The sequence below is a fragment of the Aliiroseovarius sp. S2029 genome (assembly GCF_023195575.1).
Taxonomy (GTDB): domain Bacteria; phylum Pseudomonadota; class Alphaproteobacteria; order Rhodobacterales; family Rhodobacteraceae; genus Aliiroseovarius; species Aliiroseovarius zhejiangensis.
In genome coordinates, this window is record NZ_JALPQE010000001.1 from 568,076 (window position 1) to 623,122 (window position 55,047).

Here is a 55,047-nt window from a genome sequence, read left to right on the forward strand (position 1 = left end):
CTTCACCCCGATCTATGTCGTCACAATCCTTGCGGAAACGGCGTTTTGCGTCCGGTTGCTCCTCCAGCGGAACCCCGATTTACTGGAACTGGATCAAAACTGAACGCCGTGTCGCGCTGATTTCAAAACCGTGCAATCTATCCTATCATCACCAATCAGGAGAGATCTTATGGCTGAACGAGGCTTTACTGTCCGCGCCCTTGGTGAAATCGCCATCCGGTGCATTGATCTTGACGCGATGGTCGCGTTCTATCGCGATGTGATCGGGCTTGAACCGTTCAATGATCCGGAAAACGGCAACATCGTTTTCTTCCGTATCGCCGAGGGCTTTGGCGGCCATACCGCCGTGCTGGCCCTGTTTCGCCACGACATCGAAGGCGCAGGCCGCACCCGGGCGGGCACGTCGCCCCCTGCAACGGGTCCGGGCTCCTCGCTCCATCACATTGCACTCAGCCTGCCCTGGGAAGAGCAAGACGCGGTCATCGCCTGGTACGAGAAGCTCGGCCTGGAATATAACGTGGAAACATTTGATTGGGTCGGCTGGCGCGGCGTCTTCACATTCGACCCGGACGGCAACACCGTCGAGCTAGTCGCGAAAGAACCACGATGATCTACCCCTTTAGCAGCGGCGTCAAAGAATGCGTTCTTTGTCTGCGCAGTTGATCCTGAAGTCGCGATCAATGCAAAGCAGGGTCGCCTTCACGCATACAAGGCGAGGACATCATCGCGCCGCACTTTGCGAAAAGAATAGAAAGCAACCTCAGCAGACAATCTCACAGTCTCTGCAAGCGTCATCTTAAGCAACCATCAGGTCCGCAAGTTCCAAATCCAGCACGTCCTATTCCGGCAAACCGGCATCGCGCAGGTCGTTTAGCACGCGTTCCAGATCTGTGTCGATGACGTATTTTCCTTCATAATTATGAAGAACGTCCTGCAGAGAATACTCAGGGTCGAATTTTATTAACTGCTCAACTGCTTTGCGCGCTTCATCTCTGTCGCCCCGACACATCTGGATGATCGCCAACACGCGATATGCCATCGGCGGTATCTCGGACATGCCGTTCATGGTTTCAAGCGCATCGTCACAATTCCGCGTGTGCCATTGCACCCACGCAAGGTTCCATTTGATCCAGTCCTGGTGGAGCGGGTCCAGACGTACGACACGCAGCATCAGGTCTTCGGCCTCTTCCGCCCGTCCGCCATATGTCAGGGCTTCGGCCAGCGCGGCCATCGCGCTCGTATCGTTGGGGTTGAGCTCCAACGCCTTTCGAAAACGTGCCACCGACTTTTCAAGCTCGCCTTCCTGAATATGCATATACGCCATGGCCGTATGCGCATCATAGTATTCTGGCGCGACCTGAACGGCCTTGCGCGCATAGTTCCGCGCGGCATCCAGCTCGACGATCGGGTCTTCATCTGTCCATCCCCAGCGGTACCTGTTGATATGGACAAATGTCAGCCCGACATAGCCGTAGGGTTGCGTCGGGTCTGCCTCGACAGCCGCCAGGTTGGCCAGACGGGCCTTTTCGTTGCCCTCGGGGGTGAAGGAAAAAAGATGCTGACGTGCTTTCCAATTCAGAAGCAGGGCTGTCAGCTTCGCCTCATCCGACTTGATCGCTTTCTGACCTTCGAAATTAATCACTCGTTGGGCGACGGTCGCGACGGTTCTCTGCACGATCTCATCCTGCATCGCAAAGATATCGCCAAGGTCGCTGTTGTAGACGTGTGACCAAAGGCTCCGGCCCTCAATGGCATCAATCAGTTGAACGGTCACACGCAGCTGATTGCCGCTTTTTTGTTGACTGCCTTCCAGCAAGTAGCGAACCCCGAGCGCACGAGAGATTTTGCTGACGTCGGTGGTGCTGTCCCGAAAGCTGAAACTCGAATTTCGCGCGATGACGAAGAGTTCGGAATACCGGGACAAATCCACGATGATCCCCTCGGCGATGGCGTCGCTGAGGTAGTTGGCATCAGGGCCGACGCTCAGATCCTCGAATGCCAGGACCGCAATTGATGGCTTGGAGGGCAAAGGCAGTTCTTCTGACGACGCCTGCTGCTCCCGACCCAACACCCAGATTGCACCAAGGGCCAAAACGGCCGCTGCGATCAGGCTGAAAACCGCAAGCCTCAACCCTCCGATGCGCGCGACCCTGAAAGATCTGGCTTTCGGTTGAACCTCACCTGAAAAAGGAGAGCTCGGAACCAGCCTGTATCCCTTTTTGGGAAGCGTTTGGACGATCCTGTGATCGGCATCGTTCAGCGCCCTGCGGATGTCAGCGATGCACTGGGAAAGGCTGTCGTCAGTGACAGCCTTCTTGGCCCAAACATTCTCAAACAAATCGTCCTTTGAAACGATCTCGCCCATCCGTTCCACGAGATAGGCAAGGACTTCGGAGCTTTGATGGCGCAGATGAACCGGTTGCCCTAACCCATCCAGCAATTCCCCTGTCTGCAACGAAAAGACAAAGTCGCCAAACCGAACCTTGCCTGATGAATTCAGATCTTTTTCAGGGCTTTCTCCGGACATTTCAGCCGCCTCCATGCCCCACTAAGCCTGCGAAGACTCGCACCTTGAGGCAAGAAAATTCTCCTGCTTCCCCATTCTTTGAAAGGAAACACCATGACATTGATTTCCAAGTTCTCACCTGTTGCGGCCAGCCTGCTTTGCGCCACCACCGCTTGGTCTGCGGATTTCCAGGTCAAGCGGTCCCTTGAACTCCCATCCACAACGCCACAGGTTTGGCATCTGATCGGCGACTTCTGCGACATTGATGATTGGCACCCGAAGGTATCATCGTGTTCGCTGAAGGTCTTGGATGGGTCATTGGTCCGTGTATTGAAGACGGATACCGGTGACCAAGTGACCCAAAAGCGTATCGCTCAAGAGGAAGGATTGTCTTACACCTATAAAACGATCAGTTCCGCTTTGCCGATCGAGAAATACACGGCAACATTGTCGGTGCAGCCTGGGGAAAACCTGCTCATCGAGTGGATAGCAAACTTCTCCTCCGATGACCCTGCAATGGAACGTGTTGTGGTCGACGACATCGAAGGAGGATTGTCAGCGATAGAGAGCATCTTTGCATCGCGCTGACATTGGATACGCAGCCATCAAGAAGTCAGGCAACGGCCCGGAGAACGATGCTGCCCTGCGCTGGACCTCCCAAACTGGCCGTCGCCCCCCTAGTTTTGAAAGTTAAGTAGCGGCGATGAAATCAAGTGTCGCCTGCGCAAGGTCAACGGGCACATCTTCTTGCAGAAAATGGCCAGCATTTTGCAGAATGCGATGACGTTGACCTTCGGCACCCGGAAGGCTTTTCTGGAAGATCTTTTCACTTCCAGCCATGATCTTGTCTTCCGCGCCAAAGACCGTTAGCGCCGGGATCGGCAAGGTGCTGAGGATCTCCCATGCTGCCCGGTTGGGACCAGACGCCGGGTCATCAGGATTGTCCGGTACCAGCAGCGGGAATTGGCGTGCTCCTGCTTGATATCGCGCATCCGGAAACGGTGCATTGTAAGCTGCGACCTCGGCATCTGAGAGCTTCGACACGGTTCCGCCGCGCACGATGCGGCCCGCATTGAAGTCCTCTACGCTCTGGGAATAGTCACGCCAGCTTTGAAAGGCCGCGCCAAGTGGATGGTCGCCCGTGGGCAATGCGGTGTTGGCGATCACCAGCCGCGCGAAACGGTTGGGCATGTGCGCGAAAAGCCGCAGACCGATCAATCCGCCCCAGTCTTGGCAAACCAGCGTGATCTCGCGAAGATCCAATTGGGTGACACAATCGGTCATCCAGTCCAAATGACGCTGATAGGTATAGTCTTCACGCGCTACAGGCTTGTCCGACCGGCCGAAACCGATGAGATCAGGCGCCACCACGCGGTGGCCCGCCTGGGTGAAGGACGGGATTATATGGCGGTATAGATAACACCAAGTTGGCTCGCCATGCATGACGAGAATTGGATGTGCATCTGGAGGACCTTCATCAAGATAGTGCATCCGCAACCCGGCATTTACTGTCAAGTAAATGGGGGCAAAATCAAAATCTGCCAGATTCTGGAACCGATCGTCTGGGGTTCGCAGATATTCCATAGGGTGTCCTTTGCCTATTGAACGAGAGGCTGTGGGGTTTTCCAGAAAAAACATCAATGATCGCGGGAAAGCATAGCACAAACTCAGCTCTTAGCCGACCTATTCCGGGCTTTATGCGAGTAAGACGCTGTGGGAAGCAACGCACCTTGGCCGCGCTGGTTCGTTGCCTGTCAGAGCGGGGAAGCAACGTGCAAGTTTGGGGGTATCTGGATCGAAAGCGCTACGAGAGAGCCGGCCGTTTCTCTGCCAGTTGACGATAGATGCGAACAAATTCTTTCTGCAATCTGTCGGCAAATTCGCGTGCATCAGCTTCGACATAGCCCGCAGTCGGCACTGGCTTGCAAAACCGTATGCGGACTTCACCCGGACGCGCACGGAGTGTACCGAGTGGCATAGCGTGATGGCCTCCTTGAAAAACCACTGGGATCACGGGCACCTGAGCTCTGATCGCTATGAGACTGGCGCCGACTTTGAAACGGCCAACGCCGTCCTTTCCCGACAGTCGCCCCTCACCGCCCCAAGCAACTCTCTCGCCCTGTTTTGCTGCTAAGACCATGCGTTCCAGCAATTGATCGGTGGCTTTGCGGTTTCCCCTTGGCACCATCTCGATCGCGGCTTTCCGACAGGCTGCTCGGGCGAAAGGAAAATAGGCGTAGAGATCAGCCGCCGCGGCACGGTCGACATAAGGCCACATCGAGACACAGTAGGACGCGACATCGACAAAGGACGTCTCATTATAGCAAAGGACGCAGCCCTTCCCCGGTTCGGGAAATTCGCCATCAAGGGACACGCTGACCTGACAAGTGTCGAGAAACCGGCGGAAATGTCGGGCGAACAAATCACGCGCGTCTTCGCGGTCTTTTGCCCTGAGCGCGACCTGCGCATTTACGATTGGCGCAGCCGCCAGAAAGCGAAGTGATGCACGTCCGCCGCGCCAAAATTCCCCAATGTTTTTCGCAAAATACTTCATCTGACCGAGCGCTGTTGACCTGCTTAGTCTCGGCCAGCTTTCGGTTAGATGCAAATCTGCCGCTTTCTGCAATGCAGCATACGATCGTCGTTGGTCTGCAACAGGGCTTATTTTGTTGAAAAACTCTTTCTTGATCGAGGACTGAACTGCTGATTCAATTCCTGTAACGGGGGGAGGATCAGCCATGATGGGACCGAGACAGGAAGCGCAGGCGGCGTTATTCTATGAGTTCTCGCTGGAAGATCATGTCCCTCAAGATCACCTTTTACGTTCGATAGATCGCTTCGTCGATCTGAGCAGCATCCGCGCGCATTTGTCGGACTTTTACAGCCATACCGGGCGTCCATCAGTCGACCCCGAGCTGCTGATCCGGATGCTGCTGGTGGGTTATTGCTTTGGCATCCGCTCGGAGCGGCGGCTTTGCGAAGAGGTGCACCTGAACCTCGCCTATCGCTGGTTCTGCCGCCTCGATCTGAACGACCGCGTTCCCGACCATTCTACCTTTTCCAAGAACAGACATGGGCGCTTCCGCGAGAGTGAACTGCTGCGTCATCTGTTCGAGACGACGGTGGCACGGTGCATTGCAGAAGGTCTCGTCAGCGGTCAGCGCATGGCCATCGATGCGAGCCTGATCGAAGCGGATGCTAACAAACAGAACTCGACGCCGAAGGAGGAGTGGGATGCCGCAACCATTGAGCCGTCTGATGCGCCCCGCGCCGTACGCGAGTATCTCGATACGCTGGATGAGGCGGCATTTGGAGCCGCGAGCGAGGTGCAGCCCAAGTTCACGTCGCATTCCGACCCGGCGAGCCAATGGACGGCAGCACGCAAAGGGCCTGCATTCTTTAGCTATTCCGACAACTACCTGATCGACACGGACCACGGTGTCATTGTGGATGTCGAAGCCACACGATCCATCAGGCAGGCCGAGGTTGGATCGACCAAGACCATGCTGAAGCGGGTGAAGGAGCGGTTCGATCTGCATCCCGAACGTCTGATTGCGGACACCGCGTACGGCACCGGGCCGTTGCTTGGCTGGTTAGTGGACCGCAAGATCGCGCCGCACATTCCGGTCTTCGACAAGTCCGGGCGCAACGACGGCACCTGGACCCGTGCTGACTTCGAATGGGACGCGGAGAACGATCAATACATCTGCCCCGAGGGGCATGAGCTCAAACAGTTCCGTCGCAACTACTCAGACCCGAACCGAGGGCCGACCGGCAAGGGCACTGCTAGATATCGTGCCCTCAAAGTCAAAGAGGTCTGCCAGGTCTGTCCATCAAAGGCCAAGTGCTGCCCGAACGCCGATGCGCGCAAGATCACGCGAGAAGAAACCGAGGACGCCCGTCAGGTTGCCCGCGACATCGCCAAGACCCGCCAATACGACATCTCGATGAAGCTCAGAAAGAAAGTGGAAATGCTCTTCGCCCACCTCAAACGCATTCTTGGCTTGGGAAGGCTGCGATTGCGCGGCCCATGCGGGGCAAACGACGAATTCCTCCTCGCCGCTACCGCCCAGAACCTCCGGAAACTGGCCAAGATCTTTCCTGCACCGCAGCAAACGCAAAAACCCTGATCAGAAAGGCGCTCGCGTCCGGTTAAGAGCACCACTTTCTGCGCTAGCAACACTTTGTTTTTCCACAGAATCGGCTCTGAGCCGACATCGGTTGCGGTGCAGCATCTTGTGATAAAGTGCTCCGGTCAACGTCGGGTTGTCGTTTTGGGAGGGCATGGCGGAAAGGAGGATCAGTCATGGAAACACCAAACTTACCAGCCATTCGCGCGCGTCGCCCAACTTGGAACAAAGGTCGCGTTTTCGGTCAGAAGCGACCATTGAAACCAAAGCATGTCTGGCCAATCCGGGTACGACTTGAGCTGGCCGAGAACCATCGCGACCTCGCGCTGTTCAATATGGCCATCGACAGTAAATTGCGTGGCTGCGACCTTGTGAAGATGAAAGTTGTGGATGTGATGGCGGCTGGTCAGATCAAGGAACGCGCTTCAGTGCTGCAAAGCAAGACGCAAAAGCCAGTCCGGTTTGAGATATCTGATGGCACCCGCGCTTCCGTCGAGGAATGGGTGGAAGACGAACTGATGGCCGGATTAGAGTACTTATGGCCGGGCCGGTTCCACGAGCGCCTTCACATCTCGACCCGCCAATATGCACGGATAGTGCGAGACTGGGTAACGTCAATCGGTCTTGAAGCGAGCGCCTAAGGGACCCATTCAATGCGAAGAACCAAGGTGACGCAGATCTACAAAAAGGCTGGGAATCTTCGAGCTGTTCAGCTCCTTCTCGGACATATGAAAATGGACAGCACAGTCCGATATCTGGGTGTCGAGCTGGAGGATGCATTGGCAATCGCGGAAGCTATTGAAATATAATCATTTGGGTCGTTCGCAAGGACGGCCCGTTGTTGCCCTTCAACGTAAGGCTTCAAGCGGCGTTGCAGCATCTCCAGATCGGCCATTCGCTGCGCCTGCCAGCGATATCGCCTTCGAGCTTTCCTCGTTTGATGTGTTGCCCATCAACACTTCTGCGGGTCCGGGAAGTCGACGTGGATCCGGTTTCCGTCCGGATCGCGGATGAAGACCAGGACGATCCCCAGTGCCTCGAACGGAAAGAGCTTGTGGGCGACATTGTGCGCCTCGAGGTGGCTGATGAAGTCAGCCATGCCTTTGGCACGAAAGGCCATATGCTCCATTCGCAGGCTCTCGCCCTCCCGGTACGCCTGCGGGGATGGGTCGGCCTCGATCAGATGCACAACGCAGGTGTCGTTGAGATAGAGCCATGCGCCGGGCACCGGGAATTCGGGGCGCGGACCGCAGCGGAGCCCTAGTATCTGCTCGTACCAGGCGACCATAATGTCGAGGTTCACCGTGCGGATATTGACGTGATCGAATGCGAGAAGCGGCATGAGCGGGGTCTCCTTGTCTGTGAATCGCGGATCAGACCGCGGCCGGCTCCCCGCCGAAATGCGCCCAGAACTCGTCTCGCGCGTGGCTGCGCGGAAAGGGCGTCTCCGGCGCCCGCGCTCCCAGAAAACGGCAGAGCGGCTCCCACCCTTCCGATGGAGTGAAAACCAGAAGCCGGTCGGCAGGGATCGTGTCCCGCACCCGTTCGTTGTTGCGCCGGTAAGCGCCGACGGCGCTCTTGCGGTCGGTGCCGCCGAAAATCCCCTGGACCAGGATCTCGTCCATCGTCTCGAAGATCGCGGCGATGTGCGGTGGCAGGTCGAGGCTCTTCCGATGCTGCCAGAACTTGTTGATCGTGACCGAATAGCTGGCCCACCAGTCCTCTTCGGGTCGCTCGTTATGGATCACCTTCGCGTCCGGGAAGGCGATCGACAATTCGTGCCAGACAGCCGCGCCGGGAAAATCGACCTGGGCCTGGTAGCCCACGAAGACTTCCGCCCAGTCGACCTCCGCGCCCGTTGCGTGGGCCTGCCAGTGGGCGGGCTGTTCGGGATTGCCCATGACCTCCACCATATGGTGACAGGGTCCGAAGCCAAGCGCCTCGAGAGCCATCTTCGTCGACATGGTGCCAGTGCGTCCGAACCCGGAGCCAATGATTTTCAGGGACATTTTGCTTCTCCTCTGGTGCTGTTAATCGGTTTCGTTTTGATCTATTGTGTGAACGAAATTCATCACAAGCCAAGCGAAACGATTTCATGCACCATGAGTGAAATTCAGCTTCACCGTCTCGACCTCAACCTCCTGGTCACGTTCGAGGTGCTGATGGACGAGGGCAGCGTGGCCGGCGCCGCAGAAAAGCTGGGAAAGACGCCATCGGCCGTCAGCCACGCCTTGGCCCGGCTGCGCGCGCAAGTGGGCGATCCACTCATGGTCAAGGTCGGCGGCAGGATGCAGCCCAGCCCCTTCGCGCTCAACCTGATCGACGACGTGCGGCCGATCCTGCGCAGTATCCAGAGGGTGGTGGCACCGCCGCAGCCTTTCGACCCAGCCACCAGTACCCGCACGTTCCGGATCGCGGTGCCGGCGATCCCCAGCCTGATCAACGCGGTTTTCGCCAGGTTGTCCGATGCGGCACCCGGCGTCTCGCTCGAATGGGTGGGGCTGGGCCCGCATCTCTATGCTGCCGTCGCGGACGAGCGGATCGACCTCGCCTTTCTCGGCGCGGACAAGCCGCTGCCCGAGGGGGTTATGGAGCAAGTGATGCCACCGCTCGAACGCTACACCTTCATGCGGCGAGGCCACCCGGCGCTGGAGGACTGGAGCCGGCAGGCCTGGCTCGACTGGCCACACGTCGTCGTCGGCATGTCAGACGCAGCGCGCCAGACGGTCGAGGAGCGCATCCGGCGCGACGGGCTGAACCGGCGCATCGGGGCGCACATCCCCGAGTTCTCGGGCATCGGGCCGCTGCTGGCAGCCTCGGATATGCTGGCGACGAACGCGATGCCGTTCCTCGGCGCGGATATCAGGACTTACGGGCTCGTCTGGCGCCGCCCTCCGGTCGATCTGCCAGACATCACCTTCCGTTTCTTCTGGAGCGCTCGGCTGACCGCGGACCCCGGCAACAAATGGCTGCGCGAGACTGTCATCGGCGCCTACGAAACACTCTGCGCCGAGATTTGTGACCTCAGCCCCACCTGAAACGGGCAACAGAGCACTGAGGGCCCACTTCTCGAGAATTGCCGCTCCGGCGAAGAGTGGATGTACACTAGCGCGGCTGGCTGAAGCCCAGCGGGGTCTCTTGGGTACCGTTGTGGCCGGCCCAATGTATGTACCAGCTGCTGTTCGCAAATGATTTCTGGCATGTTCTCGGAAGTCGCTCATATGTATCCGGCCTGTTGATCGCCGCGCGGGACGTGGCCTTGTTGGGGCTACGCACGCGCCGTGGTCCAATTTGAGGCAAGGTCCAAGATGACCCAATGGGCCGTCAGACTCTATCCGATTACAAAGACTGAGAACTTTGGCAACTCGCGTTCCAACAGTCTTGAGGTCATATGTCGTGGGGCACCAACCGTAGCTAGGTTTCGCTGAGCGTATTTGGCGAACCACTGCTTTCATCGGATGTGTCGCGACGTTCTTGTTTGCGCGATGCTAATAAGTGATGGCAACCTCGTCTCTTTGCGCGTCAAACGCGGTTTTGTGTCTCAGTATACTCCAGGCCATTCGCGCCAGCTTATTGGCAAGGGCGACGGCGGCCTTGTTGCGATGCATGCGTTCGGAAGCTCGCGCCAGCCAGTCGCCAAAACTGAAGTCGGGCCAACGATGCGGTCGCATCATGATGATCTTCGCCGCTTGAACGAACAGCATCCTCAGATATCGACTGCCGCGCTTGGAGATGCACCCCAAAACAGTTCGACCGCCCGTGCTGTATTGCCTCGGAACAAGCCCGACCCAAGCTGCGAAGTCGCGACCGCGATCAAACGCCTCGCCTTCACCAATCGCCGCCACCATCGCCGTCGAGATCATTGGGCCAATTCCTGGAACCGTCATGACGTTGACGCAGTTCTCTTCGGTTCGACTGATCTCTTCGATCTCCTGCGATACCTTGTCGATCCGGTCATCCATCCACATCCAGTCGCCGTAAAGACCGATCAGGATCGACCGCATCCGAGGTGAGATCTCGTCTTTGCGCTCTTCCAGGATCGTCTCGAACGAGCTTTTCAAGGCGCGCAGTCCCTTCCGAACCGTGATGCCCTGCTCAATCAGAAAGGCGCGGATCTGATTGATGGTCGCCGTCCGGCGGGACACCAAACGCGATCTGACCCGATGCAGTGCTTGAAGATCGAGTTGATCCTGGCTCTTCTCGGACACGGTTTGCAGGTTGGGCCGAAGCGCCGCCTCGGCAATTGCCTCTGCATCGTTATAATCGTTCTTCTGACCCTTGCTGAAAGGCTTCACATAGATCGCCGGGATAATCCGGGGCTCGAAGCCCATCTCCCGCAATGTGCGGCTGACAAAATGCGCGCTCAGGCAGGCCTCCATGCCCACAATACAGCGAGGCAGCTTCTCAAAGGTCGCCACCAATGCCAATCGCTTGATCTGCTTGCGCAGAACCCGCTGTCCGGCGTGATCAAAACCAACCAAGTGGAATGTGTCTTTGCCGATATCAATGCCTATCGACATCAGCTCATCAAAGCGTTCTTCGCCATGCTACTTCTCCTATCTGCAGGTGAAATAGGCCAAGCCTAACCTGCTGGGTGAAGCAGCCGGCACATCCCATTACCGGACTTTCAGGGCCAATGCTGGATGCTGCAGTTGCAGCCCGCAAATCGGACATTCGTTTAGGCTATAGCCATGCTCTCCTCGCCGCCCGATGCCATCAATTCCATTCCGGGAACGGACCATCCTCAAAAAGATAAGCGAACAGCCGTTGAAGGTAGCCATAGAGCTCATCGTCACTCGCAAATTCAATATCGACCTTCTCTTCATATTCTAGAGCATTTAGCTGCCGCGAGATTAGGACGTGCTCAAAGTTGCGCTTCAGGCGTTCAGACCACTCGGATTTTTCTGCAGTGATCTGTCGTAATTTGTATGGGTCATATGTATTGCCTCCGCAATACAGCCCGATGTCAGACAGCCACGCTTCGGTTCTAAGATCTATGCGCGTCATCAGGTTTTCCCAATCGGAAATAATGTGACCAAAACAGGCTCCCCGTCTGGAGTCAGTTCATAGACAGCTTTTACCTGCCCACCATTAAAATCAATCGGCACAATTCCCTGCGGGTTGTTGAAACTCCCTAACCTTTTTAGCCCTTCGACTGCGCTCGTATAATCAGGGCCAAGAACATCTTCGATAGGTAGGACAACTTCAAATCGTGGTCGTCCACGACCGAACAGAGAAAATACCGCATCTCTTGAAGAACGGTACTCTGATGATCTACGAATAAACGCATCGGCAGCGACGAAATCTGCTTCGCTGGTTATTCTTGTCGCTCTGCGGCTCAGGGGGTGAATGCCGCCGGTCACGCCATCTGTCCTGTTTCCTGTCATCGGATTTAAACCACGCAGAACCCGATCCTCTAGCATCTGGCGCGTCACCGCTCCCTCATGCCGATGTGGTCCGTGCCCTTGTGCCTCCAGCTCTGCAAAACGGCTCGCAACAAGCGCATTGACCGTGCGTCGACGCGTGCCGATCATATCATCCAGCGGTGCGCTGTCAGCCCCCGTCGTCCTATTCGACCTTCCGTCGTTGAGCCGGGCCCGGGTGAAGGCATTCGAGACATACGACGGCACTTCGCCCTGCAACCGGGCCGAGGCCGCAGCGCTATTCGAGGCTCTCGACCGGCTGGGCCCTGCAAATGGCGCTACTCCGACACTCGCGATCCTATCGTCCTACACGGCACAGTGCCGCATCCTCCATGAGCGCGTGGCCTCGCGCGTCGACCTTGAGACCGGGCTCCTGAACGGCTTCGCCAGCCCCAAGGGTGACGGTGTGTTCGTTCAGACGATCGACAGCTTTCAGGGAGGCGAGGCCGACCTGGTGGTGGTGAGCACCGTGCGCAACAATCAGAAGATGGGCCGACATGCACTCGGCATCCTCGGCGACCGAAGGCGCATGAATGTTCTGCTCAGCCGTGCGAAGCACAAGCTCGTGCTCGTAACATCGACCGGCTTCCTCAAGAACGCGGTCAAATGGTCCGAACCCGGACGCGGGTCCGGACATGACCTCGAATTCCTGGCGGCGTTGCTGAGACGGATCGACCTGATGGCGGCGTCGGATGACCCGAACGCGGTTCCCACGGCGTCGATCATTGCCTGCAGTGAGGACGGGAAGGTGGTTCAATGACGCTGTTGATCCCAGCGGTCTGATATCGAGCACGTGCCATTATCGAGCGTCGATGGGGCTGGAGCCCTGTTGAAGAGGAGGTACTTCTCGCCTTGCGTGAGAGACCGGGGACGAGCGCCTAGGTGGCGGTTGAGCTTGGTATTCCCCGTCAGGTGGCAGAGGCGGCAGTGAGCCGCCTGATGCGGTTCGGGCTGATCGAGGTTCGCATCGCACCCGAGCCCGCACTTGCGATGACCGAGGCCGCGCGCGCCCACCTGCTGGCCGGCCGATCCCTACCTGAACGGGCGCAGCGCCGCGAAATGACGGTCAGCCTCGTCTTCGACAAATTGGGAGGCTCGGTGTTTCGCGGCCGCAACGTAGCACACAAACCTCTGAAACAAACTCCGAAGGGGGCGACGATCGTCGACTTTCCGGACAGCGACGAAGCAGAGACAGACTCGTCCATGGAAGAGCGGGTGCGCCATCTGTTGAGCTCGTCGCTGCGCCCCGGCGAGTTATTCGCCATTGTGCGCGCCAACCTCTCCTCGATTGAGAAGCGCTATATCCACCTTGATCTTGACCGCGCAAGGGATGGCGCCCTTCCCGAAGGGGCGAGCAGCGCCCTGCGCGCGGCAGTGCGCGAGCATCTCGCCTCCGGCCGTCTTCCGGCCGCTCGACCAAGCCAGCCGGTGCGACCGGCTTGTCTCGATACACCGATCAAGACGACTCTGGTGCCGGATCAGATCTTGTTCGGCGGTGGCGATCATCTTGCGCGTCTCGAGGAGGTCGTGGATGTAGCGCGCAGCGATGTCTTCGTGCTCTCGACCTTCGTCGCCGCGCAGGACGACGAGAAAGCCCGGCTCGGACAGGATCGCGTCTGGGCCGCCTTGGAACGCGCCGTCCGGCGTGGGGTCCGGGTTCACCTCTTCTTCGGCTCTTCTCTCAACGGTGAAGGCAAGCACACGCGGGCAATGGCAGAGCTCCAGCACCGATTACGTGCGGCGGGCGCGGGCGTCGCAACCCATCTCGAACCAGTGCATAGCCACGCAAAGATCGTCATCGCAGACGATGGGGTCGATGGTGCTCGTGCATTGCTGGGGTCCTGCAACTGGCTTCAATCGCCATTTCGCGCCCACGAGCTCTCGATCGAGCTGCGCGACGGCGCTGTAGCCCACTGCCTCGATCTCTTCGGGGCCATCACGGCAGCGGTGCCAACGGCCCGCGACTCGCGCGATGCGATGCAGGCTATGCGGACAGCATTAAGGTTGAAGCCTGGTCAGCTACTCGAATCCGCACCCACCGAAGACACGATCCCCGTAAGCCTTCGCATCCTCGCCGCATCCGATCACCTGCCGCTACTTCGCCGTGCCGCGCATGATGCGGACGAACGCCTTGTCGTGATGACGCATCGAATGGGCTCGCCCATGATCCAGAACGTCTTTGATCCGGCGCAGTTGGCGTCCGAGCGCATTGCGACCGTTCAAGCGCTTTATTCGTTGCCCTCACCGGCGAGAATGAGTGCGTCAGCGTTCCAGAGGGTTTCCTCAAAGCTCATAAGGCTGATGGGGTCCAGCGCGAGCCGCCGGTAGCTGTCCAGGTGCAAATCCGAGAGGATCGCCAACGTGCCGTGCTGGAAGGGGATGGTCAGGGGGGTCATGGCGGGCTCCTCAATGCAACATGGGCTGCTTGGCCAGCGCCTTGGCGCGGTCGAGCATCCGGGCGACGGTCCGCAGGCTGAGGCGCGCGTTCGAGACCGCACCGCAGTCGAAGACATCAACCAGAGCGGCCAGCGCCGGATCAGGAAGGCCGCGGCGGGCGCCTTCGGTGATTGCGAACTGCCGTAGCTGGTCCGGCGTCAGGTCCGGCAGGTCGAGTACGACACAGCGGCTCTGCAGGGGCTCAGGAAAACCGTGCAGGCTGTTGGCCGTCATCACCCAGTTGACCCAGGACATATCGCATTTGATCTGAAAGAACGGGCAGTCCCACCGGGCCGCCGTCATGCGTTCCAGCAGCGGCAGGAGGCCGTCGGTGAGCGTATGTCGCACACCCTTGTTCGAGTGCATTTCACCTGCCTTCTCGATCTCATCCACAATGACCAGGGGACCCGCGTGGCGGGCGCTCAGGACGGTTTGCATGAGCTTGCCGGGGCCTGCACTCCCCCATCCCTTCTGCAAGCCGACCAGAGAGAATGTCGCAGGCTCACCCGTGGCTTCGATCATCGTCGTGGGCACCGCGAGATGATGCGCCAAGCGTCGCGTCCAGTAGCTCTTGCCGATGCCGGGGGAGCCGTTCAGGACGAGCGGATTGAACCGCACGCCAGGCAACCCGTCACGAGCTGAGGCGCGCAGACCATGCCAAACCTCTTCGGTTGCGCGTGCCATCCACGGCATCTCGGCATGCAGCGCGGCGGCGATTTCATCGGCTTCGTGCTCGGACGTGACGCGGGTGACCGGCAGGCCGCCACGCAGCGGCGTCAGCCGGGCGCGGTTCTCCTCGCTCAGGTGATACATGCCGGTGGACGAATGCACCCGTTCGAGCAGCCGCGTGGCGCGGCGTTTGATGCTGCGCAGGTCGCTGTCGTTCACCAGATAGTATGGCTCCACCGCGTCCTCCTCGGTGATCTTCCCGGTCTCCAGATCGGCCACCTGCGCTTTCTGGCGGATGCGTTTGAGGAAAGTTTTCCATCGTGCCTCGACATCACGCAGCTTGGCGATGTCATCAATGAACGTGAGGTCATGAAACGGGATCGTCGTCGTGGCGCGGGTCATCGCGGAGTCCTTTCTGGGCGCAAGGCGCACCTTGCGTGACGGCCCCCGGCGCATTGGCGCTGGAGCAATTACTGATGAAAGGTTCCGGAACCCTGGGGGAACTTTTAAGGAACATCTCTGGCTTAGATCAAGACCACGGCGCGGCGACCGCTCGCTTCGGTCAGGTCACAGGCAGGCCAGGCGTCCAAATCCAGCAATGCATTGAAAACAAAAGAGAACCACCGAAAGCCAAGCTCTCGGTGGTCATTTGATCTGTGCCAAGAGGTCAAAAAACACCCCTCAATGGCCATGTTATGCTATGCTAAACAACAAATCACCAACCCAACGCAGATCACCCGCACTTCGAATGACCGCATGACGCACAGGTCATGCAGCCTTCGATCATGCGCATGTCGTATTGGCCGCAACTTGGGCAGGCGGGGCCGCGCGGGGCGTTGCCCAGGTTGATGACTTCGGCTTGCGGATCGGTTTTCAAGCCCATGCCTTCGCCTTCCAGGAAGCCCGTGGCGACCATGTGGCGCTCGATGACCCCGCCGATGGCCGCGAGGATTGACGGGATGTATTTTCCATCCATCCATGCGCCCCCACGCGGGTCGAACACGGCTTTCAGCTCTTCGACCACGAAGCTCACATCGCCACCGCGCCGGAACACGGCCGAGATCATACGGGTCAGGGCGACTGTCCAGGCGAAATGCTCCATGTTTTTCGAGTTGATGAACACCTCGAATGGGCGGCGGTGGCCGTTCAGAACCAGATCGTTCACGGTGATATAGATCGCGTGTTCGCTGTCGGGCCATTTGACCTTGTAGGTATGGCCTTCCAGCGATTGCGGGCGGTCCAGCGGCTCTGAGATATAGACGACATCTGCACCGCTATCGGCTTCGGGCGCCTTTTCGCTGTCCTCGGATACAGACAGGACAGACCCAGTCACCTCGTTCGGGCGGTAGGTCGTGCAGCCTTTGCAGCCGCTGTCCCAGGCCTCCATGTAAACGTCCTTGAACGCCTCGAAACTGATATCTTCGGGGCAGTTGATGGTCTTGGAAATCGAGCTGTCGATCCATTTCTGGGCGGCGGCCTGCATCTTCACATGATCCAACGGTGCAAGCGTCTGTGCGTTCACGAAGTAATCCGGCAACTCCTTGTCACCAAACTTGTCGCGCCACATCTGGACGGCGTAATCCACGACCTCTTCTTCCGTGCGCGAGCCGTCTTTTTGCAGCACCTTGCGGGTATAGGCATAGGCGAAAACCGGTTCGATGCCTGACGACACGTTGCCCGCATATAGGCTGATCGTGCCGGTGGGCGCGATCGAGGTCAGCAGCGCGTTGCGGATGCCATGTTCGCGGATCGCGTCGCGCACATCCTCGTCCATATGGGTGAGCGAGCCGGAGGCCAGATATTTCTCGGCATCAAACAGCGGGAACGGCCCCTTCTCTTTCGCCAAGTCCACTGACGCAAGATAGGCCGCCCGTGCGATCTGCTTCATCCAAGCCTCGGTCTGGGCCGCGGCCTCGTCCGAGCCATAGCGCAGGCCCATCATTAACAGCGCATCAGCCAGCCCTGTCACGCCCAACCCGATGCGGCGTTTCGCTTGGGCTTCCTGCCGTTGTGCCTCCAATGGGAAGCGGCTGGCGTCCACCACGTTGTCCATCATGCGCACCGCTGTCGCGACCAGTTCGGTCAACGCATCACCGTCCAGATGGGCGGCATCTTCGAACGGATCGGCCACCAGTCGTGCAAGGTTGATCGAGCCAAGAAGGCAAGCGCCATAGGGTGGCAAGGGCTGTTCGCCGCAGGGGTTCGTCGCGGCGATGGTTTCGCAATAGGCCAGGTTATTCATCTGGTTGATGCGGTCGATGAAGATCACGCCCGGTTCGGCGTAATCATAGGTCGCCTTCATGATCTTGTTCCAAAGATCGCGCGCCTCGACCGTGTGATAGATCGTATCGTCGAATTTCAGATCCCAGCTTGCGTCATCTTTCACGGCCTGCATGAAATCATCCGTGACCAGCACCGACATGTTGAACATGCGCAGACGGGCAGCGTCGGATTTGGCGGTGATGAAATCTTCGATGTCGGGATGATCGCAGCGCATGGTGGCCATCATCGCACCGCGACGCGAGCCTGCCGACATGATCGTGCGGCACATCGCGTCCCAAACGTCCATGAAGCTGAGTGGGCCAGACGCATCTGCCGCCACGCCCTTCACATCCGCGCCGCGTGGCCGGATGGTCGAGAAGTCATAGCCGATCCCGCCGCCCTGCTGCATGGTCAACGCGGCCTCTTTCAACATGTCGAAAATGCCGCCCATGCTGTCTGGGATCGTGCCCATGACGAAACAGTTGAACAGGGTCACGGAACGACCCGTCCCGGCGCCTGCGGTGATCCGGCCTGCGGGAAGAAACTTGAAATCTTCCAGCGCGTCATAGAAAGCGTTTTCCTGCTCCGGCTCGGCCTCAGACAGGGCGCGCGCGACGCGGCGCCAAGTATCCTCGACCGTCTTGTCCTCGGCCGTCCCATCGGCTTGCTTCAGCCGGTATTTCATATCCCAGATTTGTTCGGCGATGGGGGCAGCAAAACGGCTCATGCAGACGATTCCTGTGCGTGTTGGAAGGCCCTTGAGACTAGGCGATCCGGCCGGGTGAGGTCAATTGCCAAAGGACGAGATTCGGCGTAAAGTGGTAAGCTAACCACAATATCTGGGGTGAGATCGTGGCCAGCACCATAAATCTGGTAAAACTCTGCGTGGGAGCAGAGAAAGTGGAAGATCTGGAAACATGGCAGGCCGCGCGCATGGCCGAAAGCGGTCAGCCCAATCCGCGCCACGTCACGCGCATGTGGCCCAAGCGTGAAAGCGAACTCGTATCCGGCGGGTCGCTTTATTGGGTGTTCAAGGGCTTCGTGCTGGCGCGCCAACGCGTGATCCGGCTGGACGAAGTGATTGGCGAGGATGGCATCCGCCGGTGCGGCATAGTGCTGGACCCGAGTGTGATCCGCACCGAAAGCCAACCACGCCGCGCCTTTCAGGGCTGGCGCTATCTGACGCCCCAAGATGCGCCGCGCGATCTGTCCACAGGCGGTGACGCGGGTGACACGTCCCTGCCCAGTGACCTCGCCGCCGCTTTGGCCGATATCGGCATCCGCTGACCCCCTGCCCCTGCCATGCACCGGGTCTGGACACCGGCCTTTTGCCTGATAATCTCGCCCCGAATTTGAAGGAGGCCCCGATGGCGACCGGCACCAACATCCGCACTTATTTCAACGGCACATGGCATGATGGCGATGTGTACACGATGCGGGCGGCAGATCATGGGGCGTGGCTGGGCACGACCGTTTTTGATGGTGCGCGCTTTTTCGAAAGCATCCACCCGGATCTGGAACCCCACTGCGCCCGCGTGAACCGGTCCGCCGAAGCCCTGATGATCACGCCGACCGTCACAACCGCCGATATGGTCGAGATCGTGAAGGAAGGGCTGGCCGCCTATCCCAAAGACGCGGCTGTTTACATCCGGCCCATGTACTGGGCCTTGGAAGGCGGCGATCTGGGCATCGTGCCAAAAGCGGGGGCCACGGGCTTTGCCATCTCACTTGAAGAAATCCCGATGGTGCCGGAAACAGCCGCAACGACCCTGACCACCACGCGCTTTCGCCGCCCAGTGATGGAGGACGCTGTGGTCAACGCCAAAGCCGGGTGTCTTTACCCGAACAACGCGCGGATGCTGGCCGAAGCCCGCGCGAAAGGCTACGGCAACGCCTTGGTGGCTGATGCGCTGGGGAATGTGGCCGAAACCTCCTCGGCCAACGTGTTCATGGTGCGCGACGGCGAAGTGTTCACGCCCATTCCCAACGGCTGCTTTCTGGCCGGGATCACCCGCGCCCGCCACATTGCAAACATGCGTGCGGACGGGATCACAGTGCATGAAACGGTGCTGAGCTTCGATGACTTCCGCAAGGCGGACGAGGTGTTTCTGTCCGGCAACATGATGAAAGTCACGCCGGTCAGCGAGTTTGATGGCACCATGTACAACTCCGGCACGATGACGCGCCGCGTGCGCGAACTTTACTGGGACTGGGCGCATTCCAATGCGTGAGCCTTACAGGACGATCCTGACCATTGGTGTCGGATCGGTCGGGGCTGCCATCGCCTGGGCGGTCAATCTGCCAATGGGGTTCCTGCTTGGCCCCGCCCTTGTGGTGGCTTTTGCCAGCCTGCGCGGATTGGACACGGACATCGCCCCCCCCCTGCGCAACGTGATTTTCATTCTGGTCGGGATCACCGTCGGGTCGATGGTCACGCCAACCAGCATCGAGGCCGTGATCCGCTGGCCCATCGCCTTTACCATGCTGGCGGTATTAACCATTGCCACCCCCTATATCGGGCGCTGGGTGCTGACCCGCAGCATGGGGTTTGATCGCGACGAAGCCTTCCTGTCCGCCGCGCCCGGCCATCTGAGCCTTGTGGTGTCCCTGTCCGACAGCCTTGGTATCCCGGTGGCGCGCCCGGCAATCCTGGCCTCGTTCCGGGTTCTGGCGCTCAGCCTGTTCGTCCCGGTTGCCGCACGCCTGTCAGGGATCGAGCTTGGGCCCGGTCTGCCCGTGGGCCGGGCGACTGCGCCGTGGCTGATGATCGGGGCGGAACTTCTGCTGGCGCTGGCTTTGACTCCGGTCCTGATCCGGCTGCGCCTGCCTGCCCCAGTTCTTCTGGCGGCGATGATCGCGGCTGCGGCGTTTCACCTGACCGGCGTGGTGGATGGCAACCTGCCGCCCTGGGTCAGCCAAGTTGTGCTGGTGATGATGGGATGCCTGATCGGTACGCGCTTTTCGGGAGTGACCTGGCGTGAGTTGAAACGCAATTTCGCAGCGGGTGCGGTGGTCGTCGTGCTGACCGCCTCGCTTGCGGCGGCGGTTGCGATCCCAGCGGCCCATCTGTCCGGCCTGCCGGTCCTGGACATGCTGGTCGGATTTGCGCCGGGGGGGCTGGAAACGATGATCATCGTGGGCGTCGCCATGGGGGCTGACCCCAGTTTCGTGGCAGCCGCGCATGTCGGGCGACTTGTCGTGCTGGCGATCCTGATCACCGGCTATGCGACCCGCATTGCCCGTGGTGCGACGCGCTGAAAAACGTGGACAGTACCCGGCCCCTTGTGCAGACTGGCGCCGTTTCCGGAGGGCCAACATGCGCAAGTTCCTTGTGATCCTTGACGACAGTCGCGAATGTCTGAACGCCATGCGCTTCGCGGCGATGCGCGCGGCCAAGACCGGTGCCGGAGTTCAGGTTCTGTCCATCATCGCGCCAGATGAATTCAATCACTGGATCGGTGTGGGCAACATCATGCGCGAAGAGGCCCGCGAGCGGATCACCGTGCATTTCGAAGTTTACGCCAAGTGGATGCGCGACCGGCAGGGGGTGGACCCCGAACTGGTCATCCGCGAAGGCGAAGCCGTGCCCGAGATCATCGCCCAGATCAACGAAAACCCCGATATTGGGGTGCTCGTCTTGGGGGCCGGGTCGGAAAAGAACGGTCCGGGCCCGATCATCAGCCACATGATGCGGGCCTCGGCCACGCTACCAGTGCCGATGACCATCGTGCCCGGTGAAATGTCCAAGGACCGGTTGGAAGAGATCACTTGAACGGGTCCATTGGCTTGACTCTGCCCAGCGCGAGGCCCATATCAAACCTGACAAAAAAGGTGCGCCAACATGTTCATCCAGACAGAATCCACTCCGAACCCCGCGACGCTGAAATTCCTGCCCGGACAGGCGGTTCTGGGCACGGGGACGGCTGACTTCCCCACCGCGGACACTGCGGGCAGCTCTCCCTTGGCGGAACGGGTATTCAAGGTGCAGGGTGTGACCGGCGTGTTCTTCGGCGCGGATTTCGTCACCGTGACCAAGGCCGATCAGGTCGAGTGGGATCACATCAAACCCGCCATCCTTGGTGCAATCATGGAACACTACCAGTCCGGCCAACCCGTGATGGCCGGCGAAGCCAGCGCCCCCGCTGGCCATGCCGAACATGATGGCGAGGACAGCGAAATCGTCGAACAGATCAAGGAACTGCTGGACACCCGCGTGCGGCCTGCCGTGGCCCAGGACGGGGGCGACATCACATTCCACGGGTTCGATCGCGGCATTGTCTATCTGCACATGCAGGGGGCCTGCGCGGGTTGCCCGTCTTCGACGCTGACGCTGAAGATGGGGATCGAAAACCTGCTGAAGCACTATATCCCCGAGGTGGTCGAGGTGCGCCCCGTTGCCGCATGACCCTTTGATCCTGGCATTTGACACATCGGCCGCGCATTGCGCGGCCGCTTTGCTGTCGGGTGAGACGATCGTCGCATCGCGATACGAAGATATGGCACGCGGACAAGCGGAACGCCTGATGCCGCTTCTGGAAGATCTGTTGGCCGAGGCAGCGTTTTCGTGGACCGATCTTGATGCCATCGGGGTCGGGATCGGACCCGGCAATTTCACGGGCATCCGTATTTCCGTTGCCGCCGCACGGGGTCTGGCGCTGTCGCTGGACGTGCCCGCCATCGGTGTCTCGTCGCTGGATGCGCAAGCCTTCGACGCCCAGCGCCCGGTCTGGTCGCTGATCGACGCGCGGCGCGATCATGTGTACGCGCAATATCTGCGCGATGGCGCCCCTGACGATGCGCCAATGCTTCTTTCAAGCCGGGAAGTCGCCAAACTTAAAGGCGCACGGATCGGCCCGAACGCCATGGCAGACCCTGCCCCAACCATTGCCAGGATCGCAGCAAAGCGCCTTGCCGCCGCCGGGCCGACCCCGATCCCGCGCCCTGCCCCGCTCTACATCCGCGCCGCCGATGCCGCCCCGCCGCGCGACCCGGCGCCGGTTATCCTGCCCTGATCCATGTGCACACAGCCTACCCCGCTTGAGCTTGCGTCGCTTCATGCGGCGGCGTTCACCGATCAACGTCCCTGGAGCGCGGCCGAGATGCAGGCCCTGCTGTCTTCGCCGCATGTGTTCGTGGCAGGCTTGGACCAGGGGTTCGTCATGGGACGCACCGTCCTTGACGAAGCCGAACTTCTGACCATCGCAGTTGATCCCGACCATCAAGGCCACGGGATCGGCCGACAGTTGCTGTCTGCCTTCGAAGATCAGGCCAGAGCGCGCGGTGCCATCCGTGCGTTTCTTGAAGTGGCCGACGACAATACCGCGGCACGCGCATTGTATGGATCGGCGGGATGGACCGAATCTGGTCGCCGGGTGGGCTATTATGCACGTCATACGGGTGACAGCGTCGATGCCATCCTGCTGGAAAAGCAGCTTCCCTTGCGTGAACCTTCTGAATAATAGGCGTTTTCAGGGCAGGCGGCGAAACTTAATGTTGACCCCACCCTTGCCCTTTGCCCAAAATCCCGGATGATCCTATTCAGCGATCTGCTCGCAGACTTTGGGAATCGGCTGACATTCCGTCAGCGACCCCCAACACCAACAACCGGGAGTATCAACATGACCCTGATGAAGACATTTCTTGGCGCAGCGGCGTCGGTGGCCCTGACCGCCGGGGCGGCATTGGCCGACCCAGCGATCATCTTCGACCTTGGCGGCAAGTTTGACAAATCGTTCAACGAAGCCGGCTATAACGGCGCCGAGAAATGGGCGAAGGAAACAGGTGGCAGCTATCTTGAGATCGAGCTTCAGTCCGAAGCCCAGCGCGAGCAAGCCCTGCGCCGCTTTGCCGAAACCGGTGCAAACCCGGTGATCACCCTTGGCTTTGCCATGTCCGCCGCCCTGTCCGAAGTGGCCCCCGATTTCCCCGAAACCACCTTTGTGACCAATGATGGCTGGTCGGACGCACCCAACGTGCTGAATGTGGCCTTTGCCGAACACGAAGGCTCGTATCTGGCTGGGATCATGGCGGCCATGGCCTCGAAATCGGGCACCGTCGGCTTTGTGGGCGGGATGGACATTCCGCTGATCCGCAAATTCGGCTGTGGCTATGCGCAGGGTGTACTGGCAACCAACCCGGACGCCAAAATCATCTCGAACATGACCGGCACCACGCCGACCGCATGGAACGACCCGGTGAAGGGTGGCGAACTGACGAAAGCGCAGATCAGCCAGGGCGCGGACGTGATCTATGCGGCAGCAGGCGGCACCGGTCTGGGCGTGTTGCAAACAGCAGCTGACGAAGGTGTGTTGTCGATCGGTGTGGACAGCAACCAGAACTATCTGCATCCCGGAAAGGTACTGACCTCGATGGTCAAGCGGGTCGATGTATCGGTCTATGAAGCTATGATGGAAGGCGAAAACCTGAAGCCCGGCGTGCGCGTGATGGACCTGGCGCATGAGGGTGTCGGCCTTGCGATGGACGAGCATAATGCCGAACTGGTCACCGACGAAATGAAGGCCGCCGTTGAAGAGGCGAAGGCCAAGATCATCGCAGGCGAGATCACGGTCCACGACTATCAGTCGGATGACACCTGCCCCGTGATGAAGTTCTGATCCGGCAATGGCTGAGGTGAACAAAGGGGGGCAACAGGCAACTGTTGCCCCCGCCATCGAACTTCGCGGCATCTCGAAGGCCTTCGGGCCGGTGCAGGCGAACAAGGACATCTCGATTTCCGTGCAGCCGGGCACGATCCACGGGATCATCGGCGAAAACGGCGCGGGAAAATCGACGCTGATGTCCATTCTCTATGGGTTTTACAAGGCCGATGAGGGGCAGATCTTCATTCACGGCAAGGAAACCCAGATCCCTGACAGCCAGGCGGCGATTGCCGCCGGGATCGGGATGGTGTTCCAGCACTTCAAACTGGTTGAAAATTTCTCGGTGCTTGAGAATGTGATCCTTGGGGTCGAAGACGGCGCGATGTTGAAACCATCCCTCGCCAAGGCGCGCAAGTCACTGAAATCACTTGCGGAAGAATACGAACTCCACGTTGATCCGGACATGCTGATCGAAGATCTTGGCGTCGGTGTGCAGCAACGTGTCGAGATTCTGAAAGCCCTTTATCGCGAAGCCGACATTCTTATTCTGGACGAACCGACGGGCGTGTTGACCCCCGCCGAGGCCGACCACCTGTTCCGCATCCTCAACGGTCTGCGTGATCAGGGCAAGACGATCATCCTGATCACCCACAAACTGCGCGAGATCATGGAAATCACCGACACCGTGTCTGTTATGCGTCGCGGTGAAATGACCGCGACGGTCAAGACCAAAGACACCAACCCCGAGCATCTGGCCGAGCTGATGGTGGGCCGCAAGGTGCTGCTGCGTGTCGATAAAGTGCCCGCAAAGACCGGCAAAAAGGTGCTGGAGGTCGAAAACCTGCGCATGGTTGACGACCACGGCGTCGAACGTCTGAAAGGCATCTCGCTGAATGTTCGGGCCGGCGAGATTCTGGGCATTGCCGGTGTGTCCGGCAACGGCCAGTCGCAATTGCTGGAGGTTCTGGGCGGATATGCCAAAGCCACGGGCGAAATCCGCGTCAACGACGAGCCGATAGACCTGACCGGGAAGTATTCGGACGGGCGGTCGCGGCGCAGGCGCGGCATTGCGCATGTGCCCGAAGACCGGCAGGAACATGGGCTGATCATGGACTTCCCGGCCTGGCAAAACGTTGTGTTTGGCTATCATCACGCACCGGAATATCAGAAGAACAAGCTGCTGATGGATAACGCAAAAATCCTTGAAGTCGCGCAGGACAAGATGGATCGCTTCGATGTGCGCCCGCCCAATCCGCTTTTGGAGGCCAAAAGCTTCTCGGGTGGCAATCAGCAAAAGATTGTCGTCGCCCGCGAGATCGAGCGCAACCCCGACCTTCTTCTTGTCGGTCAGCCGACCCGTGGCGTGGACATCGGCGCGATCGAGTTTATCCACAAGCAGATCATTGCCTTGCGCGATGAAGGAAAGGCCGTGCTTCTTGTCTCGGTCGAATTGGAGGAGATCCTGTCCCTCAGTGACCGGATCGCGGTGATGTTCGATGGGCACATCATGGGCGAACGCCTGCCTGATCAGACCGACGAACGCGAGCTAGGCCTGATGATGGCCGGGGTCACGCAGGAAGGGGACGCAGCCTGATGCAGAAAATGCCCAAATGGGCCGATGTGGCCCTGATCCCGCTTTTAAACCTGTTGATCGCCTTTGTGCTGTCCGGGCTGGTCATCCTTGCCATCGGCGAGAACCCGATCAAGGCATTGCAAACCATGATCACCGGCGCGTTGGGGTCGACTTACGGCTGGGGCTATACGCTGTATTATGCCACCAACTTCATCTTCACGGGCTTGGCGGTGTCGATTGCCTTCAAGGCCGCGATGTTCAACATTGGCGGTGAAGGTCAAGCGATGATCGGCGGGCTGGGCGTGGCCCTCGTCTGCCTTTATATCCCGTTTCCCCACTGGTCCGTCGCCTTGCTGTTTGCGATGGCAGGCGGGGCAGTTTTCGGGGCGGCGTGGGCGTTCATTCCGGCGTATCTGCAAGCCCGCCGCGGCAGCCACGTGGTGATCACCACGATCATGTTCAACTTCATCGCCGCATCGCTTCTGAACTACGTGCTGGTCAATGTGCTGCGCCCGCAGGGCGAAATGAACCCACAGACCGCCGCGTTTCCCGAGGCAACCCACCTGCCCACGCTGCACGAGGTTCTGGCGCCCATCGGGATCAGCTTCTCGAAATCGGCACCGGTGAATGTCTCGTTATTCGTGGCGCTGGCAGCTTGCGTAATCGTGTATCTTCTGATGTGGCGGTCGCGATTGGGATATGAGATCCGGGCTTTCGGCCTGTCACAGGATGCTTCCGTCTATGCCGGCATTTCGCCTTTCAAGATCATCATGGTGGCGATGCTGCTGAGCGGCGGACTGTCGGGCATGATGTCAATCAACAACACTATGGGCGAGGCGGAGCGTCTTGTCCTGAACTCGGTCGAAGGGGCGGGCTTCATCGGCATCGCCGTGGCGCTGATGGGTCGCAACCACCCGTTCGGTGTCTTGCTGGCGGCGCTGTTGTTCGGGTTTCTGTATCAGGGTGGCAGCGAATTGTCGCTTTGGACGAAAATCCCGCGCGAACTGGTTACCGTCATTCAGGCGCTGGTGATCCTGTTCACCGGGGCGCTGGACAACATGGTCCGGGGGCCGGTGGAACGCATCTTCATCCGGGCTGCGAAACGGGGGGCGAACTGATGGATTTCCTGACGATCATCCAAATCTCCGACAGCGCCCTGCGCCTGGCCACGCCCCTTTTGCTGGCCTGTCTTGCCGGGTTGTTTTCTGAACGGGCCGGTATTTTCGACATCGGGCTTGAAGGCAAGATCCTCGCCTCGGCCTTTTTCTCGGCCGCGGTCGCGGCCGCGACCGGATCGGTCTGGCTGGGGCTGTTGGCAGGTGTCGCATCGTCTATCGCGTTCTCGGGCGTGCACGGTCTTGCCTCGATCACCTTTCAGGGCAACCAGTTGATTTCAGGCGTTGCGCTGAATTTCTTTGCATCGGGCATCACGATCCTGATCGGCACCGCCTGGTTCGGTTTGGGGGGGCGCACGCCCAGCCTGTCCGGCGGGCAACGTTTTTCTCCGGTCGAGCTTCCCTTTGCCAATGCGGTGGCCGATGTGCCGATCCTTGGGCCGATCTACTCTGACCTTCTGTCGGGTCACACGATCCTTGTCTATGTGGCGCTTCTGATGGTGCCTCTGTCGTGGTTTGTTCTGTATCGCACCCGCTTCGGCCTGCGCCTGCGTGCCGTCGGGGAAAACCCGGCTGCGGTCGATACGGCGGGTGTGTCGGTGATCCGACTGCGCTATGCGGCGATGCTGATCGCGGGAACTCTATGTGGTCTTGCCGGTGTTTATCTTGCAACCGGGCTGGCCGCCGGTTTCGTCAAGGAAATGAGCGCGGGGCGCGGCTATATCGCGCTGGCGGCGCTGATCTTTGCCCGCTGGCGGCCCTGGCATGCGCTCTATGCCACACTTCTGTTCGGGCTGCTCGAGGCTATCGCCAACCGGTATCAGAACATCGACCTTGGCACTTTCGTCATCCCCGTTCAGTTCATGCAGGCCCTGCCCTATATCCTGACCGTTATCATTCTGGCAGGCTTCGGCGGCACCGCCGTGGCACCGAAAGCAGGGGGGCAACCATATGTCAAAGAACGCTGAGGCGCTGGTCCGCCAGGTGCGCGACCTTGCCGGGGCAGAACCGGTCGAGGTTGGGCTGGTGCTCGGCTCGGGCCTGGGGCATCTGGCCGAAACGGTCGATGGGGTGTCGATCCCTTATGATCAGCTGGATGGATTTCCACAGGCCCATGTGTCTGGCCACAACCCGAAGCTGGTGATCGGACAGCTTGAAGACACGCGCGTCGCCGTGTTCGGGGGCCGGTCGCATTACTATGAAAACGGCAAGGCGGATGCGATGCGCCTGCCGCTGGAGCTTCTGAAAGAACTTGGGGCGGATCGCCTGATCCTGACCAATGCGGCAGGGTCCATGCGGCTCGACATTCCGCCGGGCGAATTGATGCTGATTTCGGATCACATCAACTTCTCGGGGCTGAACCCGTTGACCGGAGAAGCATCAGACGCGCGGTTTGTTCCCATGGGCGGCGCTTATGACGCCGACATGCAAAGTGCATTTTCCGCGATCGCCAAGGAAGAGGGTATCACCCTGACCCCCGGTATCTATGCCTGGTATTCCGGCCCCTCGTTTGAAACACCCGCCGAGATCCGCGCCATTCGCACCCTGGGGGCGGATGCGGTCGGCATGTCCACCGTGCCCGAGGTGATTCTGGCGCGCTTCCTCGGGCTTCGCGTCGCCGCCTTTTCGACCATCACCAACATGGCACAAGGCCTGTCGGACGAGGCGATCAGCCACGAACACACCAAGGCAATGGCGCCACTTGGCGCTGAAAAGCTGGAAAAACTGGTTCGGCGCTACTTAACACGTGACTAACCCCCGCGTCTTGGGCCAATAAGGTTACACGTCGCCAACACGCCAACACACCGCCAGCCCAGAGTTTTTCAATGCAGATTTACCTGCCAATCGCCGAGGTTTCCGTAAACGCGTTTCTGCTGTTGGGACTTGGGGGGATCGTGGGTGTTCTGTCGGGCATGTTCGGCGTGGGCGGCGGATTTCTGATGACGCCTTTGCTGTTCTTCATCGGCATCCCCCCTGCCGTGGCGGTGGCCACTGAAGCCAACCAGATCGTCGCCAGTTCGTTTTCGGGCGTGTTGGCGCATCTGAAGCGCAAGACGGTGGATCTGCGGATGGGGGTGGTGCTGCTGATCGGCGGCCTGATCGGGGCTGCCTTGGGCGTGCAACTGTTCAATACTCTAAAGGCCATCGGACAGGTCGATCTGCTGGTCAAGCTGTCCTATGTCGTCTTTCTTGGCATCATCGGGTCGCTGATGTTCGTCGAAAGCCTGCGGGCGCTGATGAAGACACGCGGTGGCACCGTGGTGCCGACACGGCGCAAGCATACCTGGGTCCACAACCTGCCCTTCAAGATGAAGTTCCGCACGTCGGGGCTCTATATCTCGGTCATTCCGCCCATTTTGGTGGGGGTGCTGGTTGGTATTCTGGCCGCCATCATGGGTGTGGGTGGCGGGTTTATCATGGTGCCCGCGATGATCTATCTGCTGGGGATGCCCACCAAGGTGGTCGTCGGGACCTCGCTGTTCCAGATCATCTTCGTGACCGCCTTCACCACGCTTCTGCATGCCACGACCAACTTCACCGTCGATATGGGCCTGGCGGTTCTTTTGCTGATCGGTGGGGTCGTGGGGGCGCAGATCGGTGCGCGTATCGGTGTGAAACTGAAGGCCGAGCAATTGCGCGTTCTTTTGGCGCTGATGGTGCTGGTGGTCTGTGGCAAGCTGGCGTTGGACCTGTTGATCCAGCCCGCCGAGCTTTATGAAATCGGCGCGAAGGGAGGGAACTAGTGCTGCGACTGATCGCCCTTCTGACCTTGGTCCTGTGTGCCGCCCTGCCCGCGCAGGCCGAAAAGGTGGTCGCCGGGCTGAGCCAGAACCGGGTTTCGATCACCGCAACATTTGTGGGATCCGAGATCCTGATCTTTGGCGCGGTCAAACGCGACGCACCCCCGCCCAGCGACAGCCCGCTTCAGGTGATTGTCGTGGTGGAAGGTCCGGCGCATCCTGTGACGGTGCGCAAGAAGGATCGGCGCTTCGGCATCTGGATCAATACAGACGCGATCGAACTGGCTGCTGCGCCCAGTTTCTATGCGGTTGCGACCTCGGCCCCATTGACGGAAACCCTGTCGATTCTGGACGACCTGAAACACGTGATCTCGCTTGAGCGGTCGATCCGCATCAGCGACAACCCTTTCACCAACGAAGACCCGCGTGATTTCACCCGTGCCCTGATCCGTATCCGCGAGAAATCGGGGCTCTACAAGTTGATGGAAAACAGCGTGACCTTGCAGGAAGAGACGCTGTTTGACACACGCATCGCCCTGCCATCCAACCTGACCGAAGGCGATTATCGCACACGGATCTATCTGACCCGCGAAGGCAGCGTGGCATCCCAGTATGAAACGGTCATCAACGTGCAGAAGGTCGGGCTGGAACGCTGGATCTTCAACCTCGCCCATGAACAGCCGCTGGTCTATGGCATCCTGTCCCTGGTGATCGCGATTGCCGCCGGATGGGGGGCATCGGCCCTGTTCCGCGTGATCCTGCGCACCTGAACCGACCGGGTCAGGCCGCGCCTTCCTCTGGCGCGGCCAGGGTCAATTCAACAGGTTTTGCGGCTAGGTCACGGGTCGACAACGCGGCTTCGGGCCGAGCCATGGCATAGCGTTTGACCCAATGCAGACGAGTCTCGGCCCGCGTGATCGCGACATAGGCCAGACGTTTCCAAAGGGGCAACCCGGCTTCGGTGCGCCCAGCGCGCGACGCGGCCCAGATGTCAGGCGCGAACACCTGCACTTCAGGCCATTGAGACCCTTGCGCCTTGTGTATGGTCACCGCCGCGCCGTGCAGGAAAGCCGCGCCCATATGGGCGGCATAGGGGATGAACGGCTCTTCCTCGTCCGGCCTTTCAATCTTGATGATCGAGGCGGCGGACAGTTGCGGATCCTCTGCCCCCAACACGTGCAGCCGCGAAAACCCGGGGCGTTTGCCGGGGCCCAGATAGATACACTGCGCGCCCTTGATCAGGCCACGGGCCTCAAGATCAATGCGTTTCTTGCGATGCTTCAACGGCAGCTCGATCCCGTCACAGATCAACGGCTCGCCCGGCATCAACTCGTGTTCGGGCGCACCAAACGCCCCCCGGAACGCCGTGATCAGACGCACCCGCGTCACATTGCGCCAGACCAGAACCGGGGACCGCGCCATCAGGTCTGCATTCACCCGAGGTGCGACCACCACGCGATCGTCCTTCTGCGCGGCCTCGTCGATCATGCGTTCGAAGGATGCGAAATCGAGCGTGTCGTCCGCCAGGGCATGGGCGAGGTCCAGAATGGGGTTATCCTGTTCCTGCCGGTGAATGCGATGCAACACCATCTTGCGATTATCGCCCAAACGATCGAACACCATCTCGCCCGATTGCCCCACGGGGGCCAGCTGCGCGGGGTCGCCAAACAGGACCAGCGTCGGAAAGATCTCGCGCAAGTCATTGAATTGCTTTTCATCCAGCATCGAGCTTTCGTCGACGAACCCGATGTCCAACGGATCGTCGCGCCGCTTCCAGCCGGTGATGAAATCCGACCCCCGCAACCCCGCCGCTGCCAAGGCACCGGGAATGGATTTCTGCGCCTGATAGAAGGCGTGCGCCCGGTCCAGCGCGGCATCGGTCAGCCCTTCGATGGCCGGGCGCTCTCCGTTGCCAGCGAGCCATTCGGCGATCTTTTCGTATTCCGGGTCATAGACAGGGGTGTACAGAATGCGGTGGATCGTGGTCGCGGGGACGCCACGGTTGCGCAACACACTGGCGGCCTTGTTGGTCGGGGCCAGAATGGCCAGGGTCCGGCGATCCTTGCGCCGCTTGCCTTCCCAGTCGCCGGACACGACCTCGACCCCGGCGTCTTCCAACGCGCGATAGAGTTCGGCCAGCAACATGGTCTTGCCGGATCCCGCCTTGCCGACGACCGCCATCACCTGTGACGTGCCGTCGGACAATGGCGTCAGCAGCGCATCATCCAAATCGACGCCCGCTCCGCGCAGCATCTCGGCCACGCGGTCATGGGCATCGGCCTGGTCATCAGAAAAGGTCAGGTGCGCGCCAGTTGTCATGGCGCGACCCTACCCTGCGCTCTGATGCGGCGCCAGCGTCTATGGCGCCGATCAGTCTGATAATCACTTATGCACTTGCCGAAATCGCGCCGGGTGTCGCAACCCGCTGGCCAAGACCCAGCGAATAGCGCAGCCAGTTCTTGCTGGTTTCGCGATCCACGCCGACACGTTCAAGTGTGGGCGCAAAAGCGGCCTCGTTCATCGACCAAAGGCCGACACCGATACGGTCCTTGCCTTCACCCGCGGTTCCGATGACCTCGGGCTCAAGCCCCATCAGGCGATAGATGCGTTCCATCCGCGGATCGAACACGCCGACATAGTGGCGCAGTTTGAAGGCGGCCATCAACTCGCCCGCACCAAGCGCCAGGGCGGCCGAGGCCCGACGGTCTGCACCAGGGGCAAGGCAAAAGCGAGTGCATTCCCAGATCAGCGGGCTTTCGATATGCACCCCATCCGTCAGATGGTCGAAATGGTCGTTGACCATAGTCTGCCCCACCGTAGGTAGAAAGCGCATCGAGCCGCCATGGCGACCATCGGCCTGTTCCCAGATCACGTAAAGAGGGTTCATGTCGTCATATTCGTCCCGCTCGTGGCCTGCATCGTCAACGTGGACGTCCCAGCCCAACCGACGGGAAAACTGTTCCGCACGATCGCGAAACATGGTGTCTGCAAGCAGAGGGAAGTTGTTCAAATCATTACCATAGAGATAGCGCAGCATCGGTTTGGCTCCTTTGTCCGATAAGTTAGCCAAATGATGGTCGCCTCATGGTTAAAATAAGGCAAATATCTTAAGTGTTTTAGATGTATTTTATACGATGATGATTCCCGTCGACAACGCGCGCGCTACCGCATGGGTTGTATTCATCGCACCGAGTTTGTGACGCGCCGATTCGATATACACCCTTAAAGTGTGCTCGGAAATGTTCATTTCCGCCGCTGATTGCGCGCGGTTCATCCCCTTTGCCAAACAGGTCATCGCGGTCAGTTCACGCGGCGACAATGTCGGGGATTGCACATCCTGCCCCCATTTTTCAAACTCCAGCGCCTTTTTGTTCAGCTCATGCGAAATGATCATCAGATCGCGTGTGTGTTCATCAACGAAGGTTTCCCATGCGTCATCTTCGGCGGTCGCATTCATGGTAAAAAGCGCGAATTGGCCATTGGGGCCTCGGATCGGAATCGTGAAGCCCTGGTTGCCCAGACCATGGTCCATCGCATCCTGAAACATCTCGCGTGCCGCCTTTGACGACCAGTCCAGAGACTTCCAGATTACCGGCGTAAACCTTTGAAAACACCCGAAAATTACCGGATCAATTCGCAGATAGTCTTTTTCCAGATACCGGTCGACCCATTCGGCGCTATAGGTGCCCGCCCCGAAGCGTTCACCGACGGAATTCACCCAGTGATACACCGTGTGCAAAACGTCATAATGATCCCGCAGAGCCTCGGTGACGGCTTGCAAGTCTTCAAGCGAGTTCGCCGCCTGCAACGTAGAGACAAGGTCTTCCAACCGGTTTTTCATAGTCGCGCGCGTTCTCCGTCTCTTGACGTGAGGCGGAGGCGATTTCTGTCATGGCAATTAGTCGCGCGTCATCCAGCTGGTCAGCCGTGACGTTCAAACCATTTTTCACCGCGTAAGCCTTCAGGTCAGTAAGAACATCAATGATCCATTCATCAGACATGTAAAGCCTCGATCTCTCCAGTTGGGTAAACAACCTTCGCATGTGTTTTCACACCCCGGTATTCCCCCATTTGACCTCCCCATAAATGGGGAGGGCATTTCGCGTAACATATTGATCTTTTGATTCACCGACCAAGTGGTCGGTTTTTCGTCAAAGTGATTCGCGCGCGTTTCAGGTGAAGTGTCTCAAATCGCGACAAAAAAAGCCCCCCACCCCAAAGGGGCAGAGGGCCGGTTTTTAGCGAGCGTCCAGCTTATTTCGGGCCAGCCTCAAGCGCGTCTTCGAACGTGCGCAGACCGGTCTTTGGCGCCTGAACCAGCACGGCCATGTTGCCGGGCTTGTGTTCATTTCGCAACATCTTCAAATGCGCATCCGGGATCTCGGCCCAGGGGAACACTTCGGACATGCAGGGGTCGATTCGACGTTCAACCATCATCCGGTTGGCCGATGCCGCCTGCTTCAGATGCGCAAAGTGGCTGCCCTGGATCCGTTTCTGATGCATCCAAAGGTAACGCACATCAAAGGTGCAGTTGAACCCGGTGGTGCCGGCACAGATCACGACCATTCCGCCTTTTTTGCAGACGAAGGTCGACACCGGGAACGTGGCTTCACCGGGATGCTCGAACACCATGTCCACATTGTTGCCCTTGCCAGTGATGTCCCAAATGGCCTTGCCAAACTTGCGCACCTCTTTGAACCACGCGGCATATTCGGGCGAGTTCACTTTCGGCAGTTGCCCCCAGCAGTCAAAGTCCTTGCGGTTGATCACGCCTTTCGCGCCAAGAGACATGACAAACTCGCGCTTGTCTTCTTCCGAGATCACCCCGATGGCATTCGCTCCGGCGGCATTGATCAGCTGGATCGCAAAGGACCCCAGACCGCCCGATGCCCCCCAGACCAGCACGTTCTGGCCCGGCTTCAGCTCGTGTGGGGCGTGGCCGAACAGCATCCGGTAGGCCGTGGCCAACGTCAGCGTGTAGCACGCACTCTCTTCCCATGTCAGGTGGCGCGGGCGCGGCAGAAGCTGCTGTGCCTGCACCTTTGTGAACTGAGCGAATGACCCGTCGGGGGTTTCATAGCCCCAGATCCGCTGGCTGGGCGAAAACATCGGATCGCCGCCATTGCATTCCTCGTCATCGCCGTCATCCTGGTTGCAGTGGATGACCACCTCGTCGCCCACTTTCCAGGTCTTCACCTTGTCGCCCACCGCCCAGACGATGCCCGACGCGTCAGAACCCGCGATGTGATAATCCGCGCCATGTACGTCGAACATGCTGATCGGAACGCCGAGGCCTGCCCAGATGCCGTTGTAGTTCACGCCCGCGGCCATCACCAGAACCAGCACTTCGTGGCTGTCCAGCTTGGGGGTGTCTACGACCTCGACCTGCATGGCCTTGTCCGGTTCACCCTGGCGTTCGCGCCGGATGGCCCAGGCGTACATCTGTTTCGGCACGTGGCCCATCGGGGGCATTTCACCGATTTCGTACAGGTCCTTTTTCGGGGCATCGTAATCAGCGATGCTGGGTTGTGTATCCAAAGCCATCGGGGCCTCCTTCTGTTGCGCGTTGTCCGATTCTGTTGCCGCAATGCAGAAATGCGGCTGCTAGTGCAGCATTACGTGCCACCCCGCAAGATTGCAACAACAATCGGTCATTTTTTGTAATTTTATGTCGCGCCAGAATTTCGAAGCGCCCGCATCAATCAGGCAATACAGCCGCATCCGCAACCTCGGCCGGACTGAGGTCCGAGATCTGGACCGTCGTGATCTGATCCGACAGATGGGCGATGGAGTTGGCATAGAAGGACAGGATCAGGCGGTCAGGCTTGTTCACGTAATATGTGGCCTGTGCACCCTCACCCGCTTCGGTGACCAGCTTGCGCAGGGTCAGAAGTCGTATCCCGACCTCGGCGGCATAGCGCATGTCGCTGCGCGGCAAATGCACATGTGCTCCATTCGCTTCCATGTCCGATACCAGCGAGGCAAAGCGGGCTTCAATGTCGGCGCGGGTAATGCCGTCCTGTGCCAGCAGGATCGCCGCCACAACGGGCACAGGCAGAACCGGAACCACATCGCGAATACGCGACATCAGTTCGTGGCCGAGATCTTCCAACGAATCGTCGGCCACATGGCCTTCAAGATAGTCGTTCAACGACAAGGGCGTGCCAAAGGACACGCTGGCATACCCGAAACGGTGGAATTTTCCCGTCAGCCGCTGCCACAGGTGGCGCCCGATGTGACGGGCAACATATTTGAAGCGCAACCCGAAACGCCGGTTGCCCATGATGTCAGCCTTGACCAGCACCCGGTCTTCCAGCACCCGGTCATAGTTCATGGCGACCGGCACAAAGACCACGTTGCGGTTCACCGCCGGGTCGAAATCCTGCACCAGATAGCTGAGCAACCCCAGTTTCGGCTCGCCCACCGTTCCGTTCAGGCTCAACCCGCCTTCGGGGAACATCGCCTGTGTCACGCCACCATCCGTTGCCAGACGCACATAGCGCGACAGAACTTTTCGATACAGCGCGTTGCGGCTTTTGCGGCGGATGAAATAAGCCCCCATGGACCGGATCAACATGCGCAACGGCCAGACGCGCGCCCATTCTCCGACCGCATAGGACAGATGCGATCGTTCCGCCGCCAGCCACGTGACCAGCACGTAATCCATGTTCGACCGGTGGTTCATCACAAAGACGATGGTCGATTCCGGGTCGATCTCTTTCAAGCGGGCTTCATCAAATGCGCCAAGGCGAACGCGATAGAACGACCGGCTGAGGAGCTTGGCCACCCCGATCCCGAACCCGAAATAGGCAGTCGCTGAAAACCGCGGCACAATCTCGCGCGCATAGCGTTGCGCGGTTTCAAAGGCCACCTGTTCCGGCACGCCGGATTTGCGCGCGTGTTCGGAAATCGCCTTTGCCACTTCGGGGTCATAAGACAGTCGCTGCACCATGTCATAGCGACGCGCCAGCTTGAACGGCTCGATGGGACGTTCCAACTTTTGGTTCAGCCGCTCGACCGCGCGTTCCAGACGTTTGCGAAAAAACCAGCGGACAGAAGGAAACAGGAAATGAGACGCGAACGTCACCGTCGCAAAAGCCAGAATCAGGACAAGAAGCCAAAGGGGCAATTCAATGGAGCGCGTCATGGCGATACGTTTTCAGGAAAAGACAACAAGGTAAAGACGCCGTGTGATGGTCAAAATGCCTCCATTCGACGGATAATTTGACCCGCCCGAAGCCGGGAAACCCGCGAAACCGGCCTGGTCGGCAGCGCCACGCACGTCGCGTAATTTTCTTCCCGTGAATTTCGCCCTTGCGTAATAATCTTTCGTCTGCGAAAAATGCTGCAGCGCAACAAAACGATGAGTCTCTGTCATGTCCAGCCAAAACCCGACCCGCCCCTGGCTCTTTCGCACCTATGCCGGTCATTCGACGGCGAAAGCCTCGAACGCGCTGTATCGGACAAACCTGTCCAAGGGGCAAACGGGTCTGTCCGTGGCCTTCGATTTGCCGACACAGACGGGCTATGACAGCGATCACAAACTGTCGCGCGGCGAAGTGGGGAAGGTGGGCGTGCCACTGGGCCACCTGGGCGACATGCGCACCCTGTTTGCCGATATTCCATTGGAACAGATGAACACCTCGATGACCATCAATGCGACAGCGCCGTGGTTGCTTGCGCTTTATATCGCGGCCGCCGAGGAACAGGGTGCCGACATTTCCAAGCTGCAAGGCACGGTGCAGAACGACATCATCAAGGAATACCTGTCGCGCGGCACCTATGTCTGCCCGCCAGAGCCATCCCTGCGCATGATCACCGACGTCGCCGCCTATACCCGCGAGCATCTGCCCAAGTGGAACCCGATGAACGTGTGCTCCTATCATTTGCAAGAGGCCGGCGCGACGCCCGAGGAAGAACTGGCCTTCGCGCTGGCCACCGCCATTGCCGTGCTGGACGACTTGAAGGACAAAGTCCCGGCAGATGCCTTCCCCGCCATGGTCGGGCGCATCAGTTTCTTCGTGAACGCTGGCATCCGGTTCGTGACCGAAATGTGCAAGATGCGCGCCTTTGTCGAGCTGTGGGATGAAATCACCCGCGAGCGTTATGGCGTCGAAGACCCAAAATTCCGCCGCTTCCGCTATGGCGTTCAGGTGAACAGCCTTGGCCTGACCGAGCAGCAGCCGGAAAACAACGTCTATCGCATCCTGATCGAGATGCTGGCGGTCACTCTATCGAAAAACGCCCGCGCCCGCGCGGTGCAGCTTCCCGCCTGGAACGAGGCTCTTGGCCTGCCGCGTCCCTGGGATCAGCAATGGTCGCTGAGGATGCAGCAGATTCTGGCGTATGAAACCGATCTTCTGGAATATGACGACCTGTTTGACGAAAACCCCGCCGTAGAGCGCAAAGTGGCCGAGTTGAAAGACGGCGCGCGTGCCGAACTGGCCCAGATCGACGGGATGGGCGGCGCCGTGGCGGCCATTGAATACATGAAATCGCGACTGGTGGAATCGAACGCCCGGCGGATCAACAAGATCGAAGCGGGCGAGACAACAGTTGTCGGCGTGAACCGCTGGACCGAAGCGGCCGAAAGCCCGCTGACCGCCGGGGATGGTGCGATCATGGTGGCTGACAAACAGGCCGAAGCAGATCAGATCGCACGCCTTGAACAATGGCGCGCCGATCGCGACGCGGCTGCGGTGCAACAGGCGCTGGAAAACCTGCGCGCCGCCGCCAGATCCGGTGACAATATCATGCCGCCGTCAATCTCGGCGGCGAAAGCGGGTGTGACAACGGGCGAATGGGGCGAGGTCATGCGCCAGACTTTTGGCCAGTATCGCGCGCCCACCGGCGTGTCGAAAAACCCGTCCAACCGCACCGAAGGGCTGGACGAGATCCGCGCCCGCGTCGATGCCGTGTCCGATGCCCTTGGCCGTCGCCTGACCTTTCTGGTGGGCAAGCCCGGTCTGGACGGCCATTCCAACGGGGCCGAACAAATCGCCGCCCGCGCGCGCGATTGCGGCATGGACATCACCTATGAAGGCATCCGCCTGACGCCCGAAGAACTGGTGGCCTCCGCGCTGGACACCAAGGCGCATGTGGTCGGCTTGTCGATCCTGTCGGGCAGCCACATCCCGCTGCTTGAGGAACTGATCGAGCGGATGCGCGACGCTGGACTGGGCCATATCCCAGTGGTCGCGGGCGGGATCATTCCGGACGAGGACGCCGAACGCCTGCGCGCGATGGGGGTTGCGAAGGTCTATACGCCCAAGGATTTCGAACTGAACACGATCATGGAAGACATCGTGACGCTGGTCGCGCCAAACTCTGTGGCGGCCGAGTAACGGTCAGTCGTCCAGCCCGGTCAGCTTCTCGATCAATTGATCGTAAGTATAGCTTTGCGCGATCCGGCCCATGTCGCCTTCGCGAAACCGGGCGTCCATCGGCAAACAACCGATGCCACAGATCTGGCTTGCCACCATATCGGTCGTGTCGATGTACCATAGCCGCCCGCCGGGCGTGGCAACCCACCCGTCAACACCTTCCATCTCGTCGGTTTCCATGTCGTCACCTGACGGCACCTCGTTGGCGTACCGGGTCGAAAATGCACCATGGGTGTGATAAGATGCGATCACTGTGACCAACTCGGTCGGATCGCGGGACATGCAGTTGCCCTTTCCCCCGCGCATGGCCTTGGACGCGACCAGCCTGCCAGACTTGTCATAGCCGATATAGCCGCAATACTCGCGATCTGCCCGGATCGAGATCGGCTGGAGCTTTGCAAACACCTTCTTCACCAAGGCAAGTTCGCCCGGCTCTTGCGCCCAGGCAGGAAGTGGGAGGATAAAGAGAGCCAAGAACAGCGCGCGCATCTGAGATTCCGGTTTCATATGCGTGACTTTATCCACAGGAGACAGCTATGACCATCCACATCGGTGCCGCACCCGGCCAGATCGCAGAAACCGTCCTGATGCCGGGCGACCCCTATCGTGCCCGCTGGGCGGCGGAAAACTTCCTGGACGGCGCGGAACTGGTCAACGAGGTGCGCGGCATGCTGGGTTTTACCGGCACCTACAAGGGCAACCGCGTCACCATCCAGGGGTCGGGCATGGGGATGCCCAGCCTGTCGATCTATGCCAACGAACTGATCCGTGATTACGGTGCCAAGACCCTGATCCGTGTGGGATCCATCGGGGGGATGCAGCCGCAGGTGAAGGTGCGGGACGTGATCATCGCGATGACCTGCACAACGGTCGGCACCCCGTCGAACACCATTTTCCGCGAGCTGAATTATTCGCCCTGTGCCGATTATGGGCTGCTGGAAGCCGCCGTGGCCGCCACCCGCAATCGCGGGGTCGGGCTGCATGTGGGCGGGATCTACAGCTCGGACACGTTCTATGACGAACGCCCCGATCTGACCGAACAGATGACCCGCCACGGCATTCTGGGGGTCGAGATGGAGGCAGCCGAGCTCTACACCCTCGCCGCCCGCCACGGTGTGCGGGCGCTTGGGATCATGACCGTGTCCGATCACCTGCAAACCGGCGAGGCCCTGCCATCCGACCAACGCGAAAAGACCTTCGGCGACATGATCGAGATCGCGCTGGAAGCGGCTTTCGCCTGAGCCTTGATCAAACCCCATGCGACCGGTCATAGCCGTTCACCGGCGGCTGTGACCAATCCTTCAACGCGCGCTTGGCCGGAGCGAACACCTCAACCAACAGCGGGTAACAGGCGGCGGTGTCCGAGCTGTGCTCGGACGAGCAATCGCCCCCGGGGCAGGCGCTGAGCGCGCCCAGGAGGTCGATCTCGGCAAAGAACTCCAGATAATCGCCGGGGCGCACCGGGCTCGCCTTCATGAAATATTGCCCCGTGTCACGGGTGAAGCCGGTGCACATGAAGACATTCAGAACATCATGGATATGCGGTTCTGCATCACCTGTGGGGCAGTCCAGATAATCTGCCAGTGCACGAGTCAGGTTGGAATGGCAGCAATGGTGATATTGCCCACCTGCCAGCAGGTTGTGGGTGTAGGGGTCGCAGCGTGTGCCGATCACGTCATGCACAGAGCCGCCGAATTCATCGAATCCATACCAATCCAACGTGTCGTCAGTGATCGTTGCGATGGGGCGCAAGAAGGGGTGACTTGACCAAATCCGATCTGAAACGGACAAATGCGTACCGTGCAACGCCCTGGTCTTGCCTGAATAGAACCTTTCGGCCAGATCATGCGGATTCCACAGATTCAAATCACCGACCTGCGGCCCCTCGACCGAGGTGATCCGAAAAAAGTGGCCTGCCGGCACCTGAAACACCTTGGCATCGCGCGGTGGCACCATGATTTCGGCCGTTTTTTCGACGCTGCCACGTGCCGCTTGATAAAGCGCCATATCCGGCACCGGCAGGCCGTCGGTCGGATAGCAGATGACCGGCGCGCCAGCGCGCCGATCAGCAGCGTCCGGTGGCGGCGTGTGGGTGGGAGCTTTCGGCTTCATCGCGGATCACCTCGCATTTCATTCATTTGACCACGGTCCGATTGCGCGCCCAAGACCGCAACCGGCCAAGCCCTGATTGACAACCCCCGGTCAGATTGCCATCTGATACGCGGGCCAAAGGGGGGCTGCATGAAACTAGCCTATGTCATTGCACCCGGTCGGGGCAAAACGAACTTGTTGCTTGCCGGTGTCGCGGACGCACTGGCACGGCGCGGCGTGTCGCTCTGCGGCACGGTGCAACTGGACACCGAACGCGCCGAAGATCACCACTGCGACATGGACGTGCTGGTTCTGCCAGACGGCCCAAAGATCCGCATCAGCCAGTTTCTGGGTGCCAATGCCCGCGGCTGCAAACTCAACCCCGAGGCGCTGGAAACGGCCGTGGCCCAGACCGAGCAACGCCTGCAAGCGGGCGCCGATCTGCTGATCGTCAACAAATTCGGCAAACAGGAGGCCGAAGGGCGCGGTTTTCGCGAAGCTGTGGGCGAAGCCCTGGCGCGCGACATTCCCGCGATCATCGGCGTCTCGGAAGGGTCGCGCGAGGCGTTCATGGACTTCGTCGGCGAGGCCGAGCAACTGCCGCCTGAACACGACGCTGTCATGGCCTGGGCGCTGGAGGCGATGCGATGAACCGGCGCACGGCCCGCCCTTGCCCGACCAGCAGGGCTTGACCCCATGGCCCATATGCCATCCGACCCGCAGCATCAGACCTATGACGTCATCATCATCGGCGGGGCCATGATGGGGTCATCCGTGGCGTGGTGGCTCAGCCAATCCGCCGAGTTTCAGGGGCGAGTTCTGGTTGTCGAACGCGACCCCAGCTTCGCGCAAAGCTCGACCGCGCACACCAATTCCTGCATCCGCCAGCAGTTCAGCGAGGCGCTGAACGTCCGCATCTCGCAGTTCACCGCAGAGTTCATCAAAAACCTGCGTGTGAACATGGGGAACGACCCGCGGGTCGAAGACCTGCACATTCAGGATTTCGGTTATCTATATCTGGCCGATAGCGAACAGATCGCCGACACCTTGCGCGGCGCATATGCCTTGCAGCGCAGTCTTGGGGCTGGAACGCGCCTTTTGACACGGGACGAGATTGCCGCGGCGTTTCCGTTCTATCAGTTGGACGACATCCTGCTTGGCAGTCACGGCATCCGTGACGAAGGGTATTGGGATGGGGGGGCGTTGTTCGACTGGTTCCGGCGCAAAGCCTTAGCGGCGGGTGTTGAATATGTGCATGCCGAAGTCACAGGTATCGAGCGCACACCGTCTCAGGTGACCTCGGTCACGCTTGGTTCCGGTCAACGCCTGTCCTGCGGCCATCTGGTTAACGCGACGGGCCCACGCGCGGGTCACGTCGCGCAACTGGCGGGTCTTTCGATCCCCGTCGAACCCAGAAAACGCTTCACCTGGATTGTGAAGGCGGCACTTCCGCTTGACCGGGAATTGCCGCTGACCATCGACCCGTCGGGTGTGCACATGCGTCAGGATGGGCCGGAAACCTATATGATCGGCGCGCGACCCGGCCCTGACCTGGCCGTAGACCCAACCGATTTCCATATGGACCATAACCTGTGGGAAAGCCATGTCTGGCCCATCGTCGCGACCCGCATCCCGCAGTTTGAACAGTTGAAGATCGTCACCGAATGGGCAGGGCATTATGCGTTCAACACGCTGGATCAGAATGCCATTCTCGGACCGCACACCGATTTGCGGAACTTCCATTTCATCAACGGCTTTTCCGGTCACGGGTTGCAACAAGCGCCTGCGATGGGACGCGGGCTGGCCGAGTTGATCACGACCGGCCGCTTTCAGACCATGGATCTGACTGCCTTTGGATATGACCGGATCCCGGCAGGGCGTCCGTTCGGAGAGCGCGCGGTGATCTGAGCTTCAGCCGCGATGCGCGCCATCAGCCAGCGTTTTCACGAAAGCCAGCACATCTTCCACGGATTCTCCCGCCGCGATTTTCGACACGATGGCGCTGCCCACCACGGTGCCGTCTGCCACGCTGGCAATCGCCTGCGCCTTCTCGGGCGTGTTGACGCCGAAGCCGACGATCACCGGAATGTCGGTCGCGGCCTTGATCCGCGCGACCTCTGGCCCGACATTGGCTGCCTGTGCCTCGGTCGCGCCGGTGACGCCGGTGACAGACACGTAATACACAAAGCCCGAGGTGTTCTGCAGCACCTTCGGCAGCCGTTTGTCATCGGTGGTCGGGGTGGCCAGGCGGATGAAGTTCAGGCCCGCCATCTGCGCCGGGATGCACAGCTCGTCATCTTCCTCGGGGGGCAGATCGACGACGATCAACCCGTCAACGCCCGCTGCCTTCGCGTCGGCAAGAAACCTGTCCACGCCCCGGCTGTAGATCGGGTTGTAATACCCCATCAGCACAATCGGAGTCGTGTCGTCGCCCTTGCGAAACTCGGCAGCCATATCCAGCGTCTTTTGCAGGGTCATACCGCCTTCCAGCGCACGTTGACCCGCAAGCTGAATGGTCGGCCCGTCCGCCATCGGGTCGGTAAAGGGCACGCCCAGTTCGATGATGTCCACACCCGCCGCGGGCAGCCCCTTCATCACCTCAAGCGACGTGGCCATGTCGGGATCGCCGCCCATGATGTAGCTGACAAACGCCTTCTGGCCCCTTTCGGCCAAGGCTGCAAACTTCGCATCAATCCGGGTCATCATCGGTCCTTTATCAAGTTCAGAACCGATGTGCCGAATACGGGCGGGAAAATCAATGGGTCACGCGTAATCGCTGTCGGCCATGATCATCCAGCGCACCCCGAACTTGTCGGTCAGCGTGCCAAAAAGTGGTGTCCAGAACATCTCGCTCAACGGCATCCGAACGTCACCCCCATCTGCCAGAGCGTCAAAGACGCGTTTGGTCTCGGCCTCGTCCGGCAGGGAGATACAGACATTGCAGCCCTCCATTGCGGGTGTCTCGCCGCTGGGGTCATCGCTGGCAAACAGCATCCCATCCCCGATGGCGACGCTGGCATGCATCACGGCATCGTCCGGCACGCCGGGCATCTGGTTTCGATCTTCTTCTGGCATGTCCTTGAACGACATGATCTCGGGGGCTTTGCCGAAAATCTCGCCGTAACGGGTCACGGCTTCGCGGCAGGTATCTTTGAAAAACACGTAAGGAATAGGTTGCATTGCACTTCTCCTGTGTTGCGCGCCTTCCCAGTTCACCACGCTTGCGCCCAACCTGTCAAAGCCCTAGAAGGCCCCGAACACCGCAGGAAAGGGTCTGACATGGGTTTCAAGATGGGCATCGTGGGTCTGCCGAATGTCGGTAAATCGACCCTTTTCAACGCATTGACCAAGACGGCTGCGGCACAGGCGGCGAACTTCCCGTTCTGCACCATTGAGCCGAATGTGGGCGAGGTGAACGTGCCGGATGCACGGCTGGACAAACTGGCCGCTATTGCGGGATCGAAAGAGATCATCCCGACACGGATGACCTTCGTTGATATCGCCGGTCTGGTGAAAGGCGCGTCGAAGGGCGAAGGACTGGGCAACCAGTTTCTGGCCAATATTCGCGAGGTGGACGCCATTGCCCATGTGCTGCGCTGCTTTGACGACGGCGACGTGACCCATGTGGAAGGCCGCGTGAACCCGGTTGAGGACGCAGAGGTGATCGAAACCGAATTGATGCTGGCCGATCTGGAAAGCATCGAGAAGCGGCTTCAGAACATCGTGCGCAAGGTGCGCGGGGGCGACAAGGAAGCGGTGCAGCAGGAACGTCTGATGCGCGCGGCCCAAGAGGCGCTTGAAGCTGGCCGCCCCGCCCGCACCGTCGAGGTGGACGACGAAGACCGCAAGGTCTGGAACATGCTGCAACTTCTGACCACCAAGAAGATCCTATATGTCTGCAACGTCGATGAAAGCGACGCGGCCAGCGGCAACGCCTATTCCGAGGCCGTCGAAAAGATGGCTGCCGAACAAGGCGCGGCGTCGGTCGTGATTTCCGCCAAGATCGAGGAAGAGATCAGCCAGCTTGATGCCGATGACATGGAAATGTTTCTTGAGGAACTGGGGCTAAAAGAAGCCGGGCTGGATCGCCTGATCCGTGCTGGATACGAGCTTTTGCATCTGGAAACCTATTTCACCGTCGGTCCGAAAGAGGCGCGCGCCTGGACCATCCGCCAAGGCACCCGCGCCCCGCAAGCCGCTGGTGTCATCCACGGCGATTTCGAACGTGGCTTCATCCGGGCCGAAACCATTGCCTATGACGACTACGTGGCCTTGGGCGGCGAGGCCGGGGCCAAGGAAGCAGGCAAGATGCGCGCTGAAGGCAAAAGCTATCAGGTGAAGGACGGCGACGTGCTTCATTTCCTGTTCAACGCCTGACGAATACCAATCGGACAGCGAAAAGCCGGGCCACCCCGAGCCCGGCTTTTCTGTGAGCGCGTGGGACAACGCGCTCTGGGAGAGACCATTACCCGGTCAGATGGCTGATTGATCCGCGTCCGTTGATGCAGAACGTCTTTTTATGTGGTTTGCGAAGCCAAAAACAGAAACCACGATGAAAAACACCTGAACCGTCAACGCCGCGACATTGAAATGCTGCGTCAAGCTCAGCGCGACGAAACTGGCAGCCGAAAACTGCAAGGCATAATAACAGGTCGCCTTGCTTGTCAGGACATCAAAGGCGATCAACATATAGGTGGTGCAATATATTGCCGCCCCCAGCAATCCGACCATTTCCCAACCGTCCAGCAAGCTGACATGTGTCATTGTCCTACCACCCGATGCAAAGTCTTAAAAAAATAATTAGGTTATTGAAAAGGCCTAAAGAAAACTGGCATTTACAAGCGACGAAATGTGCCGCGGTGCCTGACCTGAATTCATGTTTCGCCAAATCGGAGCGTTAATCAATGCCGCGGCCCGCGAATTGACGCATAATTCACGCCCTTCGAACCGGGGGTTCACGCAGCGCGGAACATTGCCGGAACACTGGCTGTCTCGAATGACCATGAAATGTGGAAACGTGGTGCGGTCGGTGGGACTCGAACCCACACGAGTGTTACCTCACAGCGACCTCAACGCTGCGCGTCTACCAATTCCGCCACGACCGCAAGCCCGGGCTAGGTGAGGCGCTTCATAGCGAAGGGCATTGGGGTTGTGAAGTCCAAAAAAGCGCAGGCTGACCGGAAAGCCGCACCCGGATCGGGATGCGTTTTGACAATGGGGCGACAGGGTGCCAAATGGTACCCATGAAAGCCCCGCCTGATATGCCCCCCGTCCACTGGGAAACCGCCGACAGCCCGGTCGAATACGAAGCCGCTGTCGCCCGCATGGAAGCCCATGCCGATGCCATGGCACGCGGCGAGGCGGGCGAGCTGATCTGGCTGCTGGAACATCCCCCGCTTTACACCGCGGGCACCTCGGCCGACCCCAGGGATCTGGTGGCGCCCGATCGTTTTCCGGTGCACCCGTCAAAGCGTGGCGGGCAGTATACCTATCACGGGCCGGGACAGCGTGTGGCCTATGTCATGCTGGACGTCGGCAAGCGCGGACGAGATGTGCGCGCCTTCGTCAACGCGCTGGAAGAATGGGTGATCGACACACTTGCCGAGTTTAACGTGACCGGCGAACGTCGCGACGGGCGCGTCGGTGTCTGGGTGGTGCGCACCGACAAGCCCCTGACCGCCACCGGCCGACCGCCCGAGGACAAGATCGCCGCCATCGGCGTGCGCCTGCGCAAGTGGATCAGCTTTCACGGCATCTCGATCAATGTTGAACCGGATCTTGAGCATTTTTCGGGCATCGTGCCCTGTGGAATTTCCGAGCATGGCGTAACCAGCCTTGTCGATCTGGGGTTGCCGGTCACGATAGAGGATGTGGACATTGCCCTGCGCCGGTGTTTTGATAGAAACTTCGGTCCGGTCGGCGAAAAATAGCCGGTCTGGCCCCAATTTGCCCTGCGACAGCGCGCCCCCTTTCATTCGGGCTGTTAAAAATGCAGGGTCCGCGTGACATTGACGCATAACGCGTGAAACAGACCTAAAAAGAGGACCAATATGAAGACGATTCTCTCTTCCGCCGCCATGATCATTGCCCTGTCGGGCACCGCTTTTGCCGAAGGCGACGTTGCCGCCGGCGAAAAAGACTTCAAGAAATGCAAATCCTGCCACGCGATTGTCGATGACAGCGGCGAAGCCCTGTTCAAAGGTGGCAAGACCGGCCCGAACCTTTACGGTATTGTCGGTCGTCAGGCTGGCACCGTTGAAGATTTCAAATACGGCGATTCGATTGTGGCCGCCGGCGAAGCCGGTCTGGTGTGGACCGAAGAAACCCTGATCGAATACATCAAGGATCCCAAGGCGTTCCTGAAGGAACAGACCGGCGATTCCGCTGCCAAGTCGAAAATGACCTTCAAGTGGGGCAAGCCCGAGGACATCGTGGCCTTCCTTGCGACCTTCTCGTCGGACGCCTCGGGCGAAGGTGAAGCTGCCGAAGGTGAAGCCGCTGAAGGTGAAGCAACGGAAAGCGATTCGACCACCACCAACTAAGGCGCGTTGACACGACCGCCAAATGGTGCTGAAACGCTGCGCCCCGCCCGGTAAACACCGGCGCGGGGCGTTTTTTTTGCCATTTGCACCAATGCGACATTGCCCGCGCTTCCACCTCATATTACACACGTTAAAAAGCCGGGTGAGGTGACGCCTCCCCCCGGTCACGTTAACCCTAAAGGGAGGGAAGCATGGCGGACGCAGCCATCCACGACCATGACCACCACGATGATCGCGGGTTCTTTACCCGGTGGTTCATGTCGACCAACCACAAAGACATCGGGATCCTGTATCTGTTCCTGGCCGGTCTGACCGGCTTCATCTCGGTCTGTTTCACCGTCTATATGCGGCTGGAGCTGATGGACCCCGGCGTTCAGTATATGTGCCTGGAAGGTGCGCGTTTCATTGCTGACGCATCGGCCGAATGTACGCCGAACGGTCACCTTTGGAACGTTATGATCACCTATCACGGTGTCCTCATGATGTTCTTTGTCGTCATCCCGGCCTTGTTTGGCGGGTTTGGCAACTATTTCATGCCGTTGCAGATCGGTGCACCGGATATGTCCTTCCCCCGGATGAACAACCTGTCGTTCTGGCTGTATGCCACGGGCGTTGCGCTTGGCGTGGCCTCGCTGCTGGCTCCGGGTGGCAATGACCAGCTTGGCTCTGGCGTTGGTTGGGTCTTGTATCCGCCCCTGTCCACGACCGAGGGCGGCTATTCCATGGACCTCGCGATCTTCGCCGTGCACGTTTCGGGCGCGTCGTCGATCCTGGGCGCGATCAACATCATCACCACCTTCCTGAACATGCGTGCCCCCGGCATGACGCTGTTCAAGGTGCCGCTGTTTGCCTGGTCGATCTTCGTGACCGCATGGCTGATCCTTCTGTCGCTGCCGGTTCTGGCAGGCGCGATCACCATGCTGTTGATCGACCGCAACTTCGGCGGGACGTTCTTTGACCCGTCCGGTGGCGGCGATCCGGTTCTGTATCAGCACATCCTGTGGTTCTTCGGCCACCCCGAGGTGTATATCGTGATCCTGCCCGGCTTTGGCCTGATCAGCCACGTGATCGGCACGTTCGCCCGCAAACCGATCTTCGGCTACATGCCGATGGTCTGGGCGCTGATCGCCATTGGCTTCATCGGTTTCGTCGTCTGGGCACACCACATGTACACCGTGGGCATGTCGCTGACCCAGCAGTCGTACTTCATGCTGGCCACGATGGTCATTGCGGTGCCGACGGGCGTCAAGATCTTCTCGTGGATCGCGACGCTCTGGGGCGGCTCGATCGAGTTCAAGACCCCGATGCTGTTCGCCTTCGGCTTCCTGTTCCTGTTCACCGTGGGCGGTGTGACGGGCGTCGTGCTGTCGCAAGCGGGCGTCGACCGCGTCTATCACGACACCTACTATGTTGTGGCGCACTTCCACTATGTGATGTCGATCGGTGCCGTGATGTGTATCTTTGCCGGGATCTATTACTGGATCGGCAAGATGTCCGGTCGTCAGTACCCTGAACTGGCCGGCAAGATCCACTTCTGGACCTTCTTCATCGGTGTGAACCTGACCTTCTTCCCGCAGCACTTCCTGGGTCGTCAAGGCATGCCGCGTCGTTACATCGACTATCCGGAAGCGTTCGCCTACTGGAACAAGATCAGCTCCTACGGTGCGTTCCTGTCCTTCGCGTCCTTCGTGTTCTTCATCGGCATCGTGTTCTACACGCTGTTCAAAGGCAAACGCGTGACCGAGAACAACTATTGGAACGAATACGCGGATACGCTGGAATGGACCCTGCCCAGCCCGCCGCCCGAGCATACGTTCGAAACCCTGCCCAAGCAGGAAGAGTGGGACAAAGGTCATTCGCACTAAGCGGACCACAGAAACACCAAAGGCCCGGACAAGTGTTCGGGCCTTTTCTTTTACGCAGGCGATGCAGGGGTGCGCTACTTGACGGTGGGCAGGGTCAGTTCAAATCGCTCATGCCCCCACCCTTCAGCGCTGGTCCGTGCCCGGATCCAGATCGTTTCCGCCGCCTTCGGCAGGGACACGCCGGACAGGCTTCGGGTGAACGGCTGCTCGTTCACATGCGGGTGGTGCAGCACGCGAGTGCCCAACGTATCCCCGGCGGCATTTTCGATCCGCCAGCCATCGGCATAATCGTCCCATCCGGTTTCATCGTGGGCAATCGTGACCGAAATATGCCAACCTGCATCGGAACGTGTTGCCGTTGCACCGATGATCTCGGCGTCATGGGCGACCGCCGGGGTCGCGGCACAGATAAGGCCGATCCACAAATGCCGCATGGCACACTCCTTTGCCTAGACAGGTCGGCAGTGTGCCCTGCCGTCGCGTCGTGGGCCAATCACGTCTCGGCGAGGAACCGGGCCATCGTTGCTGGTTCCGGCTTTTTGGCTTGCGTCCCTTCGGCCCTGTGGTTTTCATAGGTATCCTGAAACGACGGAAAAAACCCGCGCCAATGCCGTATGAATGGATGCCAACCGATGCCCCCGGTGCCCCGAAGGCCGAACTGCATCTGTGGCCCTTCCGTTCGCTGCCCCGCCGCGGGTTCGTCTGGATCATGGGGCTGGGATTCTCACTGATGCTGATCCCGCTGCTGGCGCTGCTGGGCACTGTCACGCTGTGGTGGCTGCTGCCGTTTGCCCTGGGCGCCATGGGCGCGTTGTGGTTTTTTATCGAAAAAAGCTACAAGGATGGCGAGATCTTGGAAGAGCTGCTGATCTGGCCGGATCACATGACCCTGACTCGCCACGGCCCGGGCGGAAAGGTTCAGGAATGGCAGGCAAACACCTATTGGGTGACGGTCGAGATGCACAAGACCGGTGGCCCGGTGCCCAACTATGTCACCCTGAAAGGCAACAACCGCGAGGTGGAAATCGGCGCCTTCCTGTCCGAAAAAGAGCGGCCCAGATTATACGAGGAATTGAGCGAGGCGTTGCTGCGGGCCAAATCAATCGGCTAAGCGTCACGTCCACAACGGCAACACGGTTCAAAGCGGGCGTTCGTAATACCGGATCAGGTGATCCAGATAGGGTGTTTCCTGATGATAGGGTGCGCATTCCCGAAACCCCAGCTTTTCATAGAGGCTTGATGCTTCGACCAGCGCCCGCCCAGTATCAAGGCGGGCCGTCTTATGACCGTCCTTCCGCGCCTGATCCATTAAAGCCACGGTCAGCGCCTTGCCTGCACCCAGCCCCCGCGCCTCTTCGGTGACAAATACCCGCTGGATTTCGGCGACACCCTCCCCCAGAGCGCGCATCATTCCGCAGCCAACAGGTTTTCCATCCCGATAGGCCAGAAGCAAATCGCCATGCGGGCGGGCGTGGATCTGTTCGAACTTTGCCACAAGCTCGTCGATCTTGTCCGGGTCATATTTTTTCCGGATGTTGTCCCGTTCCTCGGGTGATCGTTCCAGCAGGAATGAAATATACCCAAGGACAAGCGACCCGACGGTCAGGGCATCCTGTGGAAATCTGGCGCGTTCGATGGTCAGCATGATGTGCCTTTCCGTCCGATGAGTGCCACCCATAGAACACGAAACGGCAACGAAAGTCCCACCCCTTGGGGAATGACGGGGTCAGCCCAGCTTTTCCTTTACCATTGGCCCGACTTTGCCAAAATCCATCCGGCCCGTGAACTTCGCCTTCAAAGCCCCCATTACTTTGCCCATGTCGCGGATGCTGTCAGCCCCCACTTCCGCAATCGCATCGGCGACGGCGGCGTCGGTTTCCTCGTCCGACAGCTGTTTCGGCAGAAAATCCTCGATCACCTTGATCTCGGACCGCTCCTTTTCAGCCAGTTCAAGCCGCCCGCCTTCTTCATAGGCGCGAGCACTTTCCTGGCGCTGTTTCACCATCTTGCCCAGGATCGCCAGGACATCTGCATCCGTCACCTCGGCCTCTTCGCCCGTGCCGCGCATCGCGATGTCTCGATCCTTGATGGCTGCGCTGATCAACCGAAGCGTCGACAAACGCTCTGCGTCCTTGTTTTTCATGGCCTTTTTCAGGGCGTCATTCACCTGGCTACGCATGTCCATGTGTACATCCATTTGCTGTGACCGTTACGAAGCTCGCAACTTAGCGAAAAGACCGATGGCATTCAACCGGGCGGATTTCGGGCTAAGCTATTGTAAAAATTGGATATGTAAAATTGGCCACCCGGCACCCAGCCCCTTGACCCGGCTGGCCTGCACAACTAGTTTCGCGCCAATTTGTCGATCGGGAGTCGCCCTATGTCCGCTGCCACCGCCCAAGACCCACAAGCCGAAAAACCCACCGCCTGTCTGGCCCTTGCCGATGGCACCATATTTTATGGTCAGGGGTTCGGCGCGACGGGCACCACCACCGCCGAGCTGTGTTTCAACACCGCGATGACGGGGTATCAGGAAATCATGACCGACCCGTCCTATGCGGGGCAAGTCGTCACGTTCACCTTCCCGCATATCGGCAATGTCGGCGTGAACCCCGAGGATGACGAAACCGGCGATCCGGTTGCTGCGGGCATGGTGGTCAAATGGGATCCGACCGAGCCGTCGAACTGGCGCGCGAGCGAGCGGCTGGTCGACTGGCTGCAAAAAAGAGGCAGGATCGGTATCGGGGGCGTGGACACCCGCCGTCTGACCCGCGCGATCCGCCATCAAGGGGCGCCCCACGTCGCCATCGCCCACGATCCCGACGGAAATTTCGACATAGAGACTTTGATCGCGGAAGCCCGCAGCTTCGCCGGGCTTGAGGGGCTGGATCTGGCCAAAGAGGTCACTTGCGCGCAAAGCTACAAGTGGGATGAGATGCGGTGGGCTTGGCCTGATGGTTATCCCAAGCAGGACAACCCCCGTCACAAGGTGGTCGCGCTGGACTACGGGGCGAAACGGAACATCCTGCGCTGCCTGGCCTCGGCTGGTTGTGATGTGACCGTTCTGCCTGCGACCGCCACAGCGGACGAGGTTCTGGCGCTGAACCCGGACGGCGTGTTCCTGTCTAACGGGCCGGGCGACCCTGCAGCGACGGGGGAATATGCTGTTCCGATGATCAAGACCATCCTCGACACCACCGACCTGCCCATCTTTGGCATTTGCCTTGGGCACCAGATGCTTGCGCTGGCGCTTGGGGCGCGAACCATCAAGATGAATCACGGCCACCATGGCGCAAACCACCCGGTGAAGGACAAGGAAACCGGCAAAGTCGAGATCACTTCGATGAACCACGGGTTCGCCGTGGACACCGCCAGCCTGCCCGATGGGGTGGTCGAAACGCATGTGTCGCTGTTTGACGGGTCGAACTGCGGGTTGCGCATGAAAGACCGGCCGGTGTTCTCGGTGCAATACCACCCCGAGGCCAGCCCAGGCCCGATGGACAGCTATTACCTGTTTGAACGGTTTTCGCAGGCGATGGCCGGTCGCGGCTGAACCGTCAAGAACACCTGAAAATACATGCAGCGCCCTCCTTTGGTTAACCCGTCGTTAACCAGAAGGAGGGCATGGTCCTTTGGTCTGACAGTCCAAAGAGCACATAGATGCCGACCGCCAAGCTGCGCCTTGTTGAACCCGATCCGATTTCCCCGACGCGGGCCGTGGCCCCTGCGACCCGGCCTGCACAGCCGCGCGCACGCAAGCCGCTGGGCCAAGTGCTTGTCGAAATGGGGGCGCTCAACCCGGACAACCTGGCCATGGCGCTGTCGCTTCAGGCGCGAGAGGATGCGCGGTTCGGCGATATTCTTCTGACCCAGGGCTGGGTGCGCGAGGCTGATCTTTATGCCGGGCTGGCGCGGCAATACGGGTGTCAGATTGCAGACCTGCATCGCGAACCGCCGGATGTGCGCCTGATCGACCAGTTGGGACCAGTCTTCTGCATCCGAAACGGGATCGTGCCGTGGAAATCGGTGGGCGGGGCGACAATTGTCATCTGCTCGCGCCCGGATGACTTTGCCCGCCTGTCACGCGACTTTCCCGCAAGCTGGGGGCGTTGCTTCCTGGCGATCGCCCCGGAAGGCGACATTCAGAACGCGTTGGTGTCGATGCGTCACAGATCGCTGGCGATACAGGCAGAAACGCGCGTTTCCGACGCAGAAAGCTGTCGCGGCTGGCGTGCAGGTTCGGTTGCGCGCTTTGCAGCGGCGCTTGTGATCGGCCTTTGCGCCGTGTTCGTCGTATCAACTTTCGCGGGCTTCCTGACACTGGTGATCTGGGCGGTGCTGACCCTGCTTCTGAACTCGACGCTCAAGGGCATTGCGGCGTTTCAATACTGGCGCGCAGATCCGCCTCCGTCATCTGCCGCGCTTGAAAGCTCTGCCAGGCACGGATTTCTGAAATTGCCCACCGTGTCCATCCTCGTGCCGCTTTACAAAGAGCGCGAGATCGCCGGGCGTCTTGTGAAACGGCTGGCGCGGCTTGATTATCCGAAAGAGCTTCTGGATGTCTGTCTGGTGGTGGAAGAGGATGACGAACTCACCCAGCACACCCTGGCGCAAGCAGACCTGCCCCGATGGATGCGGCAGATCGTTGTGCCGCGTGGCGTGGTGAAAACGAAACCGAGGGCGATGAACTTCGCGCTGGATTTCTGTCGCGGATCGGTGATCGGAGTCTACGACGCCGAAGACGCCCCGGACCCCGATCAGATCCACAAAGTGGTGCGACGGTTTGCCGAACGCGGGGCCGAGGTTGCGTGTTTGCAAGGACGGCTAGGATTTTACAACGCCCGCACCAATTGGCTAAGCCGGTGCTTCACGGTCGAATATGCGACCTGGTGGGGGATTGTCCTGCCCGGCGTGGAACGGGCAGGTTTTGCCATCCCGTTAGGTGGCACCACCCTGTTTTTTCGGCGCGAGGCACTGGAGGATCTGGACCGGTGGGACGCGCATAACGTCACCGAGGATGCCGATCTGGGCATTCGATTGGCCCGGCACGGTTATCGGACCGAGTTGATCGACACGCTGACTGAAGAAGAAGCAAATTGCCGCGTCTGGCCGTGGATCAAGCAACGCTCGCGCTGGATCAAGGGTTACGCCATGACCTATGGCGTCCACATGCGCCATCCCCGCAGGCTGTGGCGCGATCTGGGCGGGTGGAAATTCCTGGGCTTCCAGATCCTGTTTCTGGGCAGCCTGTCGCAGTTTCTTCTGGCACCGATCCTGTGGACCTTCTGGGCCTTTCCCCTTGGTCTGCCCCATCCGCTGCGCGGCGTGATGCCGGGCGAGCTTCTGATCACGCTTGGCGCGGTCTTCATGGCGACCGAGCTTCTGACGATCACCGTGGGCATCCAGGCGGTCAGCAATGCCAAGCTGCGCTGGCTCAGGTTCTGGGTGCCGACCCTGCATTTCTATTACCCGCTGGCATCCCTTGCTGCGATGAAAGGGTTCATCGAGATCGTGACCAAGCCCTTTTATTGGGACAAGACCCAGCATGGAAAGTTCGATGAGGTCGGGGTTGACGGGGTCACTCCCCCGCCAGTGAATCCAGCTTGATCCGCGTTTCAAACGCCTTTGAGATGTGAGTTTTCAGGGCGGACTGTGCCGCAGCCTGATCGCGCGCCTCGATCGCGGTGACAATCGCATCATGTTCTGCAATCG

General features: G+C 59.6%; 58 protein-coding genes, 1 tRNA gene and 1 pseudogene (2 of these 60 only partly in view). 33 read left to right on the plus strand and 27 right to left on the minus strand.

What is annotated here, in order from left to right:
- Positions 1–103: the 3' end of a DUF4386 domain-containing protein gene (locus tag MUY21_RS02830; protein ID WP_248408868.1), read on the plus strand. It extends 596 nt beyond the left edge of the window; only the last 103 of its 699 coding nucleotides appear in the window; its start codon lies beyond the left edge, outside the window; it ends in the stop codon at positions 101–103.
- Positions 104–169: 66 nt separating this feature from the next.
- A complete protein-coding gene (locus MUY21_RS02835) occupies positions 170–610 on the plus strand; it encodes a VOC family protein (RefSeq protein ID WP_248408869.1) in 441 nt (146 codons plus the stop codon).
- A gap of 228 nt (positions 611–838) precedes the next feature.
- Here MUY21_RS02835 and MUY21_RS02840 read toward each other — a convergent pair whose 3' ends face one another.
- Positions 839–2,527 carry a winged helix-turn-helix domain-containing protein gene (locus MUY21_RS02840; RefSeq protein ID WP_248408870.1) on the minus strand — a complete coding sequence of 563 codons (1,689 nt, stop codon included), beginning with the start codon at positions 2,525–2,527 and terminating at the stop codon, positions 839–841.
- A 93-nt stretch (positions 2,528–2,620) separates the two neighbouring features.
- On the opposite strand from MUY21_RS02840, the gene MUY21_RS02845 reads away from it, so the two are divergent.
- Positions 2,621–3,094, plus strand: a complete 474-nt coding sequence (locus MUY21_RS02845; protein WP_248408871.1) for an SRPBCC family protein — start codon at positions 2,621–2,623, stop codon at positions 3,092–3,094.
- A 102-nt stretch (positions 3,095–3,196) separates the two neighbouring features.
- Here the strand turns inward: MUY21_RS02845 and MUY21_RS02850 are convergent, their stop codons facing one another.
- Together MUY21_RS02850 and MUY21_RS02855 are read right to left on the minus strand one after the other, a co-directional pair.
- Entirely contained in the window at positions 3,197–4,090 is an 894-nt protein-coding gene (locus MUY21_RS02850) for a haloalkane dehalogenase (protein ID WP_248408872.1), read from the minus strand.
- 220 nt (positions 4,091–4,310) lie between these two features.
- On the minus strand, positions 4,311–5,246 hold the full coding sequence (locus MUY21_RS02855) for a lysophospholipid acyltransferase family protein (protein ID WP_248408873.1): 936 nt from the start codon (positions 5,244–5,246) through the stop codon (positions 4,311–4,313).
- On the opposite strand from MUY21_RS02855, the gene MUY21_RS02860 reads away from it, so the two are divergent.
- Together MUY21_RS02860 and MUY21_RS02865 are read left to right on the plus strand one after the other, a co-directional pair.
- Positions 5,245–6,636: an IS1182 family transposase gene (locus MUY21_RS02860; RefSeq protein WP_248408874.1), complete on the plus strand. Its 1,392-nt coding sequence runs from the start codon at positions 5,245–5,247 to the stop codon at positions 6,634–6,636. The genes MUY21_RS02855 and MUY21_RS02860 overlap by 2 nt on opposite strands.
- A gap of 176 nt (positions 6,637–6,812) precedes the next feature.
- A pseudogene (locus tag MUY21_RS02865) lies at positions 6,813–7,445 on the plus strand (tyrosine-type recombinase/integrase).
- A 143-nt stretch (positions 7,446–7,588) separates the two neighbouring features.
- On the opposite strand, the gene MUY21_RS02870 reads toward MUY21_RS02865, so the two are convergent.
- Positions 7,589–7,978 carry a VOC family protein gene (locus tag MUY21_RS02870; protein WP_248408875.1) on the minus strand — a complete coding sequence of 130 codons (390 nt, stop codon included), beginning with the start codon at positions 7,976–7,978 and terminating at the stop codon, positions 7,589–7,591.
- Between the two features lie 31 nt (positions 7,979–8,009).
- On the minus strand, positions 8,010–8,645 hold the full coding sequence (locus MUY21_RS02875) for a sulfotransferase family protein (protein ID WP_248408876.1): 636 nt from the start codon (positions 8,643–8,645) through the stop codon (positions 8,010–8,012).
- Positions 8,646–8,738: 93 nt separating this feature from the next.
- Here MUY21_RS02875 and MUY21_RS02880 point away from each other — a divergent pair, with 93 nt between their 5' ends.
- Positions 8,739–9,674, plus strand: a complete 936-nt coding sequence (locus MUY21_RS02880) for a LysR family transcriptional regulator (RefSeq protein WP_248408877.1) — start codon at positions 8,739–8,741, stop codon at positions 9,672–9,674.
- Positions 9,675–10,124: 450 nt separating this feature from the next.
- On the opposite strand, the gene MUY21_RS02885 is transcribed toward MUY21_RS02880, so the two are convergent.
- The 3 genes from MUY21_RS02885 to MUY21_RS02895 all read right to left on the minus strand — a co-directional run bounded on the left by MUY21_RS02885 (position 10,125) and on the right by MUY21_RS02895 (position 12,170).
- Positions 10,125–11,156, minus strand: a complete 1,032-nt coding sequence (locus MUY21_RS02885) for an IS110 family transposase (RefSeq protein WP_248408878.1) — start codon at positions 11,154–11,156, stop codon at positions 10,125–10,127.
- 196 nt (positions 11,157–11,352) lie between these two features.
- Positions 11,353–11,643 (minus strand): hypothetical protein, encoded by a 291-nt coding sequence (locus tag MUY21_RS02890; protein ID WP_248408879.1) that lies wholly within the window; start codon positions 11,641–11,643, stop codon positions 11,353–11,355.
- Positions 11,643–12,170: a hypothetical protein gene (locus tag MUY21_RS02895; RefSeq protein WP_248409194.1), complete on the minus strand. Its 528-nt coding sequence runs from the start codon at positions 12,168–12,170 to the stop codon at positions 11,643–11,645. Before MUY21_RS02895 ends, MUY21_RS02890 begins: the two co-directional genes overlap by 1 nt.
- On the opposite strand from MUY21_RS02895, the gene MUY21_RS02900 reads away from it, so the two are divergent.
- Positions 12,160–12,819 (plus strand): C-terminal helicase domain-containing protein, encoded by a 660-nt coding sequence (locus tag MUY21_RS02900; RefSeq protein ID WP_248409179.1) that lies wholly within the window; start codon positions 12,160–12,162, stop codon positions 12,817–12,819. The genes MUY21_RS02895 and MUY21_RS02900 overlap by 11 nt on opposite strands.
- Before the next feature lie 167 nt (positions 12,820–12,986).
- Complete coding sequence (locus MUY21_RS02905) at positions 12,987–14,387, plus strand: phospholipase D-like domain-containing protein (RefSeq protein WP_248408880.1); 1,401 nt, start codon at positions 12,987–12,989, stop codon at positions 14,385–14,387.
- A 78-nt stretch (positions 14,388–14,465) separates the two neighbouring features.
- On the opposite strand, the gene MUY21_RS02910 is transcribed toward MUY21_RS02905, so the two are convergent.
- Both MUY21_RS02910 and MUY21_RS02915 read right to left on the minus strand, forming a co-directional pair.
- Positions 14,466–15,566 carry an AAA family ATPase gene (locus MUY21_RS02910; RefSeq protein ID WP_248408881.1) on the minus strand — a complete coding sequence of 367 codons (1,101 nt, stop codon included), beginning with the start codon at positions 15,564–15,566 and terminating at the stop codon, positions 14,466–14,468.
- 331 nt (positions 15,567–15,897) lie between these two features.
- The gene (locus MUY21_RS02915; RefSeq protein WP_248408882.1) at positions 15,898–18,153 is read right to left on the minus strand and encodes an adenosylcobalamin-dependent ribonucleoside-diphosphate reductase; all 2,256 of its coding nucleotides are present in this window, start codon (positions 18,151–18,153) and stop codon (positions 15,898–15,900) included.
- Between the two features lie 125 nt (positions 18,154–18,278).
- On the opposite strand from MUY21_RS02915, the gene MUY21_RS02920 reads away from it, so the two are divergent.
- The 14 genes from MUY21_RS02920 to MUY21_RS02985 all read left to right on the plus strand — a co-directional run bounded on the left by MUY21_RS02920 (position 18,279) and on the right by MUY21_RS02985 (position 30,224).
- Entirely contained in the window at positions 18,279–18,713 is a 435-nt protein-coding gene (locus MUY21_RS02920; protein WP_248408883.1) for a DUF1489 domain-containing protein, read from the plus strand.
- A gap of 80 nt (positions 18,714–18,793) precedes the next feature.
- Positions 18,794–19,657 (plus strand): branched-chain amino acid aminotransferase, encoded by an 864-nt coding sequence (locus MUY21_RS02925; RefSeq protein WP_248408884.1) that lies wholly within the window; start codon positions 18,794–18,796, stop codon positions 19,655–19,657.
- Positions 19,650–20,684, plus strand: a complete 1,035-nt coding sequence (locus MUY21_RS02930; RefSeq protein WP_248408885.1) for an AbrB family transcriptional regulator — start codon at positions 19,650–19,652, stop codon at positions 20,682–20,684. Before MUY21_RS02925 ends, MUY21_RS02930 begins: the two co-directional genes overlap by 8 nt.
- A gap of 58 nt (positions 20,685–20,742) precedes the next feature.
- Positions 20,743–21,198: a universal stress protein gene (locus tag MUY21_RS02935; RefSeq protein ID WP_248408886.1), complete on the plus strand. Its 456-nt coding sequence runs from the start codon at positions 20,743–20,745 to the stop codon at positions 21,196–21,198.
- 69 nt (positions 21,199–21,267) lie between these two features.
- Positions 21,268–21,831, plus strand: coding sequence for a NifU family protein (locus tag MUY21_RS02940; RefSeq protein ID WP_248408887.1), 564 nt, complete (start codon positions 21,268–21,270; stop codon positions 21,829–21,831).
- On the plus strand, positions 21,821–22,438 hold the full coding sequence (gene tsaB, locus MUY21_RS02945; RefSeq protein WP_248408888.1) for a tRNA (adenosine(37)-N6)-threonylcarbamoyltransferase complex dimerization subunit type 1 TsaB: 618 nt from the start codon (positions 21,821–21,823) through the stop codon (positions 22,436–22,438). The genes MUY21_RS02940 and tsaB overlap by 11 nt, the downstream gene beginning before the upstream one ends.
- A gap of 3 nt (positions 22,439–22,441) precedes the next feature.
- On the plus strand, positions 22,442–22,885 hold the full coding sequence (gene rimI, locus MUY21_RS02950) for a ribosomal protein S18-alanine N-acetyltransferase (RefSeq protein WP_248408889.1): 444 nt from the start codon (positions 22,442–22,444) through the stop codon (positions 22,883–22,885).
- Positions 22,886–23,044: 159 nt separating this feature from the next.
- Complete coding sequence (locus MUY21_RS02955; protein WP_248408890.1) at positions 23,045–24,040, plus strand: BMP family ABC transporter substrate-binding protein; 996 nt, start codon at positions 23,045–23,047, stop codon at positions 24,038–24,040.
- 7 nt (positions 24,041–24,047) lie between these two features.
- A complete protein-coding gene (locus MUY21_RS02960) occupies positions 24,048–25,619 on the plus strand; it encodes an ABC transporter ATP-binding protein (RefSeq protein ID WP_248408891.1) in 1,572 nt (523 codons plus the stop codon).
- The gene (locus MUY21_RS02965) at positions 25,619–26,716 is read left to right on the plus strand and encodes an ABC transporter permease (RefSeq protein WP_248408892.1); all 1,098 of its coding nucleotides are present in this window, start codon (positions 25,619–25,621) and stop codon (positions 26,714–26,716) included. Before MUY21_RS02960 ends, MUY21_RS02965 begins: the two co-directional genes overlap by 1 nt.
- The gene (locus tag MUY21_RS02970; RefSeq protein WP_248408893.1) at positions 26,716–27,681 is read left to right on the plus strand and encodes an ABC transporter permease; all 966 of its coding nucleotides are present in this window, start codon (positions 26,716–26,718) and stop codon (positions 27,679–27,681) included. Before MUY21_RS02965 ends, MUY21_RS02970 begins: the two co-directional genes overlap by 1 nt.
- Positions 27,665–28,468: a purine-nucleoside phosphorylase gene (locus tag MUY21_RS02975; protein ID WP_248408894.1), complete on the plus strand. Its 804-nt coding sequence runs from the start codon at positions 27,665–27,667 to the stop codon at positions 28,466–28,468. The genes MUY21_RS02970 and MUY21_RS02975 overlap by 17 nt, the downstream gene beginning before the upstream one ends.
- A gap of 71 nt (positions 28,469–28,539) precedes the next feature.
- Positions 28,540–29,457, plus strand: a complete 918-nt coding sequence (locus MUY21_RS02980; RefSeq protein ID WP_248408895.1) for a sulfite exporter TauE/SafE family protein — start codon at positions 28,540–28,542, stop codon at positions 29,455–29,457.
- Entirely contained in the window at positions 29,457–30,224 is a 768-nt protein-coding gene (locus MUY21_RS02985; RefSeq protein ID WP_248408896.1) for a TIGR02186 family protein, read from the plus strand. Before MUY21_RS02980 ends, MUY21_RS02985 begins: the two co-directional genes overlap by 1 nt.
- Positions 30,225–30,234: 10 nt before the next feature.
- On the opposite strand, the gene MUY21_RS02990 is transcribed toward MUY21_RS02985, so the two are convergent.
- From MUY21_RS02990 to MUY21_RS03020, 7 genes are all read right to left on the minus strand, one after another.
- Positions 30,235–31,773, minus strand: a complete 1,539-nt coding sequence (locus MUY21_RS02990) for an AAA family ATPase (RefSeq protein WP_248408897.1) — start codon at positions 31,771–31,773, stop codon at positions 30,235–30,237.
- 67 nt (positions 31,774–31,840) lie between these two features.
- Entirely contained in the window at positions 31,841–32,491 is a 651-nt protein-coding gene (locus MUY21_RS02995; RefSeq protein ID WP_248408898.1) for an acyl-homoserine-lactone synthase, read from the minus strand.
- A 90-nt stretch (positions 32,492–32,581) separates the two neighbouring features.
- Positions 32,582–33,295 carry a LuxR family transcriptional regulator gene (locus tag MUY21_RS03000; RefSeq protein ID WP_248408899.1) on the minus strand — a complete coding sequence of 238 codons (714 nt, stop codon included), beginning with the start codon at positions 33,293–33,295 and terminating at the stop codon, positions 32,582–32,584.
- Entirely contained in the window at positions 33,240–33,455 is a 216-nt protein-coding gene (locus MUY21_RS03005) for a hypothetical protein (protein ID WP_191286372.1), read from the minus strand. The genes MUY21_RS03000 and MUY21_RS03005 overlap by 56 nt, the downstream gene beginning before the upstream one ends.
- Positions 33,456–33,708: 253 nt before the next feature.
- A complete protein-coding gene (gene ccrA / locus MUY21_RS03010; RefSeq protein ID WP_248408900.1) occupies positions 33,709–34,998 on the minus strand; it encodes a crotonyl-CoA carboxylase/reductase in 1,290 nt (429 codons plus the stop codon).
- Positions 34,999–35,152: 154 nt separating this feature from the next.
- The gene (locus MUY21_RS03015; protein WP_248408901.1) at positions 35,153–36,601 is read right to left on the minus strand and encodes a 1-acyl-sn-glycerol-3-phosphate acyltransferase; all 1,449 of its coding nucleotides are present in this window, start codon (positions 36,599–36,601) and stop codon (positions 35,153–35,155) included.
- 12 nt (positions 36,602–36,613) lie between these two features.
- A complete protein-coding gene (locus MUY21_RS03020) occupies positions 36,614–36,832 on the minus strand; it encodes a hypothetical protein (RefSeq protein ID WP_248408902.1) in 219 nt (72 codons plus the stop codon).
- On the opposite strand from MUY21_RS03020, the gene MUY21_RS03025 reads away from it, so the two are divergent.
- Positions 36,831–38,798, plus strand: coding sequence for a protein meaA (locus tag MUY21_RS03025; RefSeq protein ID WP_248408903.1), 1,968 nt, complete (start codon positions 36,831–36,833; stop codon positions 38,796–38,798). The two genes, MUY21_RS03020 and MUY21_RS03025, sit on opposite strands and share 2 nt — an antisense overlap.
- Before the next feature lie 3 nt (positions 38,799–38,801).
- Here the strand turns inward: MUY21_RS03025 and MUY21_RS03030 are convergent, their stop codons facing one another.
- Complete coding sequence (locus tag MUY21_RS03030; RefSeq protein WP_248408904.1) at positions 38,802–39,344, minus strand: DUF4329 domain-containing protein; 543 nt, start codon at positions 39,342–39,344, stop codon at positions 38,802–38,804.
- A gap of 29 nt (positions 39,345–39,373) precedes the next feature.
- Between MUY21_RS03030 and deoD the strand changes: the two genes are divergently transcribed.
- Complete coding sequence (gene deoD, locus MUY21_RS03035; protein ID WP_248408905.1) at positions 39,374–40,078, plus strand: purine-nucleoside phosphorylase; 705 nt, start codon at positions 39,374–39,376, stop codon at positions 40,076–40,078.
- A 7-nt stretch (positions 40,079–40,085) separates the two neighbouring features.
- Here deoD and MUY21_RS03040 read toward each other — a convergent pair whose 3' ends face one another.
- On the minus strand, positions 40,086–40,949 hold the full coding sequence (locus MUY21_RS03040; RefSeq protein WP_248408906.1) for a DUF1989 domain-containing protein: 864 nt from the start codon (positions 40,947–40,949) through the stop codon (positions 40,086–40,088).
- Between the two features lie 129 nt (positions 40,950–41,078).
- Between MUY21_RS03040 and MUY21_RS03045 the strand changes: the two genes are divergently transcribed.
- Positions 41,079–41,579 carry a DUF2478 domain-containing protein gene (locus MUY21_RS03045; RefSeq protein ID WP_248408907.1) on the plus strand — a complete coding sequence of 167 codons (501 nt, stop codon included), beginning with the start codon at positions 41,079–41,081 and terminating at the stop codon, positions 41,577–41,579.
- Positions 41,580–41,633: 54 nt separating this feature from the next.
- Entirely contained in the window at positions 41,634–42,836 is a 1,203-nt protein-coding gene (locus MUY21_RS03050) for an FAD-binding oxidoreductase (protein ID WP_248409180.1), read from the plus strand.
- 3 nt (positions 42,837–42,839) lie between these two features.
- Here the strand turns inward: MUY21_RS03050 and trpA are convergent, their stop codons facing one another.
- Positions 42,840–43,631 (minus strand): tryptophan synthase subunit alpha, encoded by a 792-nt coding sequence (trpA, locus tag MUY21_RS03055; protein WP_248408908.1) that lies wholly within the window; start codon positions 43,629–43,631, stop codon positions 42,840–42,842.
- A gap of 60 nt (positions 43,632–43,691) precedes the next feature.
- On the minus strand, positions 43,692–44,108 hold the full coding sequence (locus MUY21_RS03060) for a VOC family protein (protein ID WP_248408909.1): 417 nt from the start codon (positions 44,106–44,108) through the stop codon (positions 43,692–43,694).
- A 99-nt stretch (positions 44,109–44,207) separates the two neighbouring features.
- On the opposite strand from MUY21_RS03060, the gene ychF reads away from it, so the two are divergent.
- The gene (gene ychF, locus MUY21_RS03065) at positions 44,208–45,305 is read left to right on the plus strand and encodes a redox-regulated ATPase YchF (RefSeq protein WP_248408910.1); all 1,098 of its coding nucleotides are present in this window, start codon (positions 44,208–44,210) and stop codon (positions 45,303–45,305) included.
- Positions 45,306–45,401: 96 nt separating this feature from the next.
- Here ychF and MUY21_RS03070 read toward each other — a convergent pair whose 3' ends face one another.
- Both MUY21_RS03070 and MUY21_RS03075 read right to left on the minus strand, forming a co-directional pair.
- On the minus strand, positions 45,402–45,659 hold the full coding sequence (locus MUY21_RS03070; protein ID WP_191286383.1) for a hypothetical protein: 258 nt from the start codon (positions 45,657–45,659) through the stop codon (positions 45,402–45,404).
- Between the two features lie 287 nt (positions 45,660–45,946).
- Positions 45,947–46,033: transfer RNA gene (locus MUY21_RS03075), tRNA-Leu, on the minus strand.
- A 138-nt stretch (positions 46,034–46,171) separates the two neighbouring features.
- On the opposite strand from MUY21_RS03075, the gene lipB reads away from it, so the two are divergent.
- From lipB to MUY21_RS03090, 3 genes are all read left to right on the plus strand, one after another.
- A complete protein-coding gene (gene lipB / locus MUY21_RS03080; protein ID WP_248409181.1) occupies positions 46,172–46,858 on the plus strand; it encodes a lipoyl(octanoyl) transferase LipB in 687 nt (228 codons plus the stop codon).
- Between the two features lie 120 nt (positions 46,859–46,978).
- Positions 46,979–47,470, plus strand: a complete 492-nt coding sequence (locus MUY21_RS03085; RefSeq protein ID WP_191286384.1) for a cytochrome C — start codon at positions 46,979–46,981, stop codon at positions 47,468–47,470.
- 191 nt (positions 47,471–47,661) lie between these two features.
- A complete protein-coding gene (locus tag MUY21_RS03090) occupies positions 47,662–49,335 on the plus strand; it encodes a cytochrome c oxidase subunit 1 (protein WP_248408911.1) in 1,674 nt (557 codons plus the stop codon).
- Between the two features lie 74 nt (positions 49,336–49,409).
- Here the strand turns inward: MUY21_RS03090 and MUY21_RS03095 are convergent, their stop codons facing one another.
- Positions 49,410–49,769, minus strand: a complete 360-nt coding sequence (locus MUY21_RS03095; RefSeq protein ID WP_248408912.1) for a hypothetical protein — start codon at positions 49,767–49,769, stop codon at positions 49,410–49,412.
- Positions 49,770–49,942: 173 nt separating this feature from the next.
- Between MUY21_RS03095 and MUY21_RS03100 the strand changes: the two genes are divergently transcribed.
- The gene (locus tag MUY21_RS03100) at positions 49,943–50,446 is read left to right on the plus strand and encodes a DUF2244 domain-containing protein (protein WP_248408913.1); all 504 of its coding nucleotides are present in this window, start codon (positions 49,943–49,945) and stop codon (positions 50,444–50,446) included.
- 27 nt (positions 50,447–50,473) lie between these two features.
- On the opposite strand, the gene MUY21_RS03105 is transcribed toward MUY21_RS03100, so the two are convergent.
- Together MUY21_RS03105 and MUY21_RS03110 are read right to left on the minus strand one after the other, a co-directional pair.
- Complete coding sequence (locus MUY21_RS03105) at positions 50,474–50,980, minus strand: GNAT family N-acetyltransferase (RefSeq protein ID WP_248408914.1); 507 nt, start codon at positions 50,978–50,980, stop codon at positions 50,474–50,476.
- 81 nt (positions 50,981–51,061) lie between these two features.
- Positions 51,062–51,520, minus strand: coding sequence for a GatB/YqeY domain-containing protein (locus MUY21_RS03110; protein WP_248408915.1), 459 nt, complete (start codon positions 51,518–51,520; stop codon positions 51,062–51,064).
- A 195-nt stretch (positions 51,521–51,715) separates the two neighbouring features.
- Between MUY21_RS03110 and carA the strand changes: the two genes are divergently transcribed.
- Together carA and MUY21_RS03120 are read left to right on the plus strand one after the other, a co-directional pair.
- The gene (carA, locus tag MUY21_RS03115) at positions 51,716–52,888 is read left to right on the plus strand and encodes a glutamine-hydrolyzing carbamoyl-phosphate synthase small subunit (RefSeq protein WP_248408916.1); all 1,173 of its coding nucleotides are present in this window, start codon (positions 51,716–51,718) and stop codon (positions 52,886–52,888) included.
- A gap of 107 nt (positions 52,889–52,995) precedes the next feature.
- Complete coding sequence (locus MUY21_RS03120) at positions 52,996–54,942, plus strand: glycosyltransferase family 2 protein (RefSeq protein WP_248408917.1); 1,947 nt, start codon at positions 52,996–52,998, stop codon at positions 54,940–54,942.
- On the opposite strand, the gene MUY21_RS03125 is transcribed toward MUY21_RS03120, so the two are convergent.
- Positions 54,914–55,047, minus strand: the final stretch of a protein-coding gene (locus MUY21_RS03125) for a GntR family transcriptional regulator (RefSeq protein WP_248408918.1). The gene runs 511 nt beyond the window's last position; the window shows 134 of its 645 coding nt (coding positions 512–645); its start codon lies off the right edge, out of view; it ends in the stop codon at positions 54,914–54,916. The two genes, MUY21_RS03120 and MUY21_RS03125, sit on opposite strands and share 29 nt — an antisense overlap.

Excerpts from the sequence above, each read along its gene's own strand:
- MUY21_RS02895 (WP_248409194.1), bottom strand. The coding sequence starts at position 12,170 with ATGATCGGCACGCGTCGACGCACGGTCAATGCGCTTGTTGCGAGCCGT.
- MUY21_RS02915 (WP_248408882.1), bottom strand. The coding sequence starts at position 18,153 with ATGAGCCGTTTTGCTGCCCCCATCGCCGAACAAATCTGGGATATGAAA.
- MUY21_RS02880 (WP_248408877.1), top strand. The coding sequence starts at position 8,739 with ATGAGTGAAATTCAGCTTCACCGTCTCGACCTCAACCTCCTGGTCACG.
- MUY21_RS03090 (WP_248408911.1), top strand. The coding sequence starts at position 47,662 with ATGGCGGACGCAGCCATCCACGACCATGACCACCACGATGATCGCGGG.
- trpA (WP_248408908.1), bottom strand. The coding sequence starts at position 43,631 with ATGACCCGGATTGATGCGAAGTTTGCAGCCTTGGCCGAAAGGGGCCAG.
- MUY21_RS02940 (WP_248408887.1), top strand. The coding sequence starts at position 21,268 with ATGTTCATCCAGACAGAATCCACTCCGAACCCCGCGACGCTGAAATTC.
- MUY21_RS03000 (WP_248408899.1), bottom strand. The coding sequence starts at position 33,295 with ATGAAAAACCGGTTGGAAGACCTTGTCTCTACGTTGCAGGCGGCGAAC.
- rimI (WP_248408889.1), top strand. The coding sequence starts at position 22,442 with ATGTGCACACAGCCTACCCCGCTTGAGCTTGCGTCGCTTCATGCGGCG.
- MUY21_RS03050 (WP_248409180.1), top strand. The coding sequence starts at position 41,634 with ATGCCATCCGACCCGCAGCATCAGACCTATGACGTCATCATCATCGGC.
- MUY21_RS03045 (WP_248408907.1), top strand. The coding sequence starts at position 41,079 with ATGAAACTAGCCTATGTCATTGCACCCGGTCGGGGCAAAACGAACTTG.
- MUY21_RS03060 (WP_248408909.1), bottom strand. The coding sequence starts at position 44,108 with ATGCAACCTATTCCTTACGTGTTTTTCAAAGATACCTGCCGCGAAGCC.
- MUY21_RS02840 (WP_248408870.1), bottom strand. The coding sequence starts at position 2,527 with ATGTCCGGAGAAAGCCCTGAAAAAGATCTGAATTCATCAGGCAAGGTT.
- MUY21_RS03095 (WP_248408912.1), bottom strand. The coding sequence starts at position 49,769 with ATGCGGCATTTGTGGATCGGCCTTATCTGTGCCGCGACCCCGGCGGTC.
- MUY21_RS02890 (WP_248408879.1), bottom strand. The coding sequence starts at position 11,643 with ATGACGCGCATAGATCTTAGAACCGAAGCGTGGCTGTCTGACATCGGG.
- MUY21_RS02835 (WP_248408869.1), top strand. The coding sequence starts at position 170 with ATGGCTGAACGAGGCTTTACTGTCCGCGCCCTTGGTGAAATCGCCATC.
- MUY21_RS02955 (WP_248408890.1), top strand. The coding sequence starts at position 23,045 with ATGACCCTGATGAAGACATTTCTTGGCGCAGCGGCGTCGGTGGCCCTG.
- MUY21_RS02885 (WP_248408878.1), bottom strand. The coding sequence starts at position 11,156 with ATGTCGATAGGCATTGATATCGGCAAAGACACATTCCACTTGGTTGGT.
- MUY21_RS03100 (WP_248408913.1), top strand. The coding sequence starts at position 49,943 with ATGCCGTATGAATGGATGCCAACCGATGCCCCCGGTGCCCCGAAGGCC.
- MUY21_RS03015 (WP_248408901.1), bottom strand. The coding sequence starts at position 36,601 with ATGACGCGCTCCATTGAATTGCCCCTTTGGCTTCTTGTCCTGATTCTG.
- MUY21_RS03110 (WP_248408915.1), bottom strand. The coding sequence starts at position 51,520 with ATGGACATGCGTAGCCAGGTGAATGACGCCCTGAAAAAGGCCATGAAA.
- MUY21_RS02850 (WP_248408872.1), bottom strand. The coding sequence starts at position 4,090 with ATGGAATATCTGCGAACCCCAGACGATCGGTTCCAGAATCTGGCAGAT.
- MUY21_RS02875 (WP_248408876.1), bottom strand. The coding sequence starts at position 8,645 with ATGTCCCTGAAAATCATTGGCTCCGGGTTCGGACGCACTGGCACCATG.
- MUY21_RS03020 (WP_248408902.1), bottom strand. The coding sequence starts at position 36,832 with ATGACAGAGACTCATCGTTTTGTTGCGCTGCAGCATTTTTCGCAGACG.
- MUY21_RS02990 (WP_248408897.1), bottom strand. The coding sequence starts at position 31,773 with ATGACAACTGGCGCGCACCTGACCTTTTCTGATGACCAGGCCGATGCC.
- lipB (WP_248409181.1), top strand. The coding sequence starts at position 46,172 with ATGAAAGCCCCGCCTGATATGCCCCCCGTCCACTGGGAAACCGCCGAC.
- MUY21_RS02975 (WP_248408894.1), top strand. The coding sequence starts at position 27,665 with ATGTCAAAGAACGCTGAGGCGCTGGTCCGCCAGGTGCGCGACCTTGCC.
- MUY21_RS02910 (WP_248408881.1), bottom strand. The coding sequence starts at position 15,566 with ATGACCCGCGCCACGACGACGATCCCGTTTCATGACCTCACGTTCATT.
- MUY21_RS03070 (WP_191286383.1), bottom strand. The coding sequence starts at position 45,659 with ATGGTCGGATTGCTGGGGGCGGCAATATATTGCACCACCTATATGTTG.
- MUY21_RS03120 (WP_248408917.1), top strand. The coding sequence starts at position 52,996 with ATGCCGACCGCCAAGCTGCGCCTTGTTGAACCCGATCCGATTTCCCCG.
- MUY21_RS02930 (WP_248408885.1), top strand. The coding sequence starts at position 19,650 with ATGCGTGAGCCTTACAGGACGATCCTGACCATTGGTGTCGGATCGGTC.
- MUY21_RS02960 (WP_248408891.1), top strand. The coding sequence starts at position 24,048 with ATGGCTGAGGTGAACAAAGGGGGGCAACAGGCAACTGTTGCCCCCGCC.
- MUY21_RS02855 (WP_248408873.1), bottom strand. The coding sequence starts at position 5,246 with ATGGCTGATCCTCCCCCCGTTACAGGAATTGAATCAGCAGTTCAGTCC.
- MUY21_RS03105 (WP_248408914.1), bottom strand. The coding sequence starts at position 50,980 with ATGCTGACCATCGAACGCGCCAGATTTCCACAGGATGCCCTGACCGTC.
- MUY21_RS03040 (WP_248408906.1), bottom strand. The coding sequence starts at position 40,949 with ATGAAGCCGAAAGCTCCCACCCACACGCCGCCACCGGACGCTGCTGAT.
- ychF (WP_248408910.1), top strand. The coding sequence starts at position 44,208 with ATGGGTTTCAAGATGGGCATCGTGGGTCTGCCGAATGTCGGTAAATCG.
- deoD (WP_248408905.1), top strand. The coding sequence starts at position 39,374 with ATGACCATCCACATCGGTGCCGCACCCGGCCAGATCGCAGAAACCGTC.
- MUY21_RS02970 (WP_248408893.1), top strand. The coding sequence starts at position 26,716 with ATGGATTTCCTGACGATCATCCAAATCTCCGACAGCGCCCTGCGCCTG.
- MUY21_RS02995 (WP_248408898.1), bottom strand. The coding sequence starts at position 32,491 with ATGCTGCGCTATCTCTATGGTAATGATTTGAACAACTTCCCTCTGCTT.
- MUY21_RS02860 (WP_248408874.1), top strand. The coding sequence starts at position 5,245 with ATGATGGGACCGAGACAGGAAGCGCAGGCGGCGTTATTCTATGAGTTC.
- MUY21_RS03030 (WP_248408904.1), bottom strand. The coding sequence starts at position 39,344 with ATGAAACCGGAATCTCAGATGCGCGCGCTGTTCTTGGCTCTCTTTATC.
- MUY21_RS03085 (WP_191286384.1), top strand. The coding sequence starts at position 46,979 with ATGAAGACGATTCTCTCTTCCGCCGCCATGATCATTGCCCTGTCGGGC.
- MUY21_RS02935 (WP_248408886.1), top strand. The coding sequence starts at position 20,743 with ATGCGCAAGTTCCTTGTGATCCTTGACGACAGTCGCGAATGTCTGAAC.
- MUY21_RS02980 (WP_248408895.1), top strand. The coding sequence starts at position 28,540 with ATGCAGATTTACCTGCCAATCGCCGAGGTTTCCGTAAACGCGTTTCTG.
- MUY21_RS02845 (WP_248408871.1), top strand. The coding sequence starts at position 2,621 with ATGACATTGATTTCCAAGTTCTCACCTGTTGCGGCCAGCCTGCTTTGC.
- MUY21_RS03005 (WP_191286372.1), bottom strand. The coding sequence starts at position 33,455 with ATGTCTGATGAATGGATCATTGATGTTCTTACTGACCTGAAGGCTTAC.
- MUY21_RS02925 (WP_248408884.1), top strand. The coding sequence starts at position 18,794 with ATGGCGACCGGCACCAACATCCGCACTTATTTCAACGGCACATGGCAT.
- MUY21_RS02870 (WP_248408875.1), bottom strand. The coding sequence starts at position 7,978 with ATGCCGCTTCTCGCATTCGATCACGTCAATATCCGCACGGTGAACCTC.
- ccrA (WP_248408900.1), bottom strand. The coding sequence starts at position 34,998 with ATGGCTTTGGATACACAACCCAGCATCGCTGATTACGATGCCCCGAAA.
- carA (WP_248408916.1), top strand. The coding sequence starts at position 51,716 with ATGTCCGCTGCCACCGCCCAAGACCCACAAGCCGAAAAACCCACCGCC.
- MUY21_RS03025 (WP_248408903.1), top strand. The coding sequence starts at position 36,831 with ATGTCCAGCCAAAACCCGACCCGCCCCTGGCTCTTTCGCACCTATGCC.
- MUY21_RS02965 (WP_248408892.1), top strand. The coding sequence starts at position 25,619 with ATGCAGAAAATGCCCAAATGGGCCGATGTGGCCCTGATCCCGCTTTTA.